Genomic DNA, 41418 nt, shown 5'->3' on the forward strand with positions numbered 1-41418 from the left:
GCAGTAAAATCCAGGGCAAAACAGCGCACAAGCTGCCTGAATTTAGCCTCTGTGATTTTAGAACGGCTGTAGTATCTATTTTTATTAACCATTTCAGGAAGTTATCACACTTTAATTAGTGCTTTGCTTCCTAAGACCCATGATTTATTTTCAGTTGTTTGCCGTTGCTCTGTCAATTTTGGCGGTATGAAAATGGCTTGGGTTGGCCAACTTGATGAAGAAAGCCAACAAATTTTACCCGTAGCAGTCTACGGGAATGGTATTGATTATGTTGATGGCTTAATCGTATCAGCAGACGCAAGTCTACCAGAGGGGCTCGGGCCGACAGGCAGTGCATTAAGATGTAATCAAACGATCATTGTTAACGACTTTTCAAACGACCCTATTACATCGATATGGCATGAAAAAGCCAAGGCATTTGGATGGGGCTCATGTATCTCTATCCCAATTCAGCGTAATCAAAAACCGTTTGCTGTTCTCAATGTGTACCATGAAAATATTAATGCTTTTGATGACGAAGCAATTGCTTTGCTACAAGAAATGGCTGGAGACATCAGCTTTGCGCTAGACAATTTTGACAGAGAGGCTAAACAACACAAACTTGCTTTAGCGCTTGATCACGCGCACAAACACATTAGCCAAATCATCAACCTTAGTCCGGCTGTTATTTACACGCTAAAAGCAAATAACAATGATGGTTTTACTATTGATTTCATTAGTGAGAACGTCTATAAAATGACAGGCTATCCAAAAGAAAAATGGGTGGAGCACGACTTTTGGATGAACCATATTTACGCTGAAGACATGCCAAAAGTTTTAGTCGCTCAAGAGAGCTTATTCGAAACTGGCACATTAAATCATCATTATCGATTTAATCATGCTAATGGTGACTATATATGGATTGAGGATCAGGTCATGCTGATTCGTGATGACAATGGAAAACCTGTAGAAATCATCGGTGCATGGCTTGATATTACAGAACGGCTAAATGCTGAAGAAAAATTACGCATTAATGCTAAGGTTTTTGAATCCAGCCGTGAAGGTATACTCATTACTAATGGTGGAAATGAAATTATCTCAGTCAACAGAGCGTTTACGACGATTACAGGCTACGAGTCTGATGATGTGATTGGAAAAACGCCTGATATTCTTATTTCAGGCAATACAAACCCCATTTTCAATGATGCAATGTGGGAAAACATTAGTAGATTTGGTTATTGGCAAGGTGAAGTTGCCAGCCGTAGAAAAAATGGTGAGCTTTACCCTCAATGGCTTTCAATCAGCACCATTAAAAACATACATGGAAAAGTTACTCAGCATATATGCATTATCACAGACATTTCAGAACGTAAAGTAGCGGAAGAACGTATACAGTTCTTAAGTAACTTTGACCCATTGACCAACCTACCTAATAGAACGCTACTAAACGATAGAACGACACTTGCTTTAGCCTCAGCTAAACGTTCAAAAAGTACCGTCGCATTAATGTACCTTGATCTTGACCGCTTCAAATTTATTAACGAGTCATTAGGTCCAACTGCTGGTGACCATGTATTGAAAGAACTAGCCGAGCGCTTGTTGGTGAGCTTGTACCCAGGTGATACTGTATGCCGCCAAGGTGGCGATGAGTTTATTATTTTACTGCCGAATACCGACGCAGAAGGTGCTGCACATGTCGCTAAAAAACTGCTGGAAATCATTGCACAACCCTTTAGTTTCAATGGTCAAAGGATCGTTTTAACGACTAGCATAGGGATTGCAGCTTATCCTCAAGATGGGCATAACTTTGAACAGTTAACACAATCTGCAGATGCTGCACTTTACCGCGCTAAACATGAGGGGCGTAATAATTTTCAATTTTTTGCACGCCAAATGCATGAACAAGCCAATGATGTTTTACAACTAGAAAATGAGCTACGCAATGCAATAGAGCATCAAGAGTTTTTGTTACATTACCAACCGCAATACGACACTAAAACATCAAAAATTATTGGTTTAGAAGCATTAATACGCTGGCAACATCCACAAAAAGGTTTAGTTTCACCGGCTTTATTTATCCCGATTGCTGAAGAGAGTGGCCTTATTACTGAAATAGGTGATTGGGTATTACGTACAGCAGTGCAGCAACTCGCCGCTTGGCAAGGCGCCGGCTTAAAAGCCGTACCTGTGGCGGTCAATTTATCGGTTGTTCAGTTCCATCAAGATACGCTCTACAGTAGTGTTTGCCAAATTCTAAGAGATACCAAAGTCAACCCTAATATGCTTGAGCTTGAGCTCACTGAAGGGATCGCAATGGAAGACTCTGAACGCACACTCAATGTACTAAACCAATTAAACGCGCTAGGAGTCAGACTTTCTATTGATGATTTTGGTACAGGCTACTCCTCACTCAGTTACTTGAAAAAATTCAAGATTGATAAACTCAAAATAGATCAATCTTTTGTGAGAGGCTTAGGTAGCCATCCTCAGGATGCAGCCATTATTACCGCGATTATCAGCATGGCAAAAAGCTTGGGCTTTAAAACCATTGCAGAAGGTGTTGAGACACAAGAGCAATTAAACTTTTTAATTCAACATGAATGCGATGAAATCCAAGGATACTATTTTAGCAAACCGCTACCAAGTGAGGAAGTTGCTAAACTTCTCACTGAATAAAAGACTACATCAACTTACCCTTATTCATTACACCACGCATTAATTACACCACGCATGAACATTGATTTAATTTTAACTTTTCTGGCACTTGGTACTTTTGTTGGTTTTGCAGCAGGCCTATTAGGGATTGGCGGTGGTGGCGTACTAGTGCCGATGCTAACCGCCATATTCTTAAGCCAAAACATCCCAGTCGATCAAGTTGTACATTTAGCACTTGGCACGTCTATGGCTTGTATCATGGTAACTTCATTATCTAGCCTACGTGCGCACCATGCGAATGGGGCTGTGGTTTGGCCATTAGTAAAATTAATGGTGTTAGGCGTAGTGTTAGGTACGTTTACAGCCACTTTTATTGCCGCGATGATTAGCTCAAAAGCGCTAGCAATATTTTTTGCTTGTTTTATGGGTTACGTCGCTATACAGATGCTCCATCATGCTAAAAAAAGCAAACATCAAAACAATCAATCCAGCACTCACCAGAATATCAACCGAGTTGAGCTCATGCTCGCGTCAATCGGCATAGGCTCCATTTCAGCGATTGTTTCCATCGGTGGCGGCTCCATTACGGTACCCTATCTTACTTGGCGCAACATTGACATCAAAAAAGCCATCGGTACGTCAGCTGCTATTGGCTTTCCATTATCAATGGCAGGTAGCTTTGGCTACTTATTAAGCGGCTGGTCGCATACGCCATCTATTCCATATACCTATGGTTTTATTAATTTACCTGCCGTGTTGGTTATTTCAATCACCAGCTTTTTTGCTGCGCCACTCGGGGCGAACCTGACACAAAAACTCCCAGTAGCTACGCTTAAAAAGATATTTGCATTACTGCTCACACTATTAAGTCTAAAAATGCTTTGGAACTTGCAATTATTGCCTTGCTGCAATTTTTAACGTCAATCTACCCGCATGTTTTGACATATAATCTAGTCTCACATAATCGCTTTTGTTAACGTTTTCATGCGCAATCACTTTGACGTCATTATTATTGGTGCGGGGCCTAGCGGCTTATCAGCAGCAGCACGGGCATCTGAACAAAAGCTGTCTTATCTCGTTTTAGAAGCCACAGAAGCAGCAGCCAATACAATTCGCAATTATCAACGCCGCAAACTGGTCATGGCGGAGCCTCGCGGCTTACCGTTAAGAAGCCCTCTACCCTTTGCTGCCTCACTTCGTGAATCTGTATTAGATGCTTGGGAAAGCTTGATTGAAAAATATCAAATTAATATACGATACCAAGCAAAAGTGGTTGCAATCTCGCGTGAAGGTGGCCCAGATAGTAAAACTGAACCTTTAAAAGTAGAGTTAAGTGATGGTGACGCATTCACTGCGGATAACGTGATATTAGCCATTGGTGTGCAAGGTAATTTGCGTAAACTGGAAATCCCTGGCGGTGACTTACCTCAAATTCAGTATCAACTAGATGATCCAGAAGCCTACCAAAATGAAACTATTGTTGTCGTTGGTGGTGGTGATACGGGAGTTGAAAATGCGCTGGCTTTAACTGGCCGCAATCAGGTGATTGTCTTAAACCGTGCGGAAGACTTTAGCAATTGTAAGGAAAGCAACCTTACTCAACTCACTGAAGCAAGACAAAGAGGCGCTTTAGATTGGTTGTTAGAAACCCGTCCGCAATCTGTTGAGCAAAACAGCAAAGGTGAGTTTCCAATTACCTTATTTGCTGACACGCCCAAAGGCGTTGAGCGTATTCCATGTCATCGGATTATTGCACGTCTTGGTGCACTTCCTTCTAGGCCTTTACTTGAAAGCTTCGGCGTTGCTTTTCCTACTGCAGACTTAGCCGCCCTGCCAGTGCTTTCATCTCGCTACGAATCTAACGTACCTGGCTTATATATTATTGGGGCCCTTGCGGGTTACCCTCTGATCAAACAAGGGATTAACCAAGGTTATGAAGTCATTGAGCATATTCTAGGCAACCCAGTTGAAGCGGCAGATACCGCATTACTGAGAGAAAAATTTGCTAGTTTTTGTTCTGACCGCGGCATTGAAGACGTGCTTGATAAAATCCAGCGTAGCGTTCCATTATTACGCTTACTCAACTCGCTACAACTGAGAGAGCTGATTCTAGAAAGTAATATTCTATTACCCGCACCAGGCGACATCATCTTTGAGCGTAACGACTACAGCACCTCGTTCTTTTTTGTCGTTGAAGGTGAGCTGGAAATGCTCATCGATGAAGATGACATCCCAGATGATACGTTTAAAAGCGGCGAGTTCTTTGGTGAAATGGGCTTGTTGTCGGGCCGCCGCAGAATTGCCACAGTAAGAGCTAAAACACAATGCGCACTCATTGAAACACCTCGTCGCGTCATATTAAAGCTCATCAATTCAGTGCAAGCCATGCGCAGAACACTGGATGAAGTGGCCATTAAACGTATTGTGCATGCATGTATTGGCCTAACTTTAAGTGAAGATGACCTCAATGACTTAGCATCACATGCTGTTATTAAACAATATGCTGCGGGTGAAGAGTTGTTTCATGAAGGCGACGAAGCTGATGGGCTTTACCTCATCAGGCGGGGCTCCGTCACGGTTTCACGCATGATGACAGGTCGAGAAGTTGTTTTATTCTATGTGGCCGCAGGCAACTACGTTGGTGAAATGTCATTAATTTCTGGCGAGCCTCGCTATGCAACAGTACGTGCAGCCATTGCGACTGAAGCCATTTTAATTGATGTGGCACGCATGCAAGGCATTATTGCGCGTAATCCTGAAGTGCGCGCATCACTAGATGCACGTTACTTACAACATTTGCAAGAGCAGGAAAAAAGACAGCAATTAGAAACCTCAGCTGAAGGTGGCAGTAGTTTTTCTAATCAAACCACGCAATCCAGCCTAATTTCATTTTTAATACAACAAGGCGTAGGTGAAGCAACAGACGTTTTATTGATTGATGAATCATTATGTGTACGTTGTAATCACTGCGAGCAAGCTTGTGCAGATACGCACGGCGGCGCAACACGACTAGATCGCGATACGGGCCCCATATATGCCAACATTCGCGTACCTACGTCTTGCCGTCATTGTGAGCATCCGCACTGCATGAAAGATTGTCCGCCTGACGCAATCCATCGCGCACCACATGGCGAAGTTTACATTGATGATAGCTGCATTGGTTGCGGCAACTGCCAACAAAATTGCCCATACGATGTGATTCAAATGGCGGTCATTCAAGATCAACCTGAGCAAAGCTTATGGCAAATGCTCTTGGGTATTCAACCTAAACAAGTTGCTTCAACTAACAATACAAAAGTAGCCGTTAAATGTGACATGTGTAAAGACATTGCCGATGGACCAGTATGTGTTCGTGCGTGCCCAGTTGGTGCTGCCTTGCGGGTAAATCCTGAAGAGCTTTTAGGCTATGCAAGCAACAATGCCGCTAATAGCGCTGATGAACACAACCTATTAGGGTTAGATGATGCATAAAGGAAATATTTAATGCAACAAAGCAATATGTTCGACTATAAAAACTATCGCTATTTCAAAATAGCCGTCGTTATTATATTAATTGCATTCGCTGCTTTTTTGTTTTTCGAGCCTGCCGTTGGTCATTACGGAGGCAGTTGGCTTGGCTATACGTTAGGGTCAATATCAGCACTCATGGTGCTATGGATGACTTGGTATGGCATCAGAAAACGTCGCTATCGTGGCACAGGCGCAACACAAGGCTGGCTATCAGCACATATTTACTTAGGCACAGCCCTCACCGTTTTTGTCACATTACATAGCGGCTTTCATTTTGGGCTTAATATCCATACCCTTGCCTATGCGTTACTGTTGATTGTTGTCATCAGTGGGTTCTTTGGCAACTACACCTACATGATTTACCCACGTAAAATGACAGAAAACATGGGTGAAGATAGCCTAGACGGCCTACTGTTAAGAATCGCTGAAGCAGATAAACTCGCACGTAAAATTGCCGTTCTTATGCCAGATGAGATCAACAATGTCGTATTACGCGCATGTCGAGAAACTTCCATTGGCTTAAGTTTAATTGACCAATTAAGCGGTTTTCAACCAAACTGCCCTTCTGCAAAAGCGGTACAAGAGCTCACAATACTCGGTCAAAATTTAGCTGTAGATCAACGCAAACTCTATCGCGAGCTATATTCAATCATGGTACGGCGTGAGTCTTTGGTAAAGCGCGCACGACAAGACCTCATGTACCGTGCAAGACTTGGTATTTGGCTATACTTACATGTGCCATTTACAGTAGGCTTATTAATAGCGATGCTCGCGCACATTATTGCCGTCTTTGTTTATTGGTAATTACAAGCCTAAATATTACAAGTTTAAAATATGTGTTATAAAACTTCACAATGCACAACAACACTGTATATCGAATGCATTTGAAATAAAAAAAATAACAATGCCAAACAAAGCAAAAACAAAAGCAAAAAAATGAATAGAACTTTTTATGATTAATTGTTTGTTAATTAAAATTACCACTAACTCACGGGGACTTCCTGCCCGTAGCTACCGCACGCTCAACGCCACAGAGCTAATGATTGGCCGTAGTGCGGAGTGCAACATTCATCTGTCTGACCCTCGCATCGCTATGCATCATGCAGTCATTAAAGAGCTAGATGATGGTCATGTTTACGTTGTCAGTCTAAATGGTGAAATTGAAGTCGATGGTGCAATGTTGCAAAACATTAAGCTCACGCCAGGCAAACAAATCATGATTGGTCCATATCAACTCAATGTTGAACCTGCGCCTCCTGATGTTAATTTATCGGTCTCATTAACCCTTGTTCAACCGTTGCCTGATGACTATCAAGACCTTAAAGCGCGTACGCATGAGCCCTTACCAAATGCCTTTAAGTTCAAATGGCGTTTATCAATGTGGTTAATTGCAATTATCTCACTAGTATTCTTGGTATTGCCTTTAGCCCAAAATCTAATACCACAATTGCAAACATCCATGTCAGAGCTACCATTCGGCTTTGACCGCGTATGGAGTACTGGTCGCATTTCCACGGCTCATCGTCATTTTGGCTCTCAATGTTTTAATTGCCATCAAGCACCACTTAAAAAGGTATCAGACAAAGCCTGTGTAAACTGTCATCAAGATACCGCACCTCACATTGCTGATCCAGAACTACAAAAGCGGTCATTAAAAGCTGCCCACCGTTTTATTGGCAGTATGCGCTGTGCAGAGTGCCACCAAGAGCACAAGGCTCCGCACCCACTTGCACGCCAAGACAATAACATGTGCATTAAATGTCACGGCGCAATCAAGACCATCGATCCAGAAACAAAATTACCCAACATCCGTGATTTTGAGAAACAACACCCTGATTTTAAATTGAGCTTTAAGACAGGGCCTAGTGATAAAGACATTGAGCGCATTCCTCAATCGGACCAATCAAAACTCATTGAAAAATCAGGTTTGAAATTCCCACATAGTCAACATATAGGGAAAGTACAAGGACCTAATGGCATTTGGGATGTGCGCGAGCTGTCATGTACCAGCTGCCATCAAGCTGAAGGTAAAGAAATGCGTTTTAAAGCGCTCTCTTTCAGAAAAAACTGTAGCACTTGCCATACAAGTGAGCTTCAAATTGGCCCTAAAGATAACAAGTTAACCTTACCGCATGGTGATGAACAAAACATGTTTAACGCTTTAAAACTATATGCACCTAAAGAGTTTGATCGTTACTCAGACCAGCTCAAAAACAACGGTTGCGCTTATTGCCACGAAATACAACCTGCAAAAGCAGGAGACAAATTACCTTGGCAGGTGATGCCATTGTGGCTTAACAATGATTGGTTGACGAAAGCTCAGTTCAACCATGCCGCACACCACACACAACAGTGCACTTCTTGCCATAAAGTAGAAACATCCGAAAGCAGTGCTGATGTGGCAATCCCTAATCGGCAATCATGCTTGCTCTGTCACTCTGGCAATACGCAAAAGCATAAGCGCATTGCAAGTAGTTGCATGTCTTGCCACACCTTCCACAACGCACATCAAGGTTATGATCTCATCACTGGCGCCAAGGTAGACACTAAAGATATAGACATATTAAACACATTACCCGCAGCGACTGAAAAATAATAGTTGTTAATATTCAATAAAATTCAAACATATCACCCTGAAATAATATGACCGTTAAAAAAGTAGATGTACTCTTAGTAGGCAGTGGCGTGATGAGCACCACGTTAGCCACTTTATTCAATGAGCTTGATCAATCTATGAGCATGATGATGGTAGAACGCCTACCCTCAATTGCTGCCGAAAGTACAGATGCATGGAATAACGCAGGCACTGGGCATGCAGGTTACTGTGAGTTAAATTACACGCCTGTCGATAATGCTGGCAACGTCAATATTAGTCGCGCCTTGGCAATCAATGCTTCTTTTGAAGTATCTTTACAGTTATGGGCCAGCTTGGTCGAAAAAAATGCACTCCCAGCACCCACCAAATTTATCAATAAAACACCACACCTAAGCTTTGTCTGGGGCGAAGACAATGTTGAATTCTTACGTAAACGCTATCACTTACTTAAAGCACATCCATTATTTAAAGATATGGAATTCTCTGATGAGATTACACAGCTAACAAAGTGGATGCCACTAATCATGGCGCAGCGAGATACCAATGAAAAGGTAGCTGCAACGCGCGTAAGTTATGGCACAGATGTTGATTTTGGGGCGCTAACGCGTGAGCTGATTAACCATGTAAGCCATTCAGAAAACTTCACGTTAAATGTAAGTACTGAAGTGACGAGCCTTAAAAAACTGGATAATGGTCATTGGCAGGTCAATATTAAAGACCTTAACACCAAAAAACACACTAAAATTGAAGCGGGTTTTGTTTTCTTAGGCGCAGGTGGCGGCGCATTAAAACTACTCCAAAAATCAGGCATCCCAGAAAGCCAAGGTTATGGTGGTTTCCCTGTGAGCGGTCAATGGTTGGTTTGCAACAATCCCGAAGTCGTTAAACAGCACAACAGCAAAGTCTACGGAAAAGCTGCAATTGGCGCGCCACCTATGTCGGTTCCTCACTTAGATACGCGCATTATCAATGGTAAGCCAGCATTATTATTTGGCCCATACGCAGGATTCACCACCAAATTTCTGAAAAAAGGCTCTTACTTAGATTTATTTAAGTCCGTTAAGCCTAGCAATCTAAAATCTTTATTAGGTGCAGGTCGCCACAACATGGATCTAACGCGCTATCTAATTGGTGAAGCATTGCAAAAGCACTCGTCACGCGTCACCACCTTGCGAGAATTTTATCCACTAGCAACTGATGCTGACTGGCATTTAGAAAACGCAGGGAAACGCGTACAAATTATTAAGCAATGTGATGAAAAAGGCGGAAAATTAGAGTTTGGTACAGAAATTGTTGCCGCAAAAGATGGCAGCATTGCCGCATTACTGGGAGCATCCCCTGGTGCATCAGTTTCGGTTCAAGCAATGATCAACGTCATTGAGCGTTGCTTTCCAGACAAACTTAAGACAGAACATAAATCAGAAATTTGGCACAGTAGACTTAAATCACTCATACCTAGCTACGGAGAGTCACTGATAGATGATAGTCAATTACTAGAGCAAGTGCGGAGCCGCACCTTACAAGTGTTGAATTTACGATAATTAGGCAAATCTAATTGATAGGAAAGTATTGTAAAACCACCACCCTATCAGTTGAACCACTGAACCATAGTTACAGATAGATGGTAAACAATGGTTAAATAATAAGAGTTAAATAAAAGGTATCGGCATACGTACTTGAAATCAGCACAAAACTAGATTTTCAATTTTATTTATTCAAACACAGCTTGTAGTCGAGCAAGTGCATCATCAACTACCACTTGTGGTGCACGTTCAATTTTCTTTGCTGCGCGTGTGTTTAAATCAACAGAACGGATCATATTAACCAGCACAACACCCTGGGTGTTCATACCTGTACCAGTAAGCGATACTGCGAATCCAGCGTAGCGCGAGAAATCACCACCCTGAGTTATCGGGGCGATAATTGCCGTACCAAGTTTATTCATTTCAGCAGTTGATAACACCAGTGCAGGACGAAAGTCTCCTTGAGTCTCGCGACCAACAGTCGGGTTCAAACAAACTCGCACTACGTCTCCACGTTCAAAACTTGCCATTAAAGAATCTCTGCGCCTACTGGAGATGAAACCTCCCATGACGACATATCAAGCGGAGCCAGCACATTCTCATCACATTGAGCTAAAAGATCGGCTAACTTATATTTAGGCTTTGCTACATGAAACGCTTTTGGGTCTACCTCAACTGCATCACCAATTGATGCTCCAATTTGAGTCAACATTGTAGCTGGCAACCTAATAGCGGCACTATTTCCCCACTTTTGTATATTTAATTTCATTTACGCCTCCATCAATGTATCTTCATTGTATATACAATTAATTACTAAATCAAATAATACGAATATCCTATTACCTAATATAAACGAAGCTATACAGCTAAACTTCTTTGACGCCTTACTTCATATAGGCAAATACCACTCGCTACACTCACGTTCAAACTCTCTACCGAGCCAAACATAGGAATCGTCATCAGCGCATCACAAGTTTCAGCCGTCAAACGGCGCATGCCGTCACCTTCTGCACCTAAAACAATCGCAATTGGGCCACTAAGCTTTGTGTTTAACAATGTACTTGGCGCATCCATCGTCGTGCCAACCACAAACACCCCAGCCTCTTTTAACTCGCGTATCGTTCTTGCTAAGTTTGTCACAGCAATAAACGGTACGGTTTCCGCCGCACCACAAGCTACTTTACGTACAGTCGCATTAAGTCCAGCCGCTCTATCTTTAGGTGCAATCACCGCATGTACGCCCATCGCGTCAGCGACACGTAAACAAGCGCCTAGGTTATGCGGGTCTTCTACGCCATCCAAAATCAAAAAGAACGCTGGCTCAGTTAAATCTGACTCTAAAATATCATGAATATCTTTGTACGGAATAGGCGTATCCACCACGCGCGCAATCACACCTTGGTGTCGACCATTCATGCCTGCCATGCCATCTAAGCGGCTACGCTCAACCTGCATCGTACGTACGCCTGATATCTCTGCCATATTAAGCAAATCTTTCATACGTGCATCAACACGGTCACGGTCAATTAAAATCTCTTGCACACTAGCACTGTGCTGGCGTAAGCGGCTTAATACCGCATGAAAGCCAAATAGAATACGTGCGTCACTCATTTTTTTACCTTACGTTTTGTGGTTACTTTACTTGTGGTTGCTTTACTGGCCACTTTTTTGGGTTTACTGGTTTTAGTTTTATTTTTTGTTTCAGATGTACCTTTATTAGGTACAGCTTTGTTGGGTCCAGCTTTAGACGTACTCACAGGTTTATCACCAAAGCTAGCATGTGACCCACGTTTTGGCTTTTTGCCAAACGGTTCGCCAAACTTCACATTATCTGCTTTTGTACTTTGCGCACCTACCCCTTCAAATTTAGGGCTGGATTTTACAGCAGATTGATCTTTAATACTTGATTTATTGGCACCTAGCGATTTTGTTGAATTAACTTTAGATTCATCAGCTAACTCATTGCTTTTATTTGCTAAAGTAAAGTCAATCTTGGTTGTTTCTAGATCAACTCGCACTAATTTAACCGTTAATCGATCACCAAGACGGTAACGCACACCAGTACGTTCACCAGCCATCTCATGACGTGCTTTGTCGTATATAAAGTAGTCGTTTCCTAACTCAGTCACGTGTAACAAACCTTCAACATACACGCCATCTAATGCTACAAATAGGCCAAAACTAGTCACGCCAGCCACGGTGCCTTCAAATACTTCACCAATTTTATCCTGCATGTAAAAACATTTAAGCCAATTGGTCACATCGCGCGTTGCATCATCCGCACGGCGCTCAGTCATCGAGCACTGCTCGCCTAAGCTATTCCAATCGCCAGCTTTGTAACGCTCACCATTGAGTACCGCCTTAATAGCACGATGAATCAATAAATCAGGATAACGACGAATCGGCGAAGTAAAGTGCGCATAAGCCTCATAAGCTAAACCAAAGTGGCCAACATTATCTGGGCTATACACAGCTTGCTGCATTGAGCGCAGTAGCACTGTTTGCAATAGCTGAGCATCTGGGCGATCTTTAATACGCGCGAGTAGCTTGCCATAATCTTTAGCGTGCGGTGAATCACCACCACCCACCCCAAAGCCAAACTCACCCATAAAAGTACGCAAAAGCTCTAATTTTTCAGGGGTTGGGCCTTCGTGTATACGATACAAGGCAGGATGTTCATGTTTTTTAAGAAACTCAGCTGCACAGACGTTTGCGGCAAGCATACACTCTTCAATCAACTTATGCGCTTCATTACGCGTACTTGGCTCAATGCGCTCAATTTTACCTTGATCATTAAAGATCATGATGGTTTCAGAGGACTCAAACTCAATCGCGCCACGCTTTTCACGTTGCGCTTGTGATAACTGATACACACTGTATAAATGTTGTAAATGCGGTACTAACCAAGCATATTCTTGCGCTAACTCCCCTTCTGGGTTTTGTAGTATTTCAAATACTTGGTTATAAGTCATCCGTGCTTTTGAGCGCATGACCGACGGGTAAAACTTATACTGTTTTACAATACCCGCACCATCCAACTGCATATCACAAATCATGCATAGTCGTTCAACATCAGGATTAAGTGAGCATAATCCATTCGATAACGCTTCTGGCAACATCGGGATCACTCGTCGAGGGAAATAAACCGAGTTACCTCGCTCTAGCGCACCTTTATCTAATGCGTCATGTGGCTTCACATAGAAGCTCACATCAGCAATCGCCACCACTAAACGCCAGCCTTTACCCTGCGGCTCTGCATACACAGCATCATCAAAGTCACGCGCTGTTTCACCATCAATCGTAATTAATGGCATTTCACGGCAATCAATACGGCCTTTGTAATCTTCAGGCTGTACTAGCTTAGGGTAAGACTCTGCCAAACTTACTGCCTCAGCGGTAAACTGATGAGGCAGATTATGTTTACGCAAAGCAATTTCAATTTCCATCCCACTATCGGCATAGTTACCCAAAATCTCAACCACTTTACCCATCGGCTGTGCGTGTGATGAAGGCTGCTCAGTGAGTTCTACCATCACCACTTGGCCTGGCTTAGCTTGCATGTCCAAATGATACGGAATCAAGATATCCAGATTAATGCGTTTGTCTTCTGCAGCCACAATCGTCACACCCGCTGTGCGGATGACGCGTCCAACCAAGCGCTGTGTTCTACGTTCCAGCACTTCTACAATCTTACCCTCAGGGCGGCCTCTTCTATCTAAGCCACTCATGCGCACCATGGCACGGTCACCGTGCATCACTTGAGACATCTCTTTAGGGCTTAAAAACAAGTCCTCACTCTTCGTTTTATCATCTGGAATCAAGAAACCAAAACCATCAGGATGCCCTTGGATAACGCCTGCAATTAAATCAAGCTTATCTGCAATACAAAGTGCACCCTTTCTATTTTTAATCACCTGGCCTTCTCGCTCCATGGCATTGAGACGCCTGTTAAAAACCTCTCGCTCTTCATCACTAATATCTAGCAGCAAATACAACTGCTCAATACTTAGTGGCACGCCTTGATCACTCATCGTGGTGAGAATCAGCTCACGGCTAGGTAGCGGTGTTTCATAGCGGCTTGCTTCACGCGCTGCATGAGGGTCATTACTTCTTTTATTCTTATGATTGTTTTTATGGTTTGTCATTGACAAAGCTTACCTTTTATATAAAATTCAACGCCTTGATTTGCTAAACTTTATTGTAGCAAATGCCCAGATGGCGGAATTGGTAGACGCGCTAGTTTCAGGTACTAGTATCGAAAGATGTGGAGGTTCGAGTCCTCTTTTGGGCACCATCATGTTATGCGACTACAAATTAACTGTCGATTTTGCAATCAAATGATTGCATTGAAGTTACATTGTAACGCTAACAATGGTGATTAGGTATGCCATATCAATGCGTGACCTCAATAAAGGTGCAAAAAATTAAATCAATCACGCTTCGATGGTGTATTTATTTAACTGTAGACGGAATGAGAGCCTTGTTGCAATTGAAGTTGCTTTAGTTTCCCAGACGACACATTTGCCAACAAAGCAACCGCCTGAGCTCTTCGCCCAATATTCAACTTCTGAAAGATTCTTTTAAGGTGACTTTTTACTGTATTTTGACTAATACTTAATATCATGCCAATTTCTTGATTAGTTTTCCCAGCTTTAATCCAACTAATTACTTCTATCTCACGGTCACTTAAGGTTGATAAGCTAAGCGTACTATCAGTAGCGTCAACTATGTCATACTGTAATGGTTTAATCTTTCTTAAAACATGGTCTATGTGTGGCATGATGAAATCCATCATTTGCGTTTCCATTTCCAGCGCATGTTCTTTACTAAAAAATATGTACAAACACTCATCACCCGTTCTTTCATCCTTCATGCCATACACAAGCAATGAGTTGATCTCAACAAGTTGTTCAGGAAATATTGACTTTATGTTGCGACACATTTCAGTGTGCTCTAATCCGTCAATAACAAAACAAGCACTCCGACAAGCCACCCACATTTCATACAGATCGTTTAAAAATTGGTTCGTCTTCTCAGTAGTGTCAATGATCACGCTAGTCGACAACCCTTTTAAATTAGAGGCTGCGTCATAATGTAACTGCCCATCCTGTTGCTGTTTAAAATCACCCCAAACAGCTAGTAACATATCATGTGGAATAAGCTCAGCAATACTATTTTGTAGCCACACAAAATAATCTAAATGCGTTTTAATCTGGTATGAGCGCTCGATAATAGCGCCAGCGGTATTCAAATATTGATTTGTAGATTCTTTTTTCATCTCATTGCACCTAGTCATGAACGTTCTTGCTCATGCCTTAATACGTGCAAATTAGATGCCAAATTTAATACCATTTAAAATCAATGGGTTGTAGTTAACCTGTAATTAAACATAGGGGTTATTGTTATCGCTCCAACTGTAGTGTCAAAATTACAACACATTAAAAATACTAAGCAACCACACAACTTTAGAGCTATAGGTGTTTAAAATGTGGCGCTATGCTTGCAAAGCATAAATCGCAGGTAAGTTTCGCCACCATCCATAAACATCCATGCCATAGCCAAAAACATATTGGTTTGGCACTTCAAGGCCAACAAAATCTGCTTTTATTGGTTTTTCATGATCGAGCTTTTTTTCTATCAGCACGGCGGTCAGCACTTTAGTAGCCCCCAAGGCCATACACTTATCATGGATCTCTTTTAATGTAATACCTTCATCAAGAATATCATCCAACAACAAAACCGTACGCCCTGTTAAATCTAATTTGGGTAAAGCTTTCCAATCCAACATCTTCCCTACCGTGTTATTTTGATATCTACTCGCATGTACATAATCTAACTCTAATGGAAAATGTAACTGCGTTAGTAACTGACCAGAAAACACGACACCTCCACCCATCACACAAATCACAACAGGTGACGATGCCTCCAGTGAGTTAGTAATTTCAGCCGCTATCTTTGTAATAGCACGAACGACTGCTTCTGGTTGGTGGATGATATATGATTGCTCAAGGAGCTGTTGGGGAGGCAAAGTGTTCAATTATTGAAGTCCATTAAATATTTAAAAAATAGGGTAATTTTCTCTCAGTGATTATTGAACCACCAGCACTCAGATTGACTAAGCACTCATGCACTTGCAACGTCGTAGTAGGAGCATAATTCATAGCGTGAACTCCTAACCTAACACCACTAATCTTCGCACTATGAATTGCGCTCCTACAAAACAGGACTCTTTAAGGGTTAGCTATCACTACTTAAAACCCCATTCTTTAAAAAGCTTTTAAGCCAAAATAAAGGCACAGCTAGTGCAATGTGGCTTGTTGCGGTGAAAGGTGAGTAACATGCGCATCAGCCACGTTAACAATTTGCGGGCTATACTCCTCAACCCAGCTTGATAACTCAAGTTTCATTTGAGCTTCATGCGTTCCATGCAAACCTTCAATCCATAACAATAAACTATTTACCCAGCTAACGTCAGCAGTTCTGGCTTGGGCAATTCGCAGTTTTTCATGTGGCGTTGGCATCGTATGTTCATCATCCGCCAGCAACTCTTCGTACAACTTCTCTCCAGGGCGCAACCCTACGTACTCAATTTTAATTTCATCTGTATTAAAACCAGACAACCTAATCATATCTGCAGCTAAGTCAGCAATTTTAACGGGCTCACCCATATCTAAGACAAATATCTCGCCACCTTTTCCCATCAAGCCAGCTTGCATCACCAACTGTGCCGCTTCTGGAATCGACATAAAATAGCGTGTAATTTCAGGGTGCGTAATCGTCACAGGGCCACCTTTAGCAATTTGTTCGCGAAATTTAGGAATCACACTACCGCTACTGCCCAATACATTACCAAAGCGTACAATCACAAAGCGAGTGCCTGTATCACTCTGCAACCCTTGACACACCATTTCTGCCAAACGCTTACTTGCGCCCATCACATTGGTTGGATTCACCGCTTTATCTGTAGAAATTAACACAAACTTACTTACACCATGACTTTTGCAAGCCTGCGCTAAAGTATGTGTCCCAATCACATTATTAGACAGCGCCTCCCAGACATTGCCATTCTCCATCATCGGCACATGCTTATAGGCCGCAGCATGAAACACTACAGATGGCTGATATTGCGTCAATATATGGTTAATACGCACTTTGTTTTTTACGTCACAAGTAAAATAGACTAGTTTAGTTTCTAACTTCAGTGCTGTTAACTCCTGCTCAAGCTGATAAAGAGAAAACTCTGAAATATCCAAACAAATCAAAGTATCAGGCCGATACTTAACAATCTGCCGACACAACTCAGAACCAATAGACCCACCAGCACCGCTTACAAGCACAGCCTGATGGTCTATCAGCATCTGCAAGCCAGAGCTATCAAGCTTCACAGCATCACGCCCTAGCAAATCTTCAACATCAACCTTACGGATTTGAGAAACGCTCACCTTACCGCTCATCAAGTCGTCAATGGCTGGTACAGTCATCACCTCCAACTCAAGCGAGTTTGCAAGCTCAATCGCTAATCGCCGCGTTTGGTGGTGCGCTGAGGGCATTGCCACAATCACATATTTAACATCTAAATGTTCACTTACAGAGGCTAGCGCTTGGATATTTCCTTTAACTTTTACACCAAATATTTCACGCCCCAACATTCTGGTATCGTCATCCAAAAGTGCAACAACACGCCATTGTGTGCTTCTAGCAAGGTCTTTAACAAGTGCAATAGCGGCCTCACCAGCACCAAGCACAATCACAGGCTCACCTTGCTTTAAGGTCAGACCATAAAGCAAATGCTCTTTCCATGCCCGATATGCAAAACGGCTACCACCCATAAACAATATTAACAACAAAGGATCAAGCACTAACACTGAGCGTGGAATCACTACATTTGTTTTGATCATAAAAAACAATGCACTTAACAACATTGCAGAAAAGCCAACCGCTAGAAAAATGCGCTTAAGATCAGAAACACTCGCAAAACGCCAAACACCACGATATAAACCGAAGCAGACAAACACAAGCCCTTGCAGCAAAACCACCCATCCTACAATAGCGAACATTTCTGCTTCAAAGTTAGGCGGAATTGAAAAATTAAAACGTAGCAAATACGCACCGACCCAAGCGATAGCCGCAACGATCACATCATGAAATAGCGCAAAAAATGTGCGTGGATTACTGATTGTTCTTTTCATTTACTTGCACTCTGCCTCACCAACCAACACATAAAAAATTCAATTCCCATCTTACATGCAAATCCAAACGGAAACCTTATTAAACATACTATCTCGATTTTACAAAAGTGTTCATCGACCACGAGTTAACCGAACCACCTCAGTTCGCGGTCAGTGACAGCTCCTGCACAAACCATTAGATCTATTACCTATATAAAATTTGCAAATATAAGAGCAGTCATTTCAACCAAATTGTCTGCTTTTTGTAGGAGTGGTCATCGACCACGAATTAACGAATCCACCTCAGCTCCCGGTCAGTGTCCGCTCCTACACACATCATTAAATCTATTACCTATATGAAATTTGCAAATATTAAGAGCAGTCATTTCAACCCCATTGTCTGCTTTTGTAGGGGTGGTCATCGACCACGAATTAACGAATCCACCTCAGTTCGCGGTCAGTGTCCGCTCCTACACACATCATTAAATCTATTATCTATATAAAATTTGCAAATATTAAGAGCAGTCATTTCAACCCCATTGTCTGCTTTTTGTAGGGGTGGTCATCGACCACGAATTAACGAATCCACCTCAGCTCTCGGTCAGTGACCGCTCCTGCACAAACCATTAGATCTATTACCTATATAAAATTTGCAAACATAAGAGCAGTCATTTCAACCACATTGTCTGCTTTTTGTAGGAGTGGTCATCGACCACGAATTAACGAAACTATATTAGTTCACTGTCAGTGAAAGCCCCTACATAACTATTTCAATATCATTCAAACAAAGAGAAATATCTATACAGAAGCAACCTAATGCCGAATACCATCTCTGCTTAACACTTTTACAAAAGTCAATACGATTATTTTCAGATCAAACCAAAAAGATTGCCGTTGCAAATACGCCACATCTAATGCTACTTTATCTGGAATCGGTAGCTCATCACGTCCATTAATTTGCGCCCATCCAGTCAGACCAGGTAGCAATTTATCAACCCCATTTTGAGTACGCAATTGAATTAAATCATCTTGATTAAATAACGCTGGGCGTGGCCCCACAAAACTCATATCACCTTTAATAATACTCAAAAGCTGCGGCAACTCATCCAAACTAGACTTTCTTAAAAAAGAACCAATCGGTGTTAAAAACTGATCAGGGTTCGCTAATAAATGTGTAGCCACCGCAGGCGTATCAACCCGCATAGACCTAAACTTAGGCATCTTAAAAATAACATTACTTCGCCCCACTCTATCAGACCAATATAAAGCTGGTCCTGTTGAGGTAACACGTACCATCAACCACACCACTAAAAATGGCAAAATTAAAAATAAAGCAGAAAATAATGCTAAAGATAAATCAAATAAACGTTTCATTAATCATCAATCAAAAAGCAACAGCACTAGCGAAAATAACAACGTAGCATCATTATTGGCTTGTAGTTAAATTACCAACTTAAACATTATATATATTCCACCTAGTCAGGTTAAGACAAATTCAGCGCAACAGCGTTGAGCCCTTCTGCAACTGTCACTGGCGGCTCCCATCCCAGCAATCTACGAGTATGCTCAATATCCACTTGCAAGTTCCCACACAGCCGCTGTGCAACCGCTTTTTTACCAACCAAAGCTGCGCCAACTTCAATCATTTTTTGTGGTACTGGTAATAGTCTTGGCTTTACACCTAACGCAACTGCGCATGCTTGTAACAACTCAGTGGTAGAAATATCATGGCCATCTGAAACTAAAAACACTCGGTTAACAGCAGCGGGATGATCAATACACTTAATCATTAAACTGACTAAATTACCTACATAAACAAGGCTACGTTTGTTATCAATAGCGCCAAAAGGTAATGGGATGCCGCGCTGGACTATACGCATCATGCTAGCAAAGTTAGCTTTAACACCAGCGCCATAAATCAACGGTGGGCGAATAATCACTACTTCCAAGCCTGTTTCTTTAGCCAGCGCCAACAAGCCCTGCTCTGCTTCATACTTTGATATACCGTAAGCGTCTTGTGGGCTAGGCGTATCTAAGGCTGTAAAAGGCTGGCCGAGTTGCGTCTGCTCACCATTCACTTTGATAGAACTCACAAAAATAAAACGTTTAACACCTGTTTTAACCGCCTGCCTAGCTAAATTAAGTGTGCCTTGCACATTCACTTGACGAAACTCGGTCAGAGGGTCCGCTTCAAACTCATGCATCACATGCACGCGCGCGGCTAAATGAATAACGACATCAACACCAGTCAGCGCATGCTGCCAATTGGTGTTTGCATTAATGTCGCCAACGGAAACAACATCTGCTTGTTGTGAGTTTGCACTGATTCTACGCACAGCCGAACAAACCTGATGGTTTGTATTCTGAATGGCACCAATCAAAGAGCCCCCTACAAAACCAGTAGCACCTGTTATTAGTAATTTCATTTTTTTACAAATAACATCATGAAAAATGCCAGCGCAATACGATCACGCAAACGTCTACGGAGTTTACTAACATTAAAGATTAACCAAACTCTATCTAACAATGACAATCGCTTAATTTTTTGTATAGGAGGCATATTTGTATAACCCAATATCTCAGCAATTATTAGAGCTTGTTCAAACAACCAACCCTCACGTAACTTTTTAAAGCGCTGTATTTTAGCTTTAATGCCAACATTTGCCCCTACTACATTGACTGCGTGCTGGCGATAGAGCATATGCGACTCATGGTCTATTAACCACTTAAACCCACGAGACCTAGCAAATGCATAAATAAACCAATCATGCAGAGCTACTTGTTGGCATTGCGTTTGGTTTTCTATTAAAAAAGCTTGTATTTCTAATCCAAGTTTTCGGGTTAATACAAATGTACAGCCTGGGCCCGCTGATTCAAACATGTAATCCCACTGTTGTTGTGGTTGTGCTTTATTGATTAACCTTTGTTGACCATTTGGCCAAAAAGCAGTGACGTTACTGGAATAAGCATCTATATTGTTTTCTTGGATTTTATTGATAGCATGAGGTAACTTATCGGCTTGCCATATATCATCTTGGTCTGATAACGCAATATAATCAAACGCATCTAAATCGGCATCTCGAATTAATCTGAAAAAATTTGCGGACGCACTGCCAAACCTCTCACCATCAGTTAAAAAGACCACTTTAGTATTTTTTAATGCAATATCTTGAACTATTTTTTTTGTAATATCACTAGACAAATCTACACTAACAACCAGCGTTATATTCACATTTTTTTGAGATAAAATTGACTCAGTCTGCGCTTTTATCCATTGACTACCGTTATAAGCTGCCATCGTAACTACTACAGAATACATAAATTAACTTTCTCCAGAAGTTAAGCGCCAGTTTTTATTATATTTTCGCCATAGTAAAAATGATAACGGAAACACAATTAATGCTTCTACACTCACCATCACCAGAACCACTTCATTTACTGAAAAGTGCTTTGCTGTATAAATTGCCCCTGGCAAAATAAGTAACGCCCCGACTAACGAAACCCAAGCCAAAGGCTCACGTTTAAAAGAGCGTAAGTGGGAAGATAAAACGCTACAAATATGATAAAAAAGAATAAATACTAACAAACCAACAAAAGGCCAAAAAGGTAGAACCCTACCATAGTATGAGGTATTTGAAACCCAGTAATGCACGCTCAACACGCTAAATGCTCCTGCAAAAAAAACCATCAACGAATAGCTAAAATCTTTTCGAAATAACTGATCAAATACTCGCCACTCTTTCCTAGCCACGGCTTGAGATAAAATGGGAACTCTATGAGCAATCCAAGATTGGGCAACTATACTTATCATGTTAGCAATCGTAAGTGACAAACCCATTTGCCCAGCAACAACTGGATCTTGATAGTAAAATAAAATAGGCGTGGCTAATTGAGACATTAGAAAAACACTAATCCAATTTAAACCTACGCGCCATTGCAGCGGGAGAACGTCATGTCTCCAATTAAAACTCGCATCAATATTACTGCTAACAAGCCCTCTTAGCAGATAGATACGGTTTCTTAAAAGCCAAGTAACTGTTACCAAAACTCCACAAAGAGGCATCACTATAGTAGCCCATAACCAACCGCCAAGTGACAATACCACCCAACACCCAATCGCGCCTAAAACTCCCTGAAATAATTTTACTTTATAAACTTCGGCAATTTCACCGCTTCCTTCCACTACTGCCAAAAATGGCAAAGTAAGCATATTTATAGCGGTAAAAACTACTAAAAAACACCAAGGTAATATCCATATTACTTGTACGCCTTGAGTAGTTTTATGATTAAAAACGTTAAACCCTACAACAAAAGATATCAATAAAAAAACTAGTGAAAAAAATGCATAAACTTTCACTGCTTGAGAAAAAAATGATCTGAAAACTGCACTAACATCACCTGTAACACGCCCTTTAGATAACCAGCGAAGTTTAACAAACATATGTGCAGTTACTTGAATCAATGCTGTAGTTAACCCCATTTCAAACACTGAATACAATGCAGCTATACTTAAAAAAGTGTAGTACCACCCTTGCTGCTCCTGTGTCAGTGTAAGCCCTATAACAAGTACAGTTAAAAGGCCTGCAAAACCCTGCCATAGTCTTTGAATTACAACAAACGACAAACCATTTTTTAACATAAGGGTATTTACTTGGGTATAGATGAGATTAAAAAAACTACCAAATCAGAACTTTGCACCCACTGCAAAGTAAGTCTAGCCTTAATAAAATTAGAAGCTGTAGTAGGTCAGCCATTAATTCTTAGTAAAAACTGACTATAAATCAGTCCAGTTTTTCAGTATTGTAAGTTACCATTATTACGGCTCAAAGGTGTCTAGTTAACTAGAGCGATTCAGTTTACACTAAAAATACGTGTCTACAATCTGTATAAGACTGACTTTGAAAGCTTGCTTTCTCCGACAGGCCTTACAATCTAATCAGTCATCAGACTGGCAGATGATTGTTAGTCAACTAGTGTGGCCAATGTTGAATTAAGTGCTTACATTTAGTCAGTTGGTCTTTAAATTGAATGTTGTTTGCATTGAGTAGCTGCTTATGCTTTCCGTCAACAGAAAAAACTGTTAATTTTTCCCCAAAAACCTGACTTAGCTCTCTTTTTGTCCATTTTTTCTTCACTCTTCTGTTGCTTGGTAACAACCTTAATGCTGATAGAAATCGATTAAACTTATAATATAGTGCTTCTTTACTGAACCACTGTTGAGTTGTTAATCTAGCTTTGCTGCTAATTAAAAACACTGGCCCATCATAAGAATCGTGAACTTTGTAATTCATCAGTGCACTTTCAAAAGCTCGCGCTACATCAATTGCTGCTTTAATCGTTTGATTATTGTTGGTGTCTATTTCCCAATCTCCATTTGTTACTCTGCGATTGATTCGAGCAATCAGACCTGTTTCTAGTAGTTGATCACCGTTTTTATTAAAGCGCGGAGGCGGTGGGTCAATTAAAAGTAATGGTAAAACTTCAGCACCTCTGTTGCGGAGCTTTCTTGCCATTTCAATTGCGATATAACCACCTGCACAAAGACCACCAATAAAATACGGTCCTGTTGATTGCAGCTTGATAATGGCATCGACATAGTCACTAGCCATATCGTTGATCGTTAAATTTGGCGCAGTTAATCCATCAAGCCCTCTGGCTTGTAGTGTGTAAAATGGTTGATTGTTTCCTAAAATATCAGTGAAATTTTTACCTACATGTGCTTGTCCACGCCTGCCATGCACGAGAAATAAAGCTGGGGCAGTTCCTTTAACTTGAATTGGTAGCAATATAGGCATTCCAGCATAGTTGTTTTTTCTTATCAGCCGAATTTGTACTGCAATAGCCTCAACAGTTGAGTTCTCATGTATGTCATTAATCTCACAACCAAATTCATTGCGAAACATTAACTGTAGATCAACCAAATTAAGCGAGTCTCCACCCATCAGAAAAAAGTCATCAAATCTACCGATAGGTTCGAATTGTAATACTGCTGAAAAAATAGCTGCAACGCGTTGCTCTACTTCATCAATTGGTTCCCTATAGTCTGGACGGTATTTATTTTCTTGATAATCTAAGTTTTTTAATGCTTGTCTATCTACCTTACCAGATGATGTCCGAGGTAATATTTCAAAAAAAACATAACCGCTAGGAAGCATAAAGGTTGGAATTAATTTAAATAATTGTTTACGAAGTGTTGTTAGATCGATGACCTTTCCATGTGTAATGCTAATAAAAGCAAGCAGTTCTTGCGCTTCCTTTTCTGCATTAGCATTGCTTATAACTACCGCTTCATTAACACCATCACAACTTAGTAGTGCTGCCTCGATTTCACTTAGATCAATAGAGTGACCTCGTAGCTTTACCCGTGATCCTTCACGCCCAATATAATGTAAATTACCCAGTTGATCTATTTTTCCTAAATCTGAACTTTTATATTGACGCCAGTTAGGGTTGATTTGACTAACAGAAAAGGTTGAATCATTTAGATCAGGCTGGTTTAAATACCCAGGACAAATAAATTGACTGTGGATATTAATAAGGCCAACTTCGTTAATAGGTGCAATTTGTCCATCGGATAGAATAATTTCAACTTTCACCTCATCTGGACACTTCCCTACAGGAAGTATGTGCATATTTAAACTATTATTTAAATCAATTTTATGATGAGCGATAAAACAAATTTCTGTTGCGGCAAGCCTATTGAAAATATTACTTTCAGTTGGGATATGTGGAGTTAGATTAGTTATGTCTTCTAGGTATAGCGCTTCTCCAGCTAAGTCTACAGTTCTTATATATGGAAAAAAACTGTCTGGCAACAGGGTGCGAATTAACTCCCTCAGTACAGTAGGTGCGGTATGTAGTAAGGTGACTCTATTGTCATTAAGCCATACACTTAAGCCAGATAAACCATTTTTTCGAGTGTCATATGAACACAAAGTTGCTCCTGATAACAGTGCACCATAAATGTCCATATTTGACGCGCTAACATTATAGTTATATAACCATGACACTCGATCATTAGGGTTGATGCTGAGCTTTGCGATGTAAGTATCTATATAAAAAAGAAGGTTAGAATGATTTTGACAAACACCTTTAGGCTTACCAGTCGAGCCTGATGTGTAGAGGGTGTAGATTAGTTGATCTGGTTTTGGTAGATAAGATACTTGCGTGACTGGTGTGCCTATAGGTAGCTTGTCACAGTTAATTATGTGTGTAGCATTTGGGAATAAACGTTTGGCCGTTTCTATATCTGCATCTTCAACGATAATCGCAAAAGCGCCAGAGTCTTTAAACGTTAACGACAATCTTTCATCAGCATCATCTGGATCAAGTGGCACATATGCATGCATAGATCCAGTAACACCAATCATTGCAACAACTGATTTATAACGATCTTTTAAAAATAGGGCTATAAGTCCAGGTTGAGTATATTCCAACTGACTTATATATGAACGGACAGCAATCGCCTTTAAATGTAATTCTGAATATGAATATTCAGAATTACTATCTTTAAAAGCGCTTAACGTTGGTTGGCGAGCAACAACTGATTCAAAACGCTCAAATACTGTCGCAGTTTTCACAGTGAACTAGATTGCTTATTGCTTGATTATGATTTTTTGCTGACGAGATGATTAATTTGGCTAGCCAATACCGCAGCGCCAAAGCCATTGCCAATATTCACCACACCTAATGTTGCACAACTGTTTAGCATTGCTAGTAATGGCACAAATCCATCTAGATGGGAGCCGTAGCCAATAGCCGTAGGGACACCAATTAAAGGTTTGTCAATCAATCCGCCAAGTACACTTGCAAGAGCGCCTTCCATGCCTGCAACAACAATCACTACATTTGATTTTGCAATTTCATCTATATGGTTCATTAGGCGATGCAAACCGGCCACACCAACATCATATACTTTAGTCGTATGGTTTCCCATAGCACGTGCTGTTACATAAGCCTCTTCTGCAACAGGAATGTCAGCGCTTCCTGCCGTGACAATAGTGATATGACCAATCTGGTCTTTAGGTTGACCTACTTCGATTACTCTAGCAAGTTCATGGTAAACCACATCAAAACCTTTTAAAGCAGCTTCCACACGCAAATATAGCTCATGTGTGGCACGCGTACCAAGTACACGACCATTGATTTTTGCAAGTTCAATAATAATTTGGGTCGCATGCTCAATATGCTTACCCTCGCAAAACACAACTTCTGGATAGCCTTTTCTTAAACTTCTGTGGTGATCAATTTTAGCAAAGTCTAAATCCTGAATATAGCAATTTTTAGATTGTTCTATGGCCTCGTTGACATCAAGCTTACCCTCTTTAACTAGTGCAAAAAGTTGTTCTAATGATCTTACTTTTGGGCTTTTATCCATTTAATTACCTCATTTAAGTTTGAAACATAACTCACTGTAGAATGATAGATATACATTGAAATATCATCACCAATGACAAATATTTTTGGAGTTCCAGTCATAATTGCTGAGTTGATTGCAACGCCAAATTCAACAAAAGCACTTCTTGATCTTGAATCAGTTACCAGTATAAAACAGTCAGAAGAGGTTATCGCATCGATATTTTCGTGCGTGTGCTTATTAACTAGGTTTCTGTTTAAAGCGTAGGGACGTACTGATGGATTTACCGTCCAGTCATAAATGTTATGTCCGAGCTCAGTGAGCACGCTTTTGTATTCATTAAATAAGTCTTTGGCTTCAAATGAAGTGGCAATAAATATATTCATTTAGGAATTTCTTAGTCTAGTAGAGTGCCACTTTTTTGTTAATTATTTACTTATGATAGCATCGCTTTGGAGTAACAAGTAGTCATAATGTGAATCGCCACTAGTTTACTAGACTCCAAACCGCAACTCTATCAAATGGATCACTGAGTATTTGCAACTTAAAAACTATTTAACTAGAATCGATGATGCTACTGGGCACAACAAACTCAGTCTACATCTATAATTTCACTAAATTATTAACTTTTAACACTTCATCAAAAAATTATTTCGGATCGCAAAAATGACAAAAGTAGTTTATATCGCTGGAACTGTTCATTCTGGCACCACTTTACTCGGAATGTGCCTTGCAAGCACAGCCGTTGCAATACATTTTGGTGAAGTATTTAACATTTTGGATAAAAAACTTGAGCGCAACCTGAAGCAGTATTGTACTACTGGCGTACTTGCAAAAGACTGTGATTTTTGGGCTCCAACACTTAAGAAGCTAGATTCTCTAGGAGAAAATTGTAGTACCCAAGACAAATACCACGTTTTTTTAACCTCTGTAGAAGAACACTTTGGGAGTGAGGTTACAATAATAGACAGCTCAAAAGACCCTAAGCATATTCAAACGCTAGTTGATGTAGTAGGAGCAGACAATCTTACAATTATTCACCTTACAAAAGACGTAAGATCATACGCTGAGTCTATGGAGCAAAAGCGAAAGCGCTCAATAAATTGGAAAAAAACTAAAATGTTTTTCTTTGGGTTTGGTTTAGAAGAACACTTCATTAAATGGTATAAAGTAAATAAGCGTATTGAAAAAGCAATTGAGCTATCAGGCGTCAAAAAAACAATAATATTGACCTACGAGTTTTTATGCTTAAGAAGTCATGAGGTAGCAAATCTTATCAACTCAGCGCATGGCGAACTCATTATCGATTTAGATAAATCTCCACGCAGGTCTAGAGACTATACAATCACTGGCAACAGAATGAGAGAAAATCCAAAAAAATTAGCAGCGATTAACTATGATTTTAGATGGTTTGAATCAACTAGATGGATTAGACCTTTTTTATTATTTCCCAAAATTAGAAGATATAACGAATCAATCTATAGAAAGCTGTCATCTGGTGATATTTTTAAAAACTAGTCTCAATTCATCAGAGTTAATTCTATGTTACAGAAAAATAGTAGCTTTAAGGTAAAATACAGACGAATCAAAATTATAAAGTTATCTAAAATCAAGCCTTGATACCATAAATCATCAACAAAAATACATCATGCGAAACGATATTATAAAAATATTCATAGGATACGACCCCGTCGAGAGTGTTGCATGGCATACATTAACTCACTCAATCTTAAGGCAGTCTAGCAAACCAGTTGCGATAGTGCCAATCAATTTAGCTAACCTAAACGATATCTACTCAAGAACTAGAGATGCTAAACAGTCGAATGAATTTTCATTTACACGTTTTTTGGTTCCTTATCTAAGCGACTATAATGGATTTTCTATTTTTCTTGACTGCGATATGCTACTCAGAACTGACATCAACCAGATATTTGACGTAATTAACAGTGATCCAGGAAAAGCCATTTATGTAGTAAAACATGACTACACTCCTAAGAACTCGATAAAATACCTAAACAATATTCAGTATGCATATCCACGTAAAAATTGGTCATCTGTTGTGCTTTGGAACTGTGCTCACCCAAGCAATAAAATGATTACTCCTGATTACGTAAATACAGCTGACGCAATTTCATTACATAGATTTACCTGGCTTAAGGATGAAGAGATAGGTAGCTTGGATGTTAATTGGAATTGGCTTGTTGGCGAGTATGAGAATCCCAACAAAGATGTTAAAAACATCCATTGGACAGTCGGCGGCCCATATTTCAAAGAGTTCGATACTGCAGACTTTTCAAGGGAATGGTTTGAAGAGTATTCAAGAATGACATTTTGTAAGCAAAAGTAACTTTCTGACATATAAACCTTCTTAACCATGTATATTTACAAAAAAATTTCACACTTAAAATCAGACTCAATCAGACGTATCAACACTACGGTCTGCCCTTTAATTTTAAATCAGCGCTATAAAAATGTGATTATTAACAGCGATGCTCTAAAACACGTAGCCATTTTTCCAAAACTTAATATTGCTTTTAATAGAATCAAAAAGAATGCAAACTCTACTAGTATGGTATCTCTCGCATACTTAGATAGAGGCCTCATGCAAAATGAAAAGGATGCAAAAAGACACTCTCTACATTTACAAAAAATGCCTTTGAAGGAATGGCTAAAAATGAGTGGTTATCATTTTTCAGTAGTGATTAGAAATCCCTATACGAGAGTACTTTCAGCTTTTATTAACAAATTTTCAAAAAGTAGCTACTTAGAAAAATACGGACCGTTTGAAATTTCAGCCAATGGATTTAAGAAGTTTCTATACTGGCTTCAAGACGGTGGTCTTGGGGCAGATCCACACTGGGATTTACAAAAAAAGTTAATGTTATTACCATTGGCCTACTACGACCATGTAATTAAGTTTGAAAACTATGCTGCCGAATTCATCGAATTATTGAATAAAAATAGTCTGGATCTTTCGCAAGAAGAACTTAAAAGTTTGAACATTTACTCTGGTCCTACAATTGGTTCAAACTCAAAACTCGATTTTTTCTATGATGATGAATCAAGGGAGTTAGTTCTAAAAATGTATATAGATGATTTTATTTGGCTTGGTTATACAAAAGAGTTTCCAAATTAATGTTAAGTAGTTTTTTTAAATAAATATTATTCGGTCAAATTATGAATCGTAGCACCACACCTTACTTTACTGAACTAAGAGAAATGATTGCTAATCAAGGTGGTTTGTTCAATGCACACCTCCACTTAGACAGATCAGGGACTTTCCATGAAACGCTTAAGCTCATCAAAAACAATCAATCAGAAGCATCTCATCTTTCGTTATCTAGAAAACATTCTATTATTCCGACAATACACTCTAGTGAGTGTTATGAAACAGATAATCTGATAGAAAGAGTGAGTCAATACCTAGACATGATGATCAATGTTGGCACAAGTAGAGCAGATACTGTTGTAGACGTTACTAATGACAACATTAAGTTACGAGGACTTAATGCGCTAACAAGCGTTAAAAATAAATATAAGGATAAAATTGATTTTAGACTAGGTGCATACTCGCCCCTTGGTTTCCGTGAAGATGAGCCAGAGAGCTGGAAACTGATTGAAGAGGCTGCAACCTATGCTGACTTTATTGGGTCATTACCTGAACGTGACGACATCAAAATGTATCCTGACCATATAGGCTTTGATGAAAGCTGTAAGAGATCAATCCTACTGTCTATTAAATTAAAAAAACCTCTCCATATACATTTAGACCAGCAAAATCATCATTATGAGAATGGAACAGAAAGATTTCTCGAAACTGCTCTATCCCTAGAAATTCCTGTAAACAGACTAAAAGAACCCTACATATGGCTTGTGCATGTAATATCTCCCTCAACATATGAGGAGGACAGGTTTCAAAAAATTATAGATCAGCTTGCAAAGCTCAATATTGGTGTTATTTGCTGCCCTTCCGCGGCAATTAGCATGCGTCAAATACGGACGCTCAATTCACCAACTTACAATTCTATCGCTAGGATTTTAGACATGTTAGCGGCTGGAATTTGGGTTAGAGTCGGATCTGATAATATATGTGATATCACATCACCTGCAGGTACGATAGATTTAGTTGATGAACTATTTGTATTATGCAATGCAATCCGTTATTACGATCTCAATATCATCTCAAAATTAGGCTCAGGTTCTAAGATTAATGAACATGAACGTTTAGGCTTGATAGAACATCTAGCTAAAGATAAGCAAGAGTGTTTAGAAGTTAGTAAAAAATACATATCAAACGAATAACTTAACATCAAAGCGTTAAACATCATGAAAAATATTGCTATCGCAGCAGATAACCCAGAGCTTTACTCACAAACTTTCGTTCGTAGACATATTAACGAATTATTTAGTGGAAGAACTGTAGTTGTACTTACGAAAAATCGTACTTTATCAAACATTAGAAAGCCTATTTTTATATATGCAAAACCCAAAGGTTTTTTTAATAAGATTAAAAAGATAGTCTCAAATTTAAGTATATTTATAAAAAACAAGCCCTCACTGGAAGATCAATTTGCAGAGTTTCTAATTGCAAATAAGGTGAATTTTCTAATTGCCGAATTTGGTTACGTTGGCCTGAAAGTTTACAATTCAATCTCTCACTTAAATATTCCAATGTATTGTTATTTTAGGGGATCTGATGCCTCTCAGAGACTAAACGATAAAAAGTATATCAAAAACCTACAATCGATGATGCCAAAGATTTCAGGCATTGTCGCTGTTTCACAAAGCCTAATAAACAATCTTAAACAAAACGGAATTCACCATCCAGTCACTCACGTTATACCTAGTGGTGTCGATACTCATCAATTTCAACCTTCCATAAAAGATGACTCTCTTTTAGTTGCAGTAGGCAGATTTGTAGAAAAAAAAGCACCAGATATCACCATCAAAGCATTTGCGGCTACAATCAAGAAATTTCCTAATGCTAGGCTTGAAATGATTGGCGATGGGCCTATGCTGCCTTACTGCAAAACATTAGCCCAAGAACTAGGTATTGCTGCTAGCATTATATTTCATGGATCAAAAGAGCATGCTTTTGTAAAAAATACTTTAGCAAAATCAAGTATATTCTTACAACACTCTATAACAGCGCCTAACGGCGACATTGAGGGCTTGCCAACTGCCATACAGGAAGCAATGGCTTCAGGAGCCGTTGTGATATCAACAAATCATTCAGGTATTCCTGAGCATATTATAAATAACTTTAACGGTTTGACAGTAGAGGAAGGTGATCTTAGTAACTATATTGAGGCGATTAATAAAGTTTTTGAGGATGCCGATTTCAGAAACACTTTAGCTATAAATGCAAGAAATTATGCAGAAAAACATCTGGATTATAGGGTGAATTACGAGAAATTAGAGCAGCTAATTACAAATGAAATAAACAAAGCTTAATCATCATAAAGATAATTTGAAAAATCTAAAAAGCTATTTTGTATGTTCGCTCTGCGTATCATATAGCTTTGAGGAAAAGTATTTTCCTGACCAGAAAAACAATTAACCAATGCTCTAATAATTTCTACAGTAGTTATATACCCTTTTGACAATTCTTTATCATAAGAAACTCTACAAGTATCTCTTGGATAAACAGCTGCCAAAACACCGAAATTATCTTGAATAACAAGTTTATCGTTATTCTTTTGGTTATAAAGCTTCGAAGATATCTGAACACCTGAATCACCGAGAATCAAAATAACTGCAGATTGATCTTTTTCAAGAATTGCTTCTTTAATCCTAATAAGATTATCTGCTGCTCTTTGAGCAGCAGTAAGATAATGCTTCCTAAACGCCTTAACCCCATTTTGATTGCTATCTAAAGTTATATTTGAGGGCGCATGTATTGGAGGCTTTAGATGAGCAATAAGTAATTGAGGCTTGAAATTAACAGACTGATTTTGGATGTTTGATATTAGAAAATTAGAAGAAGATTCTGATTTTCGATTGCTAAAAATCTCATGATTCCTGATAAAGCAAGCCCCAAAAAACATCATATTTCTAACGTACTCAGGATAATAGTCACTCTTACAGAGGGTAAACTCTTTATTCACTAAATAGTTATCAACATGCAATCCACCTGGTCTGCCAAACTTATAGTCATCAGCAACAGTTGTAACTGCATAACCATTACTCTGAAAAATTGTAACCAATGGACTTCTTTTTAATCCGGAAAAAGCATACCCCCGTTCCTTTGGAATAATTTTCTTGTATACACTGTCTGTCAAAGAGAAAAGAGAGGCATATGCGTTACGAGTTGGATATGCATCCGAAAATGTGTTTTTAAAAATACTGAAATCATTATCTTTAAGCGCCTCCTCAAAAGGAGAGCTGGAAATATTGATAGTTTTCTTCAAGACAGAAGATGGTGAAGCCGCTAAGAATCCAATAATATAAACATTTGGTTTTTGATTAAACTTAATTTCTTTTAAATCTGAGTAAAAACTATCTATTTCAATTTCAGAATTGATATTATTTAACTGAGAGTTGGTCCGTGGACTAGTAAAGTTAAAAATTACAATTGATGAAATTGCCAATAGGCAAAAACAAAGTAGTCTTTTATTATTAAGGACAACAATAAGCAAAATGAGAAATGCTAAAGCAATTGCTATTGTTCTAAAGAGTAAATATTCTCTATGAAAAATCAAGAAAATTGCATAACAGGACACGGTGAGTATTATCGTTAGATAAATATAATTGACATAATACCTGTTAAAGCGTCTTATTACGCAGTGATAAAGGGCTATGGATATTAATGAAACTAATATTGTATATCCATAGAAAATTAAGTTGTCATAAGTATGGTTTATAGAAAATGTTGTTCGCCAGTAAAATGAGAGCCAAAGAATATTAAAAAAAAGAATTACTAGTGTTGCAGCATGTTTCATATTATCTAAACTATACTCATTTGAACTGGATTAAAGATAAGCCTGTAATTTTTTTAGAATTTTGTCTGGATTGTCTCCACCTTTTAACTTGTGAACGAATTTAGATAAATTAAAACCAAAAGATCCAGCAGAAATACTTCTGTGCAATTCTTTTCTTCTTTCATCAACTAAGCTTATCCCTAGAAATTCCTCCAACTTTTGAAAGTCAGTGTCATCGTTCATAAATCTCGAGTAATCCAACACCAGATAATCATTTTTAGTTTCAGACAAATAATTGAGAATATACTGATTATGCAGACACCAACTATGGAAAAAATATCTAATGGTTAGGACTTTCTTTCTAATTGAGCGTGCATTGTTCCAATAATGCACCCAAACCTCTTTAGGAGAGCGAAATACAACCAGTACCTTATGAGAGGGAGCTACATCACTCCAATCATCATATGTAAAACAAGTCCTTGGATCCTTAAACCCCCAGTTCAAGTGGGTGGTATTTATTTCATTCACCAAGTTTTTCATTTTGATTTTTGATTCTTTACTCACGGAGTTAGAAAGTGGTCTAATCATTAGACTAAACAAACTACTACTACCAAGTAATTCATTGTTGATCTTCTTGGTGAAATATCTTTCAGCTTTATTTCCATCATCATATGAAATGCCATGCTGATAATCCTCTACCATATTTATACCAGAATGGTGTAGTACGTTAGATATCAGTGTAGTGCCTGACTTATGCATACCCAAAACAATAACTATCAAAAAAATCTCCGAATACTACTCAAGTCAGATGAGTTTAAAGTTTATATAAAATGACTATTCGCTTGAAATAAAGAACAAAAACAATCCTATCAAATTAAATTCAACACCCCTGCTAACTCAGGCTCAGTTGTTGAAATACGATAGTGTTTATTTAACGATCTTAATATGGCTAAGTCAGCTTCAACATGTGGTGTCAAATCAGTATTTTTGGGTAATTTCTTCATACTGATGACCTCATGCTTAATCTGCTGTAAGTTTCTATTATTCAAGCCAATGCCGACAATAATATATTCAGCGGAGTTCCCATATTCAACTATTGCTACAAGAAGAGAAATTATGCCTGTTGACGGTCTATATTTGCCTTTAACTTCTGTATGTGTATCTAAAAAGTTATAAATTAAAAAATTTAGAAAATCTTTAAATTGAATATGTACGGATTGAGCGAAAAATTTTTTTGTTAAAATGGGATAACGTAGGTAAGCAAGAGATGTTATTAGCCCTACGATTTGCTCTGGACGGATAATTTCTATTTGTGCCTGAAAACCTTGCTCTCTAAGATTTTGACTAACTTCAAATGATAAATTGGATTCATTAGACTCTCCAATTAGAATCAATTTATCTGGTTTTGATTTTGCAACTGAATCCCATTTTTTTCTATAGACATCATCTAAACTTTGAAAAAAACTTTTGCTCAAAACTCTAGTGCTCGCTACTACATTAACACAATTATAAACTGGGAGAGCATCAGCATAAAAGCCGATTGCTCCATTCGCAAAATAGGCGGCATCACCATCTATGAATCTAGCACTAGGCTTTGTACCCGCAATTATAATGCGCTTCATCAATACCTTTCAAATCACATTGAAATCAAATTCATTTGAAAATAGGACTTAAGCTCGTTTCTTTTACCTAGCTCGTACAGAATAGCATGCTCTTTAAATCTAGCATCAGGCTGCATTATTGCATGCTTGACAACTGTATCTAACTGTTCCGCAGCTTCACGGTCCCTAATATTCTTTTCAGAAAAAGAACAAATAACTTTTGTTGCTAAATTAGCGTTGTGTTGATTATTTACATTCGATAATAAACTTGCCATAGCATCATGTTCAGATAAGCGATCACAACCACAAACCAGCACACCGTTCCATTTATTTTTGAGTGCCGCATACAAAGCCATTAAGCCTCCAGAGCTTGTACCTAATGCCACTACTTTTTCATATCTACTTTCCTGTAAAAAAGCAGAAATCCAATCAGAAACAGCATCTGGTGAGCTACCGATTTCTGGAATGCCATATTTATAGTGATTACGTCCTGCGTCCCTTAGTAAAATTAAATCTACTAATGAAGGCGAAAAACAATTCAGAATTTGATATGTGGGGGTAGTCAATCGCATTGCCCTACCCGAGAATCCAATAATTAATACTTTCTTTTCTTGTTCATGACTATTATCAGTAAATAGATCGACATATGAAGACAATTGCACCCTTTTCCATAACCAAGGATCTTCAGCATAACGTATGGAATTATCAAACGCTCTTTGCATTAAATGACGCTTATAAGCGATTTGTACCAGCGAGCCTATAGATTGATATTTTTGACATGCTTCTAATATGCGTGTTGTATAAGAAGGTGATGACTCAAGAAAGCTTAGCACCTCAGCTGGTGTTGAAATATTTTCAATTGCATACCGATAAGCTTCAAAGTCAAAAATGGATTCACATTGATATAAAACCTGAGATGAAATTTCTTCATTGCTAGCTATTTTTTCTGTTACAGAATCCATCAAGAGTGTTTTCAAAAGTGTTTTCTTGAAATGATTAGAGTTAAAATCATTTTGTCTAATCATTTCATAGATTTGATTTACATTCTTGATATCTAAACCTAATTGAATCAATACTTCAGCCATTTTTCTGACACTACTAAAACACTTAGTCTGTTCTTCAGTTATTTTCAACTTAAAAACATCCTGAGTTCTTAAAATTATTCTCAAACTTGATAAAGAATCACCACCAACTTCTGAAAACTTATCATTGACACTTAACTCTTTTAAATCTAACTCTTCCATCCAAATGAGTAGCAGAATACTTTCCAAAGCATTCTCAGGCAAAGTCATCTCTCGCTCACCCTCAGCCAACTGGATGCATAACTGTGCGATTTCCTGACGTTTAACCTTACCAACTGGACATCTGGGTAAATCGTGTAAAAATATGAATCTCGTAGGTATCTTAAATTCGGATAAAAACAATGAAGCAAATTTTTTTATTGACTCAGCGTCTTCTGTGCATCCAGAGCGCAAAACTAATCCTACGCCAATTTCCTCACCAAGAGTTTTATGAGGCAGACTAAAAGACGCTGCCTGTGTAATGTCTGGATGTTTTAATAACACCTCATCTATTTCTTTAGGTGAGACTTTCTCCCCCCCACGGTTAATCATTTCTTTAACGCGACCAGTTATAAATAAATCACCGTCATTATCAAAAAAACCGACATCCCCCGTGTAGAACCAACCATTACGAAAAGCCTCTTTATTAGCCAACTCGTCTCCGACATATCCAAAAAATATGTTCTCCCCTCTAACTGCAATAAGGCCTTCACCATGGTCCATTTTCAAACCAGAATAGTCATGTATCTGAACCTCAGGCCCATACGCTTTACCTACAGTGTTGAATTTGTCAGATTTAGTCTCGAAATCAGTTGATGTTATTAAAGGAGCAGCTTCAGTCATACCAAATGTTCTAATAACTGTCACGCTAAACAATTGTTCAATCTCTTTTAGAGATTGTTCATGAAGCGCAGCAGCAACACTTCGAATGAACCTTAAAGAGGAGTCAATGGCTTTGTAATTAATTTTTCTAGCAAAAAAACATAACTCACGTAGCGTTGTAGGCACTCCTTGAAACCAGGTCGGTCTATATTTACTTTCAAGCAAAAAGAAATTTTCCACATTAAAACTTCCTGCAGAAATCACCTTACTTCCTACTAAAAGAGGTGCTAACAACAGATCGACTACGCCACCGATATGAAACTGTTCCCACATACTTAAGCAGCAATCTTGTGTTGTCAACTTCAAGGACTTAGCAACATGGTATGCTGAACTGCATAGGTTAAGATGAGATAATGGGACCATCTTTGACCTGCCAGTTGAGCCAGAGGTTAGCATTAACAAGGCAATATCATGAGGCTTAGGAGGTATCAAACACATCTTAGATATTTCGGATAGTGCCCCAATCCGAGGGGGATAAGTTAATACTTTAATCTCCATTGAGTGTGCAACTTTTACCGCTAGGCTAGCATGGTCTTTGACCAACAAGAACTGAGTTTCACTCTGTTCGAAATATGCACGATATTCCTCTTCCGTATAGTTCGGATTAAAAGGAACAGCAGTAGCCACAGAGCAAATAGCGAGAAGGCTGACTGACATTTCGGGGCTATTTGGCATAACCAGTGCCACTCGTTTATTGACAGCCTGACTTACTCCATTAACAAGTAAATAAGCAATCAAGTCTTGCACTTCTAATAGCAGTTGATTGTATGTTAATAAAGGTGAATTGATCAAGTACAAAGCCACTTGATCACGATATAACTGACTCCCCAAATATATGATTGAATATATATTTGATGTGAAGTTTTCAGATAAATTGTTAGATAAATTTTTCATAAAATCAAAGCATTCGCTTCCCTTAACGCTGTAAAATATCTAGGATTACAGTATCTTCAGAAACGTTAAGTTGCCTTTCCCTTTCTAACCAACGAGCCAGATTGCGTTTAGGTCGCCTGTTATTACAAACACTACCTTTATTAACCTTCTCAGTTATGTCTTGAATAGATTTAGACCAATAATGATTTATTCTAAAAACCGAGTAACTTAATGTCGTTCCTTTTCCTTTAGTTTTAGGAGCAATTCTATTTTCATCGACTAATTCGCCAGCCCATAAGCTTTTGGGCATGTGTATGTTGTATTCTCTGACAAGACGTGGATTAACAATTGACTTACCGTCTAGAGCCCAGCCGCTAACGTAATTTACCATACTGGCATCTTTACCATGATCAAAGGTATCATTAATTGCTGCATTAAAATCCATACAGCACTTATATGAGTCAATAACACGACCTTTTGGACGATCAGTATGCCCCGACGACCCGAAGAGTACCCAATAAACAAAAATAGCAGGAACATCGGTATAAGCTCTTAACACGGATTTAAAGTCTTTTGTAACAGGAGAGAACAGAAACTCATCAAGGTCAATAAATGCAATCCATCTAGCTTTCATGCGGAGCTCCTTAATGCACTTGTTATATGCTAGCTTCTGTCCACCTCCCTGCCAATTTACCAATTTCACTAATTTACGATCAATCCATGGTTCCAGAACTGTTTGAAAATCATCATCACTATGATCGTTTAGCAAATAGAAATGATCCACACCAATTTCATGATGAAAACTTAACCACTCATCTAGATATAAAGCTTCATTTTTAAAAATCGCACAGACTACCAACTCATATTCAAATTCAACCTGACGATTGCGATAAAGCGCAAATAGCCTCTCAACCACAAATTTAAAACGTTCTATTGCAACGGATAAAGATTTCACTTTTAAAACCTAATATAGAAAATGTAGCGACGAAATTAAAAAACCAATTCCTGCGAGTTCAATTTACTGGAGAGTGACTTTTAATTAAGCACTTTGGTTATAACATCATCAAAAAGCATTGTTATCATACAAGTGCTGTTAAATAGCCCCCTCAGAAATACCCATCGAGTACAATTTAGCATAATGCCCATTAGATTTAATCAAATCTGAATGTTGACCAGTTTCAACAATCTCCCCATCCTTCATCACTACTATCAAATCAGCACGCTCAATTGTACTAAGTCTATGAGCTATTATCAGAGTTGTCCGACTTGACGTAACATTTTCAACTGCCTGCTGAATTAACTTTTCAGACTCGTTATCAAGGGACGAGGTCGCCTCGTCAAGAATCAATATAGGAGCATTTTTTAACAAAGCCCTAGCAATAGATAATCGTTGCCGCTGTCCGCCAGACAATAAAACTCCGTTGGTTCCAATTTGTGTCTCAAGACCGTCTGCCAACTTATCGATAAACTCATTTGCATTCGAAAGTGATGCCGCCTTTAAAATCTCATCCTTAGTTGCGCCAGTCGGATTACTGTAAGCAATATTGTTATAAATGGTATCGTTAAAAAGAATAACTTCCTGTGTGACTAAAGCAATATTTTTACGTAAGGACTCTAAGGTGAAATCATTAATATCAACTTCATCAATTAAAACTTTCCCCTTTGTATATCGGTAGAATCTAGGAATCAAATTAGCCAATGTAGATTTACCACTGCCTGAATGACCTACCAGCGCAACAGTTTCACCAGGATTTATTGTAAAACTAACATTCTTCAATGCTTCTTTATTTGCGTTAGGATACGTAAAAGATAAATTTCTAAATTCGATTTTACCAGTAAGTGTTGATGGAGAAATATTTCCATCATTATTTTCTATTGGTTGATCTAAGAAATCAAAAATATTCTCAGCCCCTGTAATTCCCCTTTGGATAATTACACTTAATTCTGACAATTGCCTGATAGGTTTGGGCAATAAGCATACCGCGGTAACGTAGGCAACTAAATCACCAGGGGAAGAGTTACCTCGAAAATAAAGGACCAAAAACATGATAACAGCAAGTGCCACATAGGTAACCAATTGAATAACTGGGGTAAAAGACGCACCCATTTTATTCATTTTAAGATTTCTCTTAAAGCTTGCTTTATTTACATCATCAAACCTTTTAATTTCATAATCTTCACGACAAAAACCTCTAACAATCCGATTGGAAGTAACAACTTCAGATACCACATGTGTGATATCCCCCATTGCGTCTAGCATTTCCTTACTAAGTCGCCTAAATTTACGATTAACTCGCTTTGTAAGTAAGCCGATAATTGGTAGAGTAACAAGAATTACAAGTGTTAACTTCCAATTCATCCAAATCAAATAACCTAATAATGCAATTACCGTCAATCCTTCCCTAAAAAGAATTTTGAGAGACTCGGTAGCTGCACCAGTGACTGAGTTTACATTATGTGTAACTCGTGATATTAAAAAACCAGTTTTATGCTGATCAAAATACTCTATTGGCAATGCAATAAGATGAGTAAATATTTTTTTTCTCAGGTTATATATCACAATAAGTGATACTTGAGACATAAAATAGTTACCCAAAAAAGCACCCACACCTTGCATGAGCGCTATAAAAACTATGAGTAATGGAAATCCGTAAAGCACAGGGATATTAAAAAATTTGTCACTTGCTGGAGAAATCAAACCATCGACAAAGTATTTAAACACCCATGCTAATGCAGGTTGCCCAGCAGCATAGACTATAAAGCCGAAAACACTAATTGCGAACAACTTCCAGTAAGCTTTAACCTCTCCTAACAGACGAGCATAAGTTAGAACACTTGATATAAGCATATTATTTTTCTCTTTGTCGCCCATAAACACTCTCTAATTAGTATAAAATCTATTAAATATTTGATTTGTATTTTAACCTGAGTAGCTATTTTATTAAAAATATTGAGTTTTATTTATGAAAAAAATAATCAACATTTGTATATGTATATGCACTCGAGACAGACCGAACCTGCTGACTAAAGCCTTAACCTCCATCGTAAAGCAAGATATCCCAAATTACTGGAATATCAACATTATAGTGTCAGATAACTCGACAAAGACGGTCAATAAAAACAGTGAATCATTTACATTAAATATAATTAATGAAGGGTCTTAGGAAGCAAAGCACTAATTAAAGTGTGATAACTTCCTGAAATGGTTAATAAAAATAGATACTACAGCCGTTCTAAAATCACAGAGGCTAAATTCAGGCAGCTTGTGCGCTGTTTTGCCCTGGATTTTACTGC

The 41418-nt window shown here is 38.9% G+C and carries 31 protein-coding genes, 1 tRNA gene and 2 pseudogenes; 13 read left to right on the forward strand and 21 right to left on the reverse strand.

What is annotated here, in order from left to right:
- A pseudogene (locus tag Q7U33_RS03825) lies at positions 1–92 on the reverse strand (IS1595 family transposase); the annotation flags it as partial.
- Positions 93–123: 31 nt separating this feature from the next.
- Between Q7U33_RS03825 and Q7U33_RS03830 the strand changes: the two are divergent.
- From Q7U33_RS03830 to mqo, 6 genes are all read left to right on the forward strand, one after another.
- Positions 124–2655 carry an EAL domain-containing protein gene (locus Q7U33_RS03830; protein ID WP_304858273.1) on the forward strand — a complete coding sequence of 844 codons (2532 nt, stop codon included), beginning with the start codon at positions 124–126 and terminating at the stop codon, positions 2653–2655.
- A gap of 54 nt (positions 2656–2709) precedes the next feature.
- A complete protein-coding gene (locus Q7U33_RS03835) occupies positions 2710–3552 on the forward strand; it encodes a sulfite exporter TauE/SafE family protein (RefSeq protein WP_304858274.1) in 843 nt (280 codons plus the stop codon).
- Positions 3553–3618: 66 nt separating this feature from the next.
- Positions 3619–6105: an FAD-dependent oxidoreductase gene (locus tag Q7U33_RS03840; protein WP_304858275.1), complete on the forward strand. Its 2487-nt coding sequence runs from the start codon at positions 3619–3621 to the stop codon at positions 6103–6105.
- Positions 6106–6117: 12 nt separating this feature from the next.
- Positions 6118–6948 (forward strand): hypothetical protein, encoded by an 831-nt coding sequence (locus tag Q7U33_RS03845; protein WP_304858276.1) that lies wholly within the window; start codon positions 6118–6120, stop codon positions 6946–6948.
- Positions 6949–7096: 148 nt separating this feature from the next.
- Positions 7097–8740 carry a cytochrome c3 family protein gene (locus Q7U33_RS03850; protein WP_304858277.1) on the forward strand — a complete coding sequence of 548 codons (1644 nt, stop codon included), beginning with the start codon at positions 7097–7099 and terminating at the stop codon, positions 8738–8740.
- A gap of 47 nt (positions 8741–8787) precedes the next feature.
- Entirely contained in the window at positions 8788–10281 is a 1494-nt protein-coding gene (gene mqo / locus Q7U33_RS03855) for a malate dehydrogenase (quinone) (RefSeq protein WP_304858278.1), read from the forward strand.
- Between the two features lie 170 nt (positions 10282–10451).
- Here the strand turns inward: mqo and Q7U33_RS03860 are convergent, their stop codons facing one another.
- The 4 genes from Q7U33_RS03860 to rnr form a co-directional block, all read right to left on the reverse strand.
- Positions 10452–10793 carry a type II toxin-antitoxin system ChpB family toxin gene (locus Q7U33_RS03860; protein WP_304858279.1) on the reverse strand — a complete coding sequence of 114 codons (342 nt, stop codon included), beginning with the start codon at positions 10791–10793 and terminating at the stop codon, positions 10452–10454.
- Positions 10793–11032 (reverse strand): AbrB/MazE/SpoVT family DNA-binding domain-containing protein, encoded by a 240-nt coding sequence (locus tag Q7U33_RS03865; RefSeq protein ID WP_304858280.1) that lies wholly within the window; start codon positions 11030–11032, stop codon positions 10793–10795. Before Q7U33_RS03865 ends, Q7U33_RS03860 begins: the two co-directional genes overlap by 1 nt.
- Before the next feature lie 89 nt (positions 11033–11121).
- Positions 11122–11874 carry a 23S rRNA (guanosine(2251)-2'-O)-methyltransferase RlmB gene (rlmB, locus tag Q7U33_RS03870; RefSeq protein WP_304858281.1) on the reverse strand — a complete coding sequence of 251 codons (753 nt, stop codon included), beginning with the start codon at positions 11872–11874 and terminating at the stop codon, positions 11122–11124.
- Positions 11871–14408, reverse strand: coding sequence for a ribonuclease R (gene rnr / locus Q7U33_RS03875; RefSeq protein ID WP_304858282.1), 2538 nt, complete (start codon positions 14406–14408; stop codon positions 11871–11873). Before rnr ends, rlmB begins: the two co-directional genes overlap by 4 nt.
- A gap of 64 nt (positions 14409–14472) precedes the next feature.
- On the opposite strand from rnr, the gene Q7U33_RS03880 reads away from it, so the two are divergent.
- Positions 14473–14557, forward strand: a tRNA-Leu gene (locus tag Q7U33_RS03880).
- A 162-nt stretch (positions 14558–14719) separates the two neighbouring features.
- Here the strand turns inward: Q7U33_RS03880 and epsA are convergent.
- The 10 genes from epsA to Q7U33_RS03930 form a co-directional block, all read right to left on the reverse strand.
- Entirely contained in the window at positions 14720–15541 is an 822-nt protein-coding gene (gene epsA / locus Q7U33_RS03885; protein ID WP_304858283.1) for an XrtB/PEP-CTERM-associated transcriptional regulator EpsA, read from the reverse strand.
- A 216-nt stretch (positions 15542–15757) separates the two neighbouring features.
- Positions 15758–16300, reverse strand: a complete 543-nt coding sequence (locus tag Q7U33_RS03890) for a hypoxanthine-guanine phosphoribosyltransferase (RefSeq protein WP_304858284.1) — start codon at positions 16298–16300, stop codon at positions 15758–15760.
- A 262-nt stretch (positions 16301–16562) separates the two neighbouring features.
- Positions 16563–18452 (reverse strand): nucleoside-diphosphate sugar epimerase/dehydratase, encoded by a 1890-nt coding sequence (locus Q7U33_RS03895; protein WP_304858285.1) that lies wholly within the window; start codon positions 18450–18452, stop codon positions 16563–16565.
- 792 nt (positions 18453–19244) lie between these two features.
- Positions 19245–19805, reverse strand: a complete 561-nt coding sequence (locus Q7U33_RS03900) for a sugar transferase (RefSeq protein ID WP_304858286.1) — start codon at positions 19803–19805, stop codon at positions 19245–19247.
- A 110-nt stretch (positions 19806–19915) separates the two neighbouring features.
- The gene (locus Q7U33_RS03905) at positions 19916–20857 is read right to left on the reverse strand and encodes an SDR family oxidoreductase (RefSeq protein WP_304858287.1); all 942 of its coding nucleotides are present in this window, start codon (positions 20855–20857) and stop codon (positions 19916–19918) included.
- Positions 20854–21750 carry a glycosyltransferase gene (locus Q7U33_RS03910; RefSeq protein ID WP_304858288.1) on the reverse strand — a complete coding sequence of 299 codons (897 nt, stop codon included), beginning with the start codon at positions 21748–21750 and terminating at the stop codon, positions 20854–20856. The genes Q7U33_RS03905 and Q7U33_RS03910 overlap by 4 nt, the downstream gene beginning before the upstream one ends.
- 3 nt (positions 21751–21753) lie before the next feature.
- A complete protein-coding gene (locus Q7U33_RS03915; RefSeq protein ID WP_304858289.1) occupies positions 21754–23070 on the reverse strand; it encodes a hypothetical protein in 1317 nt (438 codons plus the stop codon).
- 331 nt (positions 23071–23401) lie between these two features.
- Positions 23402–26011 carry an AMP-binding protein gene (locus Q7U33_RS03920; RefSeq protein WP_304858290.1) on the reverse strand — a complete coding sequence of 870 codons (2610 nt, stop codon included), beginning with the start codon at positions 26009–26011 and terminating at the stop codon, positions 23402–23404.
- A 26-nt stretch (positions 26012–26037) separates the two neighbouring features.
- Positions 26038–26808 (reverse strand): nickel pincer cofactor biosynthesis protein LarB, encoded by a 771-nt coding sequence (gene larB / locus Q7U33_RS03925; protein ID WP_304858291.1) that lies wholly within the window; start codon positions 26806–26808, stop codon positions 26038–26040.
- Entirely contained in the window at positions 26787–27173 is a 387-nt protein-coding gene (locus tag Q7U33_RS03930) for a hypothetical protein (RefSeq protein ID WP_304858292.1), read from the reverse strand. The genes larB and Q7U33_RS03930 overlap by 22 nt, the downstream gene beginning before the upstream one ends.
- Before the next feature lie 280 nt (positions 27174–27453).
- Between Q7U33_RS03930 and Q7U33_RS03935 the strand changes: the two genes are divergently transcribed.
- From Q7U33_RS03935 to Q7U33_RS03955, 5 genes are all read left to right on the forward strand, one after another.
- Positions 27454–28305: a hypothetical protein gene (locus Q7U33_RS03935; RefSeq protein ID WP_304858293.1), complete on the forward strand. Its 852-nt coding sequence runs from the start codon at positions 27454–27456 to the stop codon at positions 28303–28305.
- A gap of 130 nt (positions 28306–28435) precedes the next feature.
- Entirely contained in the window at positions 28436–29134 is a 699-nt protein-coding gene (locus Q7U33_RS03940) for a glycosyltransferase (protein WP_304858294.1), read from the forward strand.
- Positions 29135–29161: 27 nt separating this feature from the next.
- Positions 29162–29923, forward strand: a complete 762-nt coding sequence (locus Q7U33_RS03945; protein ID WP_304858295.1) for a sulfotransferase family 2 domain-containing protein — start codon at positions 29162–29164, stop codon at positions 29921–29923.
- A 41-nt stretch (positions 29924–29964) separates the two neighbouring features.
- Positions 29965–31089 (forward strand): hypothetical protein, encoded by a 1125-nt coding sequence (locus Q7U33_RS03950; RefSeq protein WP_304858296.1) that lies wholly within the window; start codon positions 29965–29967, stop codon positions 31087–31089.
- A gap of 24 nt (positions 31090–31113) precedes the next feature.
- Entirely contained in the window at positions 31114–32241 is a 1128-nt protein-coding gene (locus tag Q7U33_RS03955; RefSeq protein WP_304858297.1) for a glycosyltransferase family 4 protein, read from the forward strand.
- On the opposite strand, the gene Q7U33_RS03960 is transcribed toward Q7U33_RS03955, so the two are convergent.
- The 6 genes from Q7U33_RS03960 to msbA all read right to left on the reverse strand — a co-directional run bounded on the left by Q7U33_RS03960 (position 32238) and on the right by msbA (position 40996).
- Positions 32238–33488 (reverse strand): hypothetical protein, encoded by a 1251-nt coding sequence (locus Q7U33_RS03960; RefSeq protein ID WP_304858298.1) that lies wholly within the window; start codon positions 33486–33488, stop codon positions 32238–32240. The genes Q7U33_RS03955 and Q7U33_RS03960 overlap by 4 nt on opposite strands.
- Before the next feature lie 270 nt (positions 33489–33758).
- Complete coding sequence (locus tag Q7U33_RS03965) at positions 33759–34487, reverse strand: sulfotransferase domain-containing protein (protein ID WP_304858299.1); 729 nt, start codon at positions 34485–34487, stop codon at positions 33759–33761.
- A gap of 89 nt (positions 34488–34576) precedes the next feature.
- Entirely contained in the window at positions 34577–35329 is a 753-nt protein-coding gene (locus Q7U33_RS03970; RefSeq protein ID WP_304858300.1) for a hypothetical protein, read from the reverse strand.
- Between the two features lie 14 nt (positions 35330–35343).
- A complete protein-coding gene (locus Q7U33_RS03975) occupies positions 35344–38145 on the reverse strand; it encodes a non-ribosomal peptide synthetase (protein ID WP_304858301.1) in 2802 nt (933 codons plus the stop codon).
- A 22-nt stretch (positions 38146–38167) separates the two neighbouring features.
- Positions 38168–39079: a glycosyltransferase family 92 protein gene (locus Q7U33_RS03980; RefSeq protein ID WP_304858302.1), complete on the reverse strand. Its 912-nt coding sequence runs from the start codon at positions 39077–39079 to the stop codon at positions 38168–38170.
- Between the two features lie 138 nt (positions 39080–39217).
- Entirely contained in the window at positions 39218–40996 is a 1779-nt protein-coding gene (gene msbA, locus Q7U33_RS03985) for a lipid A export permease/ATP-binding protein MsbA (RefSeq protein WP_304858303.1), read from the reverse strand.
- A 330-nt stretch (positions 40997–41326) separates the two neighbouring features.
- On the opposite strand from msbA, the pseudogene Q7U33_RS03990 reads away from it, so the two are divergent.
- Positions 41327–41418 (forward strand): annotated as a pseudogene (locus Q7U33_RS03990) (IS1595 family transposase); the annotation flags it as partial.

Source organism: Methylotenera sp., assembly GCF_030653755.1.
Lineage (GTDB): Bacteria > Pseudomonadota > Gammaproteobacteria > Burkholderiales > Methylophilaceae > Methylotenera.

What these genes read in the sequence shown, in the direction of transcription:
- Q7U33_RS03860 (WP_304858279.1), bottom strand. Translation starts at nt 10,793, where the DNA reads ATGGCAAGTTTTGAACGTGGAGACGTAGTGCGAGTTTGTTTGAACCCG.
- Q7U33_RS03910 (WP_304858288.1), bottom strand. Translation starts at nt 21,750, where the DNA reads ATGTATTCTGTAGTAGTTACGATGGCAGCTTATAACGGTAGTCAATGG.
- Q7U33_RS03930 (WP_304858292.1), bottom strand. Translation starts at nt 27,173, where the DNA reads ATGAATATATTTATTGCCACTTCATTTGAAGCCAAAGACTTATTTAAT.
- Q7U33_RS03835 (WP_304858274.1), top strand. Translation starts at nt 2,710, where the DNA reads ATGAACATTGATTTAATTTTAACTTTTCTGGCACTTGGTACTTTTGTT.
- larB (WP_304858291.1), bottom strand. Translation starts at nt 26,808, where the DNA reads ATGGATAAAAGCCCAAAAGTAAGATCATTAGAACAACTTTTTGCACTA.
- Q7U33_RS03865 (WP_304858280.1), bottom strand. Translation starts at nt 11,032, where the DNA reads ATGAAATTAAATATACAAAAGTGGGGAAATAGTGCCGCTATTAGGTTG.
- Q7U33_RS03950 (WP_304858296.1), top strand. Translation starts at nt 29,965, where the DNA reads ATGAATCGTAGCACCACACCTTACTTTACTGAACTAAGAGAAATGATT.
- Q7U33_RS03840 (WP_304858275.1), top strand. Translation starts at nt 3,619, where the DNA reads ATGCGCAATCACTTTGACGTCATTATTATTGGTGCGGGGCCTAGCGGC.
- Q7U33_RS03970 (WP_304858300.1), bottom strand. Translation starts at nt 35,329, where the DNA reads ATGAAGCGCATTATAATTGCGGGTACAAAGCCTAGTGCTAGATTCATA.
- Q7U33_RS03955 (WP_304858297.1), top strand. Translation starts at nt 31,114, where the DNA reads ATGAAAAATATTGCTATCGCAGCAGATAACCCAGAGCTTTACTCACAA.
- Q7U33_RS03940 (WP_304858294.1), top strand. Translation starts at nt 28,436, where the DNA reads ATGCGAAACGATATTATAAAAATATTCATAGGATACGACCCCGTCGAG.
- rlmB (WP_304858281.1), bottom strand. Translation starts at nt 11,874, where the DNA reads ATGAGTGACGCACGTATTCTATTTGGCTTTCATGCGGTATTAAGCCGC.
- Q7U33_RS03975 (WP_304858301.1), bottom strand. Translation starts at nt 38,145, where the DNA reads ATGAAAAATTTATCTAACAATTTATCTGAAAACTTCACATCAAATATA.
- rnr (WP_304858282.1), bottom strand. Translation starts at nt 14,408, where the DNA reads ATGACAAACCATAAAAACAATCATAAGAATAAAAGAAGTAATGACCCT.
- Q7U33_RS03945 (WP_304858295.1), top strand. Translation starts at nt 29,162, where the DNA reads ATGTATATTTACAAAAAAATTTCACACTTAAAATCAGACTCAATCAGA.
- Q7U33_RS03895 (WP_304858285.1), bottom strand. Translation starts at nt 18,452, where the DNA reads ATGAAAAGAACAATCAGTAATCCACGCACATTTTTTGCGCTATTTCAT.
- Q7U33_RS03915 (WP_304858289.1), bottom strand. Translation starts at nt 23,070, where the DNA reads ATGTTAAAAAATGGTTTGTCGTTTGTTGTAATTCAAAGACTATGGCAG.
- epsA (WP_304858283.1), bottom strand. Translation starts at nt 15,541, where the DNA reads ATGAAAAAAGAATCTACAAATCAATATTTGAATACCGCTGGCGCTATT.
- Q7U33_RS03845 (WP_304858276.1), top strand. Translation starts at nt 6,118, where the DNA reads ATGCAACAAAGCAATATGTTCGACTATAAAAACTATCGCTATTTCAAA.
- mqo (WP_304858278.1), top strand. Translation starts at nt 8,788, where the DNA reads ATGACCGTTAAAAAAGTAGATGTACTCTTAGTAGGCAGTGGCGTGATG.
- Q7U33_RS03850 (WP_304858277.1), top strand. Translation starts at nt 7,097, where the DNA reads ATGATTAATTGTTTGTTAATTAAAATTACCACTAACTCACGGGGACTT.
- msbA (WP_304858303.1), bottom strand. Translation starts at nt 40,996, where the DNA reads ATGGGCGACAAAGAGAAAAATAATATGCTTATATCAAGTGTTCTAACT.
- Q7U33_RS03905 (WP_304858287.1), bottom strand. Translation starts at nt 20,857, where the DNA reads ATGAAATTACTAATAACAGGTGCTACTGGTTTTGTAGGGGGCTCTTTG.
- Q7U33_RS03935 (WP_304858293.1), top strand. Translation starts at nt 27,454, where the DNA reads ATGACAAAAGTAGTTTATATCGCTGGAACTGTTCATTCTGGCACCACT.
- Q7U33_RS03900 (WP_304858286.1), bottom strand. Translation starts at nt 19,805, where the DNA reads ATGAAACGTTTATTTGATTTATCTTTAGCATTATTTTCTGCTTTATTT.